The sequence below is a fragment of the Streptomyces flavofungini genome (genome assembly GCF_030388665.1).
Lineage (GTDB): Bacteria > Actinomycetota > Actinomycetes > Streptomycetales > Streptomycetaceae > Streptomyces > Streptomyces flavofungini_A.
On sequence record NZ_CP128846.1, the window covers coordinates 2,520,001 to 2,577,671 of the forward strand.

The window sequence follows — 57,671 nt, forward strand, 5'->3', positions numbered from 1 at the left end:
ATGTTGCGGACCATGGAGCGGCCGACGAAGGCGACCCTGCGGCCGTACTCGTGGGCCGCGTCGAGGATCTGCTGGATGCGGTGCACATGGCTGGCGAAGCTGGCCACGATGATCCGCTTCCGGGCACCCGCGAAGACCTGGCGGAGCACGTTCGAGATGTCGCGCTCCGGCGGGACGAAGCCCGGGACCTCGGCGTTCGTGGAGTCGGAGAGAAGAAGGTCGATGCCCTCCTCGCTCAGACGCGCGAAGGCGTGCAGGTCCGTGAGGCGACGGTCCAGCGGAAGCTGGTCCATCTTGAAGTCGCCGGTGTGCACGACCATGCCCGCGGGGGTGCGGATGGCCACGGCGAGGGCGTCCGGGATGGAGTGGTTGACCGCGACGAACTCGCAGTCGAAGGGGCCGACGCGCTCGCGGTGCCCCTCGGCGACCTCGAGCGTGTAGGGCCGGATGCGGTGCTCCTGGAGCTTGGCCTCGATCAGGGCGAGGGTCAGCTTGGAGCCGATCAGGGGGATGTCCGGCTTCTCGCGCAGGAGATAGGGGACACCGCCGATGTGGTCCTCGTGGCCGTGCGTGAGGACGATGCCCTCGATGTCGTCGAGGCGGTCCCGGATGGACGTGAAGTCCGGCAGGATCAGGTCGATTCCGGGCTGCTCCTCCTCGGGGAAGAGCACTCCGCAGTCGACGATCAGGAGCCGCCCGTCGTACTCGAAGACGGTCATGTTGCGGCCGATCTCACCGAGGCCGCCCAGCGGGGTGACCCGCAGGCCGCCCTTCGGGAGCTTCGGCGGGGCGCCCAGTTCAGGATGCGGATGACTCAAAAGACTCTCCTCACCACACGCGCCACGTACCTCCGGGGCACGTGGCGCGCATGACGTTCGTGCAGTAGCAGTTGTGTGGGTGCAGGCATGTGGCCTGCGGTGTTGCCTATTCAGTTGTGAAGTCTGTGGTTAAAGCTGTACCCCACCGGCGGCAAGATCGATCTTGAGCTGGGCCGTCTCCTCGGGCGAGAGCTCGACCAGCGGCAGTCGCAGCGGCCCGCCGGGGCGGCCCTGCAGGGCGAGCGCCGCCTTGGTGGTGATCACACCCTGCGTACGGAACATGCCCGTGAAGACCGGGAGCAGCTTCTGGTGGATCTCGGTCGCCTTCTGGACGTCGCCGCTGGTGTGTGCGTCGATCATGGCGCGCAGCTCCGGCGTGACGACATGGCTGACGACGGAGACGAAGCCGCAGGCGCCGACCGAGAGCAGCGGGAGGTTGAGCATGTCGTCGCCGGAGTACCAGGCGAGGCCGGAGCGGGCGATGGCCCAGCTGGCGCGGCCGAGGTCACCCTTGGCGTCCTTGTTGGCGACGATACGCGGGTGCTCGGCGAGGCGCACGATCGTTTCGGTGTTGATCGGTACGCCGCTTCGGCCCGGGATGTCGTACAGCATCACCGGCAGCTCGGTGGCGTCGGCGATCGCGGTGAAGTGCCGGAAGAGGCCCTCCTGCGGGGGCTTGTTGTAGTACGGCGTGACGGTGAGCAGGCCGTGTGCGCCGGCGCTCTCGGCGGCGCGGGCGAGCTCGATGCTGTGCCGGGTGTCGTTCGTGCCGACGCCGGCGACGATGTGGGCGCGGTCTCCGACGGCGTCCACCACCGCTCGTACCAGCTCTGCTTTCTCCGCGTCGCTGGTGGTCGGGGACTCGCCCGTGGTGCCGTTGACGATCAGGCCGTCGTTGCCTGCGTCCACCAGGTGGGCGGCGAGCTGGCGCGCGCCGTCGAGGTCGAGTGCGCCGTCCGCCGTGAAGGGCGTGACCATGGCGGTGAGGACCCGCCCGAAGGGGGTCTGCGGAGTGGAGGTCGGAGCCATGGGTAACACGCTACTCGCTGCTCAGCACGGGGTCGCCCCTCGGGTGACGCAGAGGGCCTGACAAGGGAGGAGCCCGGCACTGCCTGCTCGGGGGTTCAAGCAGTGCCGGGTCCGTTTGATCAGGCTAGATGAACTTCTAGAAATGCCGCAATACGGACACTTCGCTCGGGCCATCCGTACATACGTGCCTCAAGACACCAGGCGTCCGCGCCTCGTGACGCCAACCGCTAGCCCTGTGCGCGGTCGCGCGCCCCGGCCGGTTCCGACAAACGGCCGTCGGCCGCCCGTCCCCACAATCTTCGGCGAATTTGCTGAAACAGGGCACCTTTTGGACGTTTCGAGCGTCTGTCTTGTTGACAGAGTTCAGTTCGAGTCCCGTGAGGAGACGCGCGCCCCATGTTCCGTCGGCGAGAGCCCGTACCCTTCGCCTTCATCGCCGAAGCCGACAAGTTCCGCAGCAACGTCACTCCCCCACCCCGTGAGCGCGCCACGGCCGGTCAGATCGTCGGCCGCACGCTCATCGGTCTCACCGTGGTCGCCGGTCTGGTGGGCTCCGTGCTCTTCGGCATGCCCGCAATGTCGGCCGACCAGTCGCCCGCCAAGACCCAGCAGTCCGAGGCCGCGGACGGGCGCTGACCGCACCACGCGCCCCTGACCAGCGGCAGCGGGAGAAATCCCGCACCCCGCCGTCCGAGTGGCGCGGGAGGTACCCCCTTGGCCCCCCAAGGGTGGTCGCAGGGGGCACGGCTCGATAACCTCACCGGGCACAGCCCATGCGTGGATTGAGTGAGGATCAGCCGTGCCCCTGCCTTTCCTGACCGCGGACCGCGCTTTCGACGAGGCCGCGCACGACGCGGCGCTCCCCTTCGACGACCGCGACCGCTGGCGCCGTCCTTACCGCCCGGGCCCCTGGCGCGTGGGCGCCGCGGCCGTGCTGCTGCTGCTCGCCTCGTACGTCCTCGTGGCCGCCGTGATCATCGCCGCCGCCGGTGCCCTTTCGGGCGCCGCGATCTGCGTGGGCCTCGCCGTCCTCATCATCGCCGCCGCCCTGCGGCTCCTGCGCATGGGCACCTGGGTGAGCGCGCAGGGGCTGCGCCGGGTGGGCTTCCTCAGCACCCAGACGGTGCCGTGGGCCCAGGTGGCCTCGGTGCGCACGGCGCAGCAGCCAGTGCGGTGGCTCGGGCTGCCGCGCACGGTGCAGGGGCAGGCCCTCGTCCTCGTACGGCGGGACCGGGCGGCCGGTGAGCTGCGGCTGCTCCTGACCGACCGGAACGCCGACTTCCTGGCCCGGCGCGCGGCCTTCGACCGGGCCGCCGACACGGTCGAGGTGTGGGCCGACGAGTACCGGCGGACCGCCTAGTCCCCGGTCCGGGCCCCCGGCCCCGCCGACCACCCCTAAGCGCTGACCGGCCTGCCCTCGCGCAGGGCGATCGCCCGCTGCATGGCCTTGCGTGCGCGAGGCGTGTCGCGGGCGTCGTGGTAGGCGACGGCGAGGCGGAACCAGCAGCGCCAGTCGTCGGGGGTGTCCTCCGTCTCGGCCTTGCGCCGGGCGAAGACCTCGTCGGCCGAGTCCCGGTCGATGCGGCCGCTCGGCGTCCGCTTCAACTCGTCGACGGGCAGCCCGCCTTCGGCCTCCAGCTCGGCGGCCAGGCGGTTCGCGCGCTGCACGAAGCGCGTGTTCTGCCAGAGGAACCAGACGCCGATGACCGGCAGGATCAGCACCGCGACACCGAAGGTGACGGTGAGGACGGTGCCGTGCTTTATCAGGAGCACGCCGCGGCTGCCGACCAGGACGAAGTAGACGACCAGGACGGCTGCCGTGACGGCGTAAGTGATCTTTGCTCGCATGACGGTCAGTTCAGGTCCAGGAAGTGTTCCAGGCCGAAGGTCAGGCCCGGTGTGGCCACGACCCGGCGGGCGCCGAGCAGGATGCCCGGCATGAAGCTGCTGTGGTGCAGCGAGTCGTGGCGGACCGTCAGGGTCTCCCCCTCGGCGCCGAGCAGCACCTCCTGGTGGGCCAGGAGGCCGCGCAGGCGCACGGCGTGCACGGGCACGCCGTCGACATTCGCGCCCCGGGCCCCGTCGAGCGCCGTCGCCGTCGCGTCCGGCTGCGGGGCGCTGCCCGCCTGCTCGCGGGCGGCGGCGATGAGCTGGGCGGTGCGCGTGGCGGTGCCGCTGGGGGCGTCGACCTTGTTCGGGTGGTGCAGCTCGACGACCTCGACCGACTCGAAGTACGGCGCGGCGATCTGCGCGAACTTCATGGTCAGGACGGCGCCGATGGAGAAGTTCGGGGCGATGAGGACGCCCGTCTCCGGGGACGCGGCCAGGGACGTCCGCAGCTGCGCGAGGCGCTCGTCGGTCCAGCCCGTCGTACCGACGACGGCGTGGATGCCGTGCCGTACGCAGAAGTCGAGGTTGCCCATCACCGAGGCCGGGGTGGTCAGCTCCACCGCGACCTGGGCACCGGTCTCGACCAGGGTGTCCAGGCGGTCACCGCGTCCGAGGGCGGCGACGAGATCCATGTCCTCGGCGGCCTCGACGGCCCGCACGGCCTCGGAGCCGATCCGGCCCTTGGCGCCGATGACCGCCACGCGCAGCTTGCTCATGTCCTTCATTCCTTACGGGAGTGACGAGACGTACGGGACGTACGTGCCGGGGCCACGCGCACCCCGCGCGGCCCCGCACGCACGAACCTACGCGACCGCTTCGTGCAGGCGCTCCGCCTGCTTGCCACGGAGCGGGCCTATCGCCGACAGCGAGGGGCGCCGGCCCAGGACGTCCCTGGCCACCTCGCGCACCTCGTCGGGGGTGACCGCGGTGATCTTCGCGAGCATGTCGTCGACCGACATCTGCTCGCCCCAGCACAGCTCGCTCTTGCCGATACGGTTCATCAGCGCGCCGGTGTCCTCGAGGCCGAGGACGGTGGAGCCCGCGAGCTGGCCGATGGCACGGGCGATCTCGTCGTCCGTGAGACCGTGCTGCGCGACCTGGTCCAGCTCGTCGCGGCAGATCTTCAGGACGTCGTGCACCTGGCTGGGGCGGCAGCCCGCGTACACGCCGAAGAGGCCGGTGTCGGCGAAGCCCGAGGTGTACGAGTACACGCTGTAGGCCAGGCCGCGCTTCTCGCGGACCTCCTGGAACAGGCGCGACGACATGCCGCCGCCGAGCGCCGTGTTCAGGACGCCGAGGGCCCAGCGGCGCTCGTCGGTGCGGGCCAGGCCCGGCATGCCGAGGATGACGTGGGCCTGCTCGGTCTTGCGGTCGATCAGCTCGACGCGCCCTGACGTGGTCAGGCGGCGCGAGCCGTCGCGGGGTGCGAGGGGCGTGGCGTCCGTGCGGTGCAGCGCGCCGGCCTTCTCGAAGGCGGCGCGGACCTGGCGGACGACCTTCTGGTGGTCGACGTTGCCCGCGGCCGCGACGACCAGGTGCGTCGGGTCGTAGTGCTTCTTGTAGAAGCGGCGGATGCGGTCGGCCGTCAGGGCGTTGATCGTGTCGACGGTGCCGAGGACGGGGCGGCCGAGGGGGGTGTCGCCGAGCATGGTGTGCGCGAACAGGTCGTGCACGCAGTCGCCCGGGTCGTCCTCCGTCATCGCGATCTCTTCGAGGATGACGCCGCGCTCGGCGTCGACGTCCTCCTGCTCGATGAGGGAGCCGGTCAGCATGTCGCAGACGACGTCGATGGCCAGCGGCAGGTCGGTGTCGAGCACGCGCGCGTAGTAGCACGTGTACTCCTTGGCCGTGAAGGCGTTCATCTCACCGCCGACCGCGTCGATCGCCGAGGAGATGTCCAGGGCGCTGCGCCTCCTGGTGCCCTTGAAGAGCAGGTGCTCCAGGTAGTGCGTGGCGCCGTTCAGGGACGGCGTCTCGTCCCGTGACCCCACGTGCGCCCAGATGCCGAAGGTGGCCGAGCGGACGGACGGCAGGGTCTCGGTGACGATGCGCAGGCCACCGGGGAGGGTGGTCTTGCGGACCGTGCCGATGCCGTTCTCGCCCTTGATCAAGGTTTGGGTACGGGCGACGGCCCGCACCTCCGAGGAGGTGCGGGCCGTCGTCGTGGTGCTACGCGACGTCACTTGTGGGTGTCGTCCTTACTTGTCGGAGCCGCTGTCGGACTTGGCCTCGTCGCCCTCTTCGCCCTCGATGACGGGGATGAGGGAGAGCTTGCCGCGGGAGTCGATCTCGGCGATCTCGACCTGGACCTTCTGGCCCACGCCGAGGACGTCCTCGACGTTCTCCACGCGCTTGCCACCGGCGAGCTTGCGGATCTGCGAGATGTGCAGCAGACCGTCCTTGCCCGGGAGCAGCGAGACGAACGCGCCGAAGGTGGTCGTCTTGACGACCGTGCCCAGGTAGCGCTCGCCGACCTCCGGCATGGTCGGGTTGGCGATGCCGTTGATCGTGGCGCGGGCGGCCTCGGCGGCCGGGCCGTCGGCGGCACCGATGTAGATCGTGCCGTCGTCCTCGATCGTGATGTCGGCGCCGGTGTCCTCCTGGATCTGGTTGATCATCTTGCCCTTCGGGCCGATGACCTCACCGATCTTGTCCACCGGGATCTTGACGGTGATGATCCGCGGGGCGTTCGGGGACATCTCGTCCGGAACGTCGATCGCTTCCATCATCACGTCGAGGATGTGCAGGCGGGCGTCGCGGGCCTGCTTCAGGGCGGCGGCCAGGACGGAGGCCGGGATGCCGTCCAGCTTGGTGTCGAGCTGGAGGGCGGTCACGAACTCCTTGGTGCCGGCGACCTTGAAGTCCATGTCGCCGAAGGCGTCCTCCGCACCGAGGATGTCGGTGAGGGCGACGTAGTGCGTGTCGCCGTCGATCTCCTGGGAGATCAGGCCCATCGCGATGCCGGCGACGGCGGCCTTCAGCGGCACACCGGCGTTCAGCAGCGACATGGTGGAGGCGCAGACCGAGCCCATGGACGTCGAGCCGTTGGAGCCGAGGGCCTCGGACACCTGGCGGATCGCGTACGGGAACTCCTCGCGCGTCGGCAGCACCGGCACGATGGCGCGCTCGGCGAGCGCGCCGTGGCCGATCTCGCGGCGCTTCGGGGAACCGACGCGGCCGGTCTCACCGACGGAGTAGGGCGGGAAGTTGTAGTTGTGCATGTAGCGCTTGCGGGTCACCGGGGAGAGGGTGTCCAGCTGCTGCTCCATGCGGAGCATGTTGAGGGTGGTGACGCCCAGGATCTGGGTCTCGCCACGCTCGAACAGCGCCGAGCCGTGCACGCGCGGGATGGCCTCGACCTCGGCGGCGAGCGTACGGATGTCCGTGACGCCGCGGCCGTCGATGCGGACCTTGTCCTTGATGATGCGCTCGCGGACCAGCTTCTTGGTCAGCGCGCGGTAGGCACCGGAGATCTCCTTCTCGCGGCCCTCGAACTGCGGGAGCAGCTTCTCGGCGGCGATCTCCTTGACGCGGTCGAGCTCGGCCTCGCGCTCCTGCTTGCCGGCGATGGTGAGCGCCTGGGCGAGCTCGGACGAGACCGCGGCGGTCAGGGCCTCCAGCACGTCGTCCTGGTAGTCCAGGAAGACCGGGAAGTCGCCGGTGGGCTTGGCGGCCTTGGCGGCGAGGTCCGACTGGGCCTTGCAGAGGACCTTGATGAAGGGCTTCGCGGCTTCCAGACCGGCGGCGACGACCTCCTCGGTCGGGGCCTCGGCACCGTCCTTCACGAGCTGGATGGTCTTCTCGGTGGCCTCGGCCTCGACCATCATGATCGCGACGTCGCCGTCCTCGAGGACGCGACCGGCGACGACCATGTCGAAGACGGCGTCCTCGAGCTCGGTGTGCGTCGGGAAGGCGACCCACTGGCCCTTGATGAGGGCCACGCGCGTGCCGCCGATCGGGCCCGAGAAGGGCAGGCCCGCCAGCTGCGTGGAGCAGGAGGCGGCGTTGATCGCGACCACGTCGTACAGGTGGTCGGGGTTGAGCGCCATGACCGTCTCGACGATCTGGATCTCGTTGCGCAGGCCCTTCTTGAAGGAAGGACGCAGCGGGCGGTCGATCAGGCGGCAGGTCAGGACCGCGTCCTCGGAGGGGCGGCCCTCGCGGCGGAAGAAGGAGCCGGGGATCTTGCCGGCGGCGTACTGCCGCTCCTCGACGTCCACCGTGAGGGGGAAGAAGTCGAGCTGGTCCTTGGGCTTCTTGGAAGCGGTGGTGGCCGACAGCACCATGGTGTCGTCGTCCAGGTACGCCACGGCGGAGCCGGCGGCCTGCTTGGCGAGGCGGCCCGTCTCGAAGCGGATGGTGCGGGTGCCGAAGGTGCCGTTGTCGATGACGGCCTCGGCGTAGTGGGTCTCGTTCTCCACTAGCGGTTCTCCTACTTTTCGTCTTCGCTCCCGGGCCCGTGTGGCCGGGGAGTTCCCCCGCCCGTGTGGCCGGGGAGGGTCCACCGCGGGCCCGTGTGGCCGTGCGGTGGGTGGAGGAGCGCGCCGTGGGTGCGGGCCGGTCTTCGATCGAAGCACCCGGGGTTCGTTCTCTTCGTATCCCGGGGGCCACTACCGAGGACCGGCGGCGGCTGGGTGCGCCTCTCCTATGGATTTGTCCTGCCGGACGCTTCCTCCCGGAAGCGTCCTGTCCGGGCCCGAGCCCGGCGTCCGTACTGTGCCGAACGTCACCAGACTACAAACGGGCGGTGACATCGCGCACGTACAGCAAAGGGAGCGGCCCCCTTCGAGTGCTTCGAGTGGGAACCGCTCCCTTCACGGCGTCTTACTTGGCGCCCGCCGCACCGCGACGGATGCCGAGCCGGTCGACCAGGGCACGGAAGCGCTGGATGTCCTTCTTGGCCAGGTACTGCAGCAGACGGCGGCGCTGGCCGACGAGGATCAGCAGACCACGACGGGAGTGGTGGTCGTGCTTGTGCGTCTTGAGGTGCTCGGTCAGGTCCGAGATGCGGCGCGAGAGCAGCGCGACCTGGACCTCGGGGGAGCCGGTGTCGCCCTCCTTGGTGCCGAACTCGGTCATGATCTGCTTCTTCGTAGCGGCGTCGAGCGACACGCGTACTCCTTGTGATGTCTTCGTTTCGCCTTCGAGTGCCCCTGGTCTTCGTCTCAGGGGAGCTTTCGGAACTCTGAAGGCATGGGGTCCGCCTCGGGAGGCGGGATGCCGCGGGGCGCGGTCCCTGGCCGGGGGCCTTGGGGGTGCGCAGACATGCGGGCGTTACACAGAGTACCAGGGTGGAGGGGTGGCCTTTGGCGGCGGGCGTCACGAGGGCCTGGCGGCGGGCGTCCTCTTCCGTGTACTCGACGTCCTGGCGCCCCTGCACCGGTCAGGGGGGCGGGCCGAAGCTCACACTGGTGGTGCCTTCCGGGAGAGGGTGTTGTTGGCGGGCGCGCTTCAGCTCGTGAGGGCCCGTGCGGACGCGTACACGTCGAAGACCGCGAGCGTCAGTGGTACGAGCGTCAGGAGGACGAAGACCTCCGCGATCTCCAGGAAGCGGCCCCAGAAGGGGGTCACGCCGCTGCGGGAGGTGATCAGGCCGATGGTGGTGCACAGGACGGCCGCGGTCGCGATCGCGGCGACGAGCCAGATGGTGCGCAGGTCGAGCGCCGCGGTGTCGCCGTTCAGGGCGTCGCGCATCAGGCTGTCCGAGGGGTTGAGGCACAGGCCGGCGCCGAGCAGGACCAGGCACGCGAGGCCCGCGGCCAGGGTGGCGGCGACCTGCGCCGTGTAGCGGAAGAGCTGGGCGCGCATCAGCATCGCGACGCCGGTGGCGAGGGCGAGGAGCTGCCCCCAGCCGTCGTCCGAGAAGCCGAGGACGGCCGCCGCGCCCACGGAGACCAGGGCGCAGCCGCCGACGAGGCCGATGAGCAGTTCGTGGCCGCGGCGGGCCTGGGCCGCGATGCGGTCGGCGTCGACGGGATCCTGGGGGGCGCGGTCGGCGTCGGGGTCGAGGTCGGCGCCGTAGGTGGGGCGCGCGGCGTGCGGCGACGCGAAGCCGATGGGCAGGCGGGCGAACCGCATGGCGAGGCCGGGCAGGAAGGCGAGGGCCCCCACGGCCAGCGGCGCGCACAGCGCGGCGGTCTCGACCGTCTCCATGCGCCAGACCGTCGCCGCGAACACCGTGAACAAGCCGATCGCGGACGCGCAGACGAACGCCACGAACGGGCCGTCCCCGCGCGGCGACACCAGCGTCAGGACCACCGAGGCGACGAGCACGGCCGCGCACGCAAGCAGGAACTGGAGCCTGCCGATGCCGTCACCGTCGGTGAGCGGCAGCAGCCCGGAGCCCGCCACCGCCAGGTTCGGCAGCGCGCCGAGGCCGAGCGCGACGGCGGCAGGCCGGTCGTCGTACACCCGGGCGCGTACGCAGGCGAAGGTGAGCAGCAGCAGGCCCGCGACGGCGGCGAGGACGCCGGGGAAGCCGTGCATGTCGTGGCGGGGCTGAGCCGTCCAGGTGACGAAGGCCAGCAGGAGCGGCAGGACGGAGCCGCCGATCAGGCCCGCGGCGCGGGTGAGCTCGCCGTTCCACAGGGAGCGGTCGCTCGTCACGGCGGAGGCGACGGCGTCGGACACGTCGTCGTAGACCGCGGGCGGCAGCGAGGCCGAGAAGGGGCGCAGGGTGAGCAGCTCGCCGTCGAGGATGCGCTGGGCGGCGAAGGAGCGGGCGCTGTCGAGGACGGCGCCGTCCCTGCGGACCAGGTGATAGCCCACGGGGGCGCCCTCGGCCGGGCTCTGCCGGGACAGCCGCAGGATCTCCGGGTAGATGTCGGCGACCGGGATGTCGTCGGGCAGCGCCACGTCGATCCGGCTGTCGGGCGCGACGATGGTGACGCGGCAGAAGCCGAGTCCGGCGCCGGTCCCGGTCGTGGCCACGTGGCCGGGCCGGCCTGTGGTGGTGGCCGTCGCGGAGGCCGTGGTGCTCACCTGCTGTTCCCCCTCAGTCTCAGTCAGTCAGTGCTGGTGACCGCGCAGCAGCCGGGTCAGGTGCGGGTGGTTGCTGCTCAGTTTGATGCGGGTGGTTGCTGCTCAGTGCTGGTGTTGGTGGCTGCCGCCCGGTGCTGGTGCGAGTGGCTGCCGCTCAGTGCTGGTGCGAGTGGCTGCCGCTCAGTGCTGGTGCTGCGTGACGTCGTCCTGGTGATCGCTCGGTCTCGACGCTGACGCCGCGTCGACGCCGTTCCCGTCCCGGCCGACCGAGTCCCCCGCCAGGCCCGCCCCGCGCTACCCAGCCGACTGTGCCCCATCGCGCGCGGCGGCACGGCGCAAATCGGCTCGGCTGGCTGGTTCTTGAGCCTGTACGCCTTCCCGGGAGCTCCGTGTGGCATGAAATGACCTGATTCTGCTGGCTGTTGGCCGAACTGCGCTTCGGCTTGAATTCGCGTGTGTTCACACGCACGATCGGCACCCTATCGCCCCTCGCGAAGGCCGATGTCAGTAGGATCGGCCGCTGGTCTCCGTCCGCCCGAAACGGGGGCGGCGGATGGAACACCCAGGCCTGGCAAGGGGATTGGTGCGTAGTGAGCCACATCATCGTGAGGCGCCCGCCTCGGGTTCTTCCGTCCGAGGTGCCCACCGCGGAGATCGTCCTGCAACCTCCGCCGGAGCTGCCGCGCGGCCAGCAGGAGGGCGCGATGATGCAGCTCCTGCCGATGCTCGGCATGGGTGGCTCCGTGGTGTTCTTCTTCATGCCGAATTCGCATCCGTTTATGAAGATCATGGGCATGGTGATGGTCACGGCGACGCTGGCGATGACCATCGCGATGGTGGTCCGGCACCGCCGCGGCACCCAGGGTCAAATGGCGGACATGCGGCGCGACTACCTCCGCTACCTGAAGCAGACCCGCCGCTCCGCCCTGAACACGGCGAAGGCGCAGCGCGACGCCCAGTACTACCTCCACCCCTCTCCCGAGCAGCTGTGGGCCCTGGTCGCCGAGGGCAGCCGGGTGTGGGAGCGGCGCACGGGCGACGCGGACTTCGGGCAGGTGCGCCTCGGCCTCGGCTCGCAGGCCCTCGCCGCTCCGCTCGTCGCCCCCGAGACCGCGCCGGTGGACGAGCTCGAGCCGCTGACGGCGGGCGCGATGCAGCGTTTCCTCGCCACGCACAGCACCGTGGAGTCGCTGCCGATGGCGGTGTCCCTGCGCGCCTTCTACCACGTGACGATGAGCGGCGAACCGGACGCGGTGCGCGCCACCGCCCGCGCGCTCACCGCGTCGCTGGCCTCCCTGCACTCCCCCGACGACGTGCTCATCGCCGTCGCGGCGGGCCGGGACGCGGCACCGCACTGGGAGTGGACCAAGTGGCTCCCGCACTGCCAGGCGCCGGGCGCCGCGGACGGGGCGGGCAGCCGCCGCCTCATCACCGGCGACCCGGTGGAGCTGGAGGCGATGCTGTCCGCCCGGCTCCAGGGCCGCCCCCGCTTCCACCCCGGCGGGACGCCGCTGCCGGAGGAGCCGCACGTCGTCGTCGTGCTCGACGGCCTCTCCCTGGACCCGACGTCCGTCCTGGCATCCGCCGAGGGACTGCAGGGCGTCACCATCGTGGAGATCGTGCCGGGCGAGCTCGGCAGCGGCCGCGGCGGGCTCTCCGTCGTCGTACAGCCGAAGTCGCTGCGCCTGGAGTCGGGGCACGGCCTGGTGTACGAGGGCACGCCCGACCTCCTGTCGTACGAGGCCGCCGAGGCGCTCGCCCGGCAGCTCGCGCCGCTGCGGATGGCGTCGGGCGGCGACGACGGCCAACCGCTGCTCGCCAACCTGGACTTCACGGAGCTGCTCGGGCTCGGCGACGCCGATTCGGTGGACACGAACCGCACCTGGCGCCCGCGCGCGCAGGCGGAGCGGCTGCGCGTCCCGATCGGCGTCGGCGAGGACGGCAGGCCGGTGATGCTGGACCTCAAGGAGGCAGCGCAGGAGGGCATGGGGCCGCACGGCCTGTGCGTGGGAGCCACCGGTTCCGGCAAGTCGGAGCTGCTGCGCACCCTGGTGCTCGGCCTGGCCGTCACCCACTCCTCCGAGAGCCTGAACTTCGTGCTCGCCGACTTCAAGGGCGGCGCGACCTTCGCGGGCATGGCACAGATGCCGCACGTCGCCGCCGTGATCACCAACCTCGCGGACGACCTGACGCTGGTCGACCGCATGGGCGACTCCATCCGCGGCGAGCTCAACCGCCGCCAGGAACTCCTGCGCGACGCGGGCAACTACGCGAACATCCACGACTACGAGAAGGCGCGCGCCGCCGGAGCCGCGCTCCAGCCCATCCCCTCCCTGGTCCTCGTCATCGACGAGTTCAGCGAACTACTCACCGCCAAGCCCGACTTCATCGACATGTTCGTGCAGATCGGCCGCATCGGCCGGTCCCTCGGCGTGCATCTGCTGCTCGCCTCGCAGCGCCTGGAGGAGGGGCGCCTGCGCGGTCTGGAGACCTACCTCTCGTACCGCGTGGGCCTGCGCACGTTCTCCGCCGCCGAGTCCCGGGCGGCGCTCGGCGTGCCCGACGCCTACCAGCTGCCGAACGTGCCCGGCTCGGGCTATCTGAAGTTCGGCACGGACGAGATGGTGCGCTTCAAGGCCGCGTACGTCTCCGGGGTGTACCGCTCGGGTTCGGCGCAGGCCGCGGCCCTCGGCGGGCCCCTGCCGGTGGACCGGCGGCCGGTGCTGTTCACGGCCGCCGAGGTGCCGGTGCGGTACGCGGCGACTCCCCCGCCGGGCCCGCGGCCCGCCCCCGACTCGGACGACGCGCTCGCCGACACCGTCCTCGACGTCATCGTGCGCCGCCTGGAGGCGCAGGGCCCGGCCGCGCATCAGGTGTGGCTGCCGCCGCTGGACAGCCCGCCGTCGCTGGACTCGCTGCTCCCGGGGCTCACCGCGGTGCCGGGGCGCGGTCTCACCCAGCCCGGTTACGAGGGCGCGGGCCGCCTCGTCGTACCGCTGGGCCTGGTCGACAAGCCGTACGAGCAGCGCCGCGACCCGCTCTGGTGCGACTTCTCGGGCGCGGCCGGCCACATGCAGGTCCTGGGCGGGCCGCAGTCGGGCAAGTCGACGCTGCTGCGCTCGCTGATCGCGTCGTTCGCGCTCACCCACACCCCGCGCGAAGTGCAGTTCTACTGCCTCGACTTCGGCGGTGGCGGGCTTTCGGCGGTGGCCGGGCTGCCGCACGTGGGCGGGGTCGCCTCCCGCCTCGACCCGGAGCGGGTGCGGCGCACGCTCGCCGAGGCCTTCTCCGTCATGACCCGCCGCGAGGAGTACTTCAGGACGGCCGGCATCGCCTCCATCGCCGACTTCCGGGCACGCCGGGCCCGCGGCGACATCTCCGTCACCGACCAGCCGTGGGGCGACGTCTTCCTCGTCATCGACGGCTGGGGCAACTTCCGCACGGACTACGAGAACCTGGAGCCCGCCGTCCTCGACATCGCGGCACGCGGCCTCGGCTACGGCATCCACCTGATCCTCACCGCGTCGCGCTCGATGGAGGTCCGGGCGAACCTCAAGGACCACCTGATGAACCGCCTCGAACTGCGCCTCGGCGACACCATGGACTCCGAGTTCGACCGCAAGGTCGCCGCCAACGTCCCGGCCGGTGTGCCAGGGCGTGGCCAGACCCCGCAGAAGCAGCACTTCATGGCGGCCGTGCCGCGCGTCGACGGCCTCTCCTCCGACACCGACCTCGCCGAGGCCACCGGCGCCCTCGCCACCGAGGTCGCCCGGCACTGGACGGAGCCGCCCGCGCCCGCCGTACGGCTGCTGCCGCGCGAACTGCCCGCCACGCAGCTTCCGCCCGGCAACCTCTTCCCGGACCGGGGCGTCTCCTTCGCCCTCGACGAGGACAACCTCGAACCGGTCTTCGTGGACTTCGAGCAGGACCCCTTCTTCCTCGTCCTCGGCGAGAGCGAGTCCGGCAAGTCCAATCTGCTGCGCCTGCTCATCCGGCGCCTCACCGAGCGCTACAGCGGCGACGCCTGCAAGCTCTTCGTCGTCGACAACCGCCGCTCCCTGCTCGACGTCACCCCGGCCTCGCACCTGGCCGAGTACATCCCCATGTCCAACGCCATGGACCACCACGTCAACGCCCTGGTCGACCTCATGCGGCGGCGCGCCCCCGCGGACGACGTCACCGCCCAGCAGCTCCGCGAGCGCAGTTGGTGGCAGGGCCCGACGGTGTACGTCGTCGTCGACGACTACGACCTCGTGTCCACGTCGAGCGGCAACCCCCTCGGCCCCCTCACCGACCTGCTCCCCTTCGCCCGCGACGTGGGCGTCCGCTTCATCCTCGCCCGCTCCACGGCGGGCGCGGGACGCGCCACGTACGAGCCGTTCCTCCAGCGGATGAAGGAACTCGGCGCCCAGGGCATCCTGCTCGCGGGCGACCCGTCCGAGGGCGACCTCCTCGGCGGGGTGCGGCCGCGGCCGATGCCCGCCGGGCGGGGCATCTTCGTCTCACGCAGGCGGGGGAAGCCGTTGGTGCAGACGGGGTTGCTGGAGGGCGAGCACTGAGGTGCCTGGTCCGGCGGGTCGTTGCTTGCTGTGTGCCCCCGGCACACACGCGGTGACAAGTACGCTGAGCGCACAGTTCGTCCGTTCGTCGTTCGTCGTTACGTCGCGAAGTCGCGAAATCGGGAAGGGGTCGCTTCACATGGCCGAGGCACAGGAGCAGGCAGCGGGCCAGGCGCGGGGCAAGGAGACGGAGGAGGAGGTCAAGGCGCGCAAGGAGCGGGAGAAGAACGAGCTCTACGCCCTCGACATCTCCGGCGTCGAATGGCACGGCGCACCGGGCACGGAGACCCACGAGGAGCGCGTCGAGATCGCCCACCTCCCCGACGGCGCCGTGGCCATGCGGTCCTCCCTCGACCCCGACACCGTCCTGCGCTACACGGCGGCGGAGTGGGAGGCGTTCGTCCTGGGGGCGCGGGACGGGGAGTTCGACTTGGAGCCGGCGCCGCACAACGGGGGGATGCCTGCGGCGGAGTAGCGGGGTGCTTCGGGGGGGTGGGGACAGGGAAGGGGTGGGTTGCATGAACGGTGTCGGGAGCGACGCCGACCGAATACGCCGTGGACGGCGCGAGTTCGCCGTCCTCCTCGGTGAATTCCGCCGCACCCCCGTCCTGTTGCCCCTCGGCGAGCACGACGCGTACCCGCTGACCGCGGACTTCAACGGCGTCCGCTGGATCCACGCCTTCTCCGACGAGGCGGCCCTCGCCCGGTTCGCGGTCCTGCGCGGCGAGTCGGACCGCCCGTGGGACTACCGACGCCTCCTTGGCGCCCGCCTCCTGGACGGAATCGTTCCGGCACTCGGCGTGCCGTGCGGGGTGGCGCTGGACGTGGGCAGCGAGGGGCACGAGGCCCTGTTCCCGCCCGTCACGGGGATCGTCCCCGACGCGGTGGCGGTGGACCACGACACGAACGCCGTCGGTACGGGCAGGGGGACACAGGGATGAGCGGCGACGCGAAGGACCTCCGCACCGGCGGCAAGGGACTGCTGCCGTAGCGCAGCAGAACGGGGTGGGCACCTCCCGCGCATGCCCACCCCGTGCTTCACACTCCACACTGCTCAGCGACGGCGACTCACGTAACTGTCACAGCCGCAACCGCAGCCGCAGTCACTGTCACTGGAAGTAGCTGGCCCCCTTCAGGTCGCCACCCCGGTAGTCACCGCCGGCCATCCCGACCTTCTGGCCGATCTGCATGAGGGCCTGGTGGATTGCCTCCGCGTGCTTGTCCCACTCCCGCTGCTTGATGACGTACGCCTCGTGGGCCTCGCCCTCCCATCCCGCGGCAACCTTCGCCACGGCCCGCTTGATGTCGGCGAGGTCGCCTTCCAGACGCGTCGCCTCAGCACCGAGCTGAGTGGTGATGGTGTCGAGGCCGCCATACTTGACTGACATCTCATCGAAGCTCGCACCTGCCATATCTGCCCCATCTCCTAGTGGTTGCGGCCAGACCGTGTCCTGGTCCGGGAACGGGTGAACTCAGTAGCTGCTGATGGCCGAGTGCTTGCCGCCGTAGTCCACGTCGATGCTGTTCATGGTCGAGCGGATGTCGTCCTCGAGCCGGTCCACGTCCGTGCGGTTCTTCGAGATACCGTCCAGGAAGTCCACGAGGATGCGGCCGATCGCCACCATGTGCTGGTTGATCTCGGTCTGCTTCTTGTCGAAGGCATGCGCACCAATACCGCGCCAGTTGCCCTCCATCGAGTCCAGGATCCCTTGCAGTCTCTTGAGCGTTCCCTGGACGGAGTCGTACTTATCGACGATCTCCTTCTCAAGGAGCTTGACTTCGCTGTCATTTAGCTTCCGGCCGTCGGCCATGAACGGGCCCTCCTTGCTTGACTGATTGGCTGATCGTTGAGGTTGAGATCTGCGCCGTTTTCCTGCACTGCTCAGGCGTTACGGCGATTTCGCACCATCGCGAACGCTCCGCCACCGATGATCGCGACGGCTGCGACGGCTCCGGCGACGATCCACAACTGGTTGTCGCCGTCACCGGACTTCGAGCTGGACGCCGCCCCGGCCGGCTGACCGGCAGCGGCGTCGTCCTTCGCCGGTTGCGACGCGGGCGCCGAGGGCTTCGTCGAAGAGTCCTTCGACGGGGCGGTGGGCGACGTTCCCACACCCGGGGTCTTCTTGTTGGTGAGGGGGTCGATGTCCGGCGGGCCCGGGTTTCCCCTGTTCTTCAGCAGGTTCGGGGCGGGACGGACCAGCCCGTAGCCGAGGTAGTCACTGGGCTCGTCCTTCGGCCAGCTGCGGCCCGCGGTGTCGATGAGGACGCGGAGAACCTGGTTCGCCGTCCAGTTGGGGTGCTTGGACCAGATGAGGGCGGCGGAGGCGGAGGCGATGGCGGTGGCTGCGCTGGTGCCGCCTCCGCCGTCGCAGTAAGAGCGGAACGTCGCGTCGCACCAATGGGGGAGGTTCAGGCCGGGTGCTGCCAGATCCACGTATTCGCCGAACTCCGAGTACTTGGCTACCTTTCCGGACTTGTCAGCCGCGGAAACGCCCGTGACGCTGGGGTAGGCAGCCGGATAACCGATGAAGTTCTTCTTCTGCGCATCGTTTCCGACGCCAGCGAACATCAACTTCCCCTTAGATGCGGCATACTTCACCGCCTCTCGCTGAGCCGGATACATGACATTAGACGCGAAAGACATGCTGATGATCCGCGCATCGCTGTCCGCAGCCGCCCGGATCGCTTCGGCACTGTTGCTCTCGTCCTTGCCCTTGGCACCCTTGAGACTCATGCGCACAGAGATGACCTTGGCACCGGGTGCCAGTCCCTTGAGTCCACCTCCTCGCCCGGACCCGGCAATCAATTCCGCCATCGTCGTTCCATGGCTGTCATAGTCGTCCAGAGCCCCGCCCTTCAGACCAGTGACGTCCTTACCGGCGAGCACCTGCCCCTTGAGCGAAGGCGTCACCGTGACGCCACTGTCCACAACAGCGACTTTGATGCCCTCGCCAGTGCTCGCTGCCCACAGGTCCTCGGCCCCCATCGCGTCCAAGTACCACTGCTTCGACTGAACGTCATCGGCGACCGCGCTCGGCGCCAGCCCCACGGACAGCAGAGCGAGCGCGCTGACCGCCGAGCCCGTCGAGACGGTCCAGCGCCTCGCGCGTCCCGCAAACAGCCCGGACCCGCCCTCGTGTCGACCCATTGCTGACACCACGCCCTGCACGCCCTTACTCGTCACTGACCAATGACCGGCGGCACGTGTCGCCGTGCACCGGGCAGATGTGTCTCTTCTTCCTCGACCACGTAATCGGGCCGCTGTGCGGCCTCGTCCTCTCCAGGTTCAGAGCGTCGGCCGCCGCCCGCAGGCCCGCGTACCAAGCCCATGCCGCCCGCGGTGAATCCGTTCCCGCGGCCTCCAGCAGCAGGCGTACGACCCCTAGGTGTACCGACTACACCGTCAGGGTTGCCGACGGCACGACGTGGCATCTGGCCCCTGCCTCCTGAGGCCTGGGGCGCAGCTCCCACAACGCCACGCTGCCCGGCATTGCCGACTCCCGGAGGCGTCCTTGAACCAGCCGGGCCTCCCGCCACTGGTGCGGGAGAAGGTCTACCACCCACGACGCCGTCGGACCGTGGTGTGCCGGTGATGCCCGGAATCGCGGGACGCGGACCTGGCAGGCCACGAGGCTGCGGTGTGCCCCCTGAGATCCCTCGCCCCATCGGCGTGGGCGAAGACGTCGTCGGACCACTCGGGCCCCTGACCGGAGTCACCGGCCCAGTACGCCCTGTCGGGGTGGGACCGGTAGGACCGCGTCCAGGAAGTCCAAGCGGCTCCTTGGGACGTCCTATGCCTGTTCGCCCCTGCTCGGGCAGCGGCAACTTCCCACCGCCGCCGCGACGGGACGCCCGGGGGTCGGGGCCGTCTTGCGGTCGCCTCAGGGGGCCGCCGCCAGGGAGCGGAGGAGGTCCGCCGTCGATGGTCGTGGGGCCAGGTGCGACGGGCGGCGAAGCAGGCGGTGGGCTGACGGCCTTCTGAGGGGGCAGCGTGTCGACGCTGTCGATCTCCGTGCCAACAGCCGCCGATCCGCCAGGCCGGTCTGGGAGCGCGATCGGGCCGCGTACGTCATTACCTGACGGCAAGGTGCCACCCGAACCCGAAGAGTCCGGGGACACAGGACCAGCCGCACCCTGAGGTGTCGACAACGCGGCACCTCCGCCAGCCGCGCCAGGGGGCACCGGCTGCCTCCACTCATCGCCCGGTCCAATTCCATACTCCGGCTTCGGAGGCGGCACCCCCACATCCGGCATAACCGAAAACGTAGGCGGCTCCTGACCAGCCATCTCATGCTGGGACACCCTGTAGAACGACGCCAACCGATTCATCTGGTTGATCGCCTCTTGGCGATCCTTCTCCGACTTCAGGGCCGCCTCATAGGCCGCGTTGCCGTCCACCCGCTTCGGAGAGGGGATGTCCTCCACGGCCTTCGGGTCGGCGCGTGTGTCACGCGGCGGCATGGAGCTGCGTACGGAAGCCAGCCCCGCGCCCGCCGACGAGATCTGCACGCTCGCGGTGTCGGCGAAGTCGGACAGCCGATGCGTCTCCTTGACGAGGTTCTTGCCCCACTTGCGGAAGGCCCGCCCCGCCTCGCCCTCCCAGTCGACCCGGTCGATGTGGTCGCCGAGTTCGCGGGCTGCCACGGCGATCGCGTCGCGTGCTTTCTGGAGGGCTTCGCCAGCGCTCTCCAGGTCGGCCGGATTCGCGTGCTCGACGAGGTCGATCATGTCGTTGAGTTTGTGGTTCTCGAAGCTCACAGCTTCCACCCCGAGTCCGACTTGTCGCTGCCGTGACCGCCTTGCTCGTCGGGCTTGCCGGCCCGCTCGCGCCCGGTCGGCTCCTGCTCACGCTGGACCGACGTCTGGATCGACCAGAAGCGCTGCCGCAGGTCGTCCTCAAGGTTGTCGAAGCCGACGTCCGCGCCATGCACGGCGATCCCCATCGCCTCGATCTGCTGACCGAGCATCTTCGACAGCGAGGTCAGCCGCTCGTGCACGCGGTCGTACTGCGCGTAGAGGCTGTCCGCCTCGGGGAAGGGGGCCGCCTGGCCGCTGAAGGAGGCGCGGGCGACCTTCTGGTGGCCGACCTTGGACGAACCTCCGTCCGACCCTTCGAACTCCGTGAGCAGCGTGTCGATGCGCCGCCGGAACTTCTTCAACGCCTCCAGGCCGCGCTTGATGTCAGCGCCACCCGGTGGCGGTGCCCCCCTGTACCCGTCCTCGAGCACGATTCCCCATCCCCGATCCCCGTTGCCTTCAGCGTGCGGTTGCAGCAGGCCTCGTCGGCCATGCGATTGCAGACCCCACCATCGTCACTCTAGCCACACGGTGAGTGACATCCAACTAAGCTTTGCGTCAAAGCAGTTGCAAACTGGCCATCAGGGGATCCGACCTGACGCTCCGGATCCGCATAGAAGTCGTGTGCTCAGCTCGAACGCCCAGGCCCCGCCTGGCCCGGTGGTGCAGAATCAGCCAACTCCCGGACCTTCAGGGTGAATCACACGCTCGCTGACCTGACTCCGGGGCACCGACACCGATGCCGTCTGGGTCACTCGTCGGTGCGGCGCAATCTGCTGCTGCGGTCGGGGTGGGACCACACGTCAGCACACCAATCAAATGAGTACGCGTACTCAGTTGCTCAGGCGTCAACATCGCTATCCTCAGCCCGGTTCGGATGCTGATCACCTCGCCATGGAGCGCATGACCGACGCAACGTCTCGGCGTCGCACCGCGAGGAAGTCAGGCCCGCACGGCACGGGACCCGAGTGGGGGCAGGCGAAGACCGATGCGGTCGCGCGGCAGTCGGCGCGGATGCAACTCGACGAGGCGCTACCGGAGGCAGAGGATCCGCTCGCAACAGCAGCGATGAGGCCGGTTCTCTCAGACACACACGCAAACCGTGGATGCACGCCGACGACGTGGCCGACGGCTTCAGTCCCGCTCCGAGGACGACCAGACCGACGTGCACGCAGCCCACGAAGGGTCGGGAACGGCGCGGAAGGGCTCGCCCCGGTCAAGTGCCCTTGTACTTCTCTTGGGTACGGCTACTCAGTCGTCGCGCAGTGATGACGTCTACCGTCACACGAATGATCAAGCTCCGTGTTTTCCGAACCCGGGCCTTCGGACGCTCTGTCCTGTGCGGCGTCACAGGAGAGCGCGGCACTGCTCGTCGCGGCCGCGTAGGCAGGAAGCGCCGTCTGGAACGGCACGCCGTATCCTTCGGTCGACCTGACGCAGTCGCGCAACGGCTCAAGTCCCGGTCCGACGAGGTGTACGACGTCTTCGCGCTGCCGCAGAAATACGCGGCGGACTCGGGCAACGTCGATACCGGCGCCTGCTACTACCGCGGGCTGAAGGGCGCCGCCCACATAGACGAGGCACGAAGCGACGTCCGCAGTTTCGGTCTCGATCGGAGCGTGCCCGACGTCTCCGAAGCCACCGCCCGAGACGCGCAGCGGCGCGTGCGTCAGAATTTGGCGCGGAAGGGTTGGAAGCTCACCCGCCAAGGCGACCGTACCAGCCCGAAGTTCCGTGAACTGGGCTTCCGATTCGAGAACCCGGACAGCGGAGATCAAGTCGACGCGCGGTGGAACGATTCGACGACGACTCTGTTCGTCAGCGTCTACGCCCCCTGCGGACAGGTTCCCGGCAAGTTCATGAAGCACGACTGGCCTGAGGCGGACTGGTACCCGAAAGAGCGATCCACTGAGCCGTGAAAGGCGGGCGTCTCAGCTTGACGGCACTGCCAGGATTTTCGTAGCTGCTGATCGTGGTCATCGGCATCGCGGCAGTGCGTCGCCCTGGGTGCAGGAAGATCGCATACATCATCGAACCTGCCTACTGGCAGCACCCAGCGTGGCGACGGTGCGGGCAGAGAGCGTGAAGGTCGGCGAGGGCCCGACGGTCCGCCTCCGCAGCGGACAAGTTCACCCTTACGGGGATCGATATCAGGACAACTACCCCTGTGCGGTGGCGAGTTGACGCGTCGCACCGGAAGGCTGCACTCACACTGAGCCAACATCTGCATGGCGCCAAGCAGCCGTAGGCCGGCAGGGCCCGCACGGGGGAAGGAGCGCACCCATGGCGTGGGAAGAGTGGGAGCAACTCAAAGGGCAGGCTGCGGAGCGCCATGCAGCGCAGATGCAGCTCAACCAGGTCGAGCCCGGTATGGGTGGAGGGCCGGGAGCGGCCCCGGAATCGTATGGGGACTTAAGGGTCAGCGATGCCGATCTGGCCAAGATCGGCGAGCATGCCTTCGGCCTCTTCGACCGGCTGAGCAGCAAGGGGGACGTGGCGGTGCCCAGCAGTCAGCGGGCCGCGGGAGATCTGACGGAGCAGGGATTCGCGCTCGGGAGCGGGCTCCAGCACGTCGCCAAGCGCTGGGAGGAGCAGCTCAACTCACTCCGCGATGCCTGCGCCCATATCTCGAACCACATGCGCGTCACGACGAAGTTGCACCAGGGCGACGAGCACTACATCAGGCGCCAGTTAAGCAGCATCGACCTGCTCGATGCCGGATTCGACGAACAGGCCGGCAATCCCGGCAGGAAGAACCCGGTGTACCTGCCGCCGAAGAAGCAGGGGGACAACTGATGGACCTCGACTCGCTCCGCTTCGCCAGGTTCGCGCTGCTGGATGACGCCGTCGACGACTGGTCGACTTTGGTGAACCGACTGGAGAAGTGGGAGAGGGACGCGAGCAAAGGGCTCCAGGGAGCGGCAAACAGGGCCAATTGGGCCGGTGTCAACGCCACCGTGTCGAAGGAGTTCATCGGCAAGACCGCCGGAGAGTTTCACGACGCGCATGCCCAGGCCAAGTCCATCCACCGGATTCTGCTGGACACACGTGACGAGCTGAAGCGCCATCACCGTCGGCTCAACGACGCCATTGAGCGCGGCATGAAGAAGAATCTGACTGTCACGCCCACCGGCGGCGGGGGCTTCACCGTACGGATGAACGTCCATCCCGATCGGTCCGGGAAAGGCACCGGCGCCGAACTCCCCGACCATGGCGAGAGAGATGTGACGGCCCTCCGTGACGAGGTCCAGCGGATCCTCGACGACGCCACCGAGAGCGACACCTCGGCCAGCAAGGTGCTCAAGGCGATCGCCGATCAGAGTACGTACGGCTTCACGGACGCCAAGTACAAGGATCGGGACAGTGCGGTGGCCGCTGTGAAGACGGCCGACGAGCTGGCGACGCTCGCCAAGAAGGACCCCCGGGACCTCTCCGTCAAGGAGTTCGACAAGTTCAACGCCGGCCTGAAGACGTACGCGAGTGATCCGCTCTTCGCGGAGCGCTTCGCCACGAAGCTCGGCGCCAAGGGAGCGCTGGAATTCTGGGCGGGGATCAATGAACCCGGTGTCAATCCGGACCTGAACGACAGTCGACAGGGCAAGTTCGGCGAGTTCCAGAAGAATTTGAGCCTTACTTTGGCATCGGCCACGCAGAGCGACTCCGCAGGAATGGTGGACTGGACGCGCCAGATGGTGGACCAGGGTGGCCAGCCCGTCCGAACGAACAGCGGCCCCTACGGCTTCCAGGTCATGAGCAATCTGATGCGCTGGGGAAACTACGACGACGCCTTCCTGCACACGTACGGCACTGCGCTCATGGACACCGAGAAGAAGCTCACGGGCAACGGCGCGGGCGAGGCATGGCGGCGTACGCCCAACTCGCCCTATCTCAACCGCACTGGTAGCGATACGGGCTGGGATCCCATGACGGGATTCATGAAGGGTCTGTCGAACAGTCCGGCCGCAGCTACGTCCTTCTTCAATAGCCCGTTCATCGAGAAGGACGACGCCGACAACCCCTTCGAGCGCGCGAACGACAAGGGGGAGCTGGTGAAGCCCACCCTGTCGAACTTCCAGTACCTGTTTGAGGAGCGAGAGTGGCCCCTTGACGAGAATGCGGAGGGACAGCCCAGCAACGTCGGACGCAATAACTTTGCACTGGCGCTCGAAGCAGGCACGACGGGGCATACCGCTGGTGAACTTCCCACAGGCGGCCCCACGCCCCACACCGCGGACCAGGCCAGGCTGATGAGGAGCATCGTCGAATCGGTCTCCCAGGACAACACGCGCCTGACCGAGCATCCATATATGGCGGACAGTTTTGGGCAGATGGGGGCCGAGTATCTGCATGATATTAATCGCGCGATGACCAACGATCAAGACAGGGATACGGATCGCCTCTTTCCTATCGTTGGCGAGCCAGCGAACTTTCAGCATCGGGATGTGACTCGCTTTCTCTTTACGGTGGGCCAGCACCCCGAGGGGTATGCGGCCGTGGAGGTGGGCCAGAAGTCGTACATGGCGAACCTGATGGCCTACCACCTAGACCCCTCACTTCCAGAAGACCTGCGCTACGCCACAAACCCGCAGCTCGTTGTCGAAGGCGTGGCCAACGGATCTGGTGAAGTGGCCGGAACCCTCGCACAGGCACGTGCAGAAGTTGTCGCCGGAGAAGCTGCGGAGAAAGATCAGGCTTACGAGGAGTCCGTCGCCCGATGGAAGGATGGGATCTCGGGCGGAATCGGTACGGGCATCGGCGTGGGAACGTCCTACATCGCCAGCCCTGTGGGGGGAGCTGTGATCGGCGGAGTAGCCGAGACGGTCAGCAACCAGGTACTTGGTGATCTATTTAAGGACGCCGAGGGGAAAGCTAAATCAGCGGCTGGTTACGTCATGGGAGAGCATTGGGAAGCAGGAATGGAAAAGAACAGTCACTACTCGAAGGAGGCGGCAGAAAGTGCGGTCAAGCATCACCATAGGAATGATCTTCCAGATGTTGGGGTGTGGGCACGCACGGCGACAGATCGCGCGTACAGACTATCGGAATCGAGCGTCACCAACATGGCAGCGGACCTCAAGACGGATATCTAGCCTCAAATCCTTGCAATGAATGGATTTCATCCTTGTGGTAACACACTGCAACCCAAACAGCCCTCTCAACGAACCCAAGAGGATCGCCATCATTACTGCGGCGATCATCCTGGGCACCACGCTTACAGGATGCTCGGAAGACAGAGACGAGGACAAGAGAAGCTACTCCGCTCCACACTCTCTGTGCGGCGTGGCCGTGAATTCAAGCCTGCTGACACCCTTCCTCCCGCCGGGTGAACACGTATCCACGCAGCGAACGTTTCCCGTCCAGGGAACAGAGCAATGCGATGTCATCGTGGACAGAAGCAAGCTGACAATCACCGCTAAAAAGAAGTGGTGGCCGGAACGGGAAAGCGTTCTTGACATCGCTCCAGCTTCCGTCCGCAGGAAGCCTTATCGGATAGTGGACGGCAAGAATCTTCTCTATGCAGGCACCGGGGCTGTGGGAAGAACTAAGAACTGTGCGGACCCCAGACACTCTGATCAGCGTCTCTTCACCGTCATCCAGTCCTTCACCCCTGACCGCGATGACGCCGACACCATGAAGAAGCTCATCCGGGCCTACACCAAAGAAGTCGAAGAGTCGAAGGCCTGCCGCCCCAAGCGGCCCGAGCCCTCCGCGTCGTGAGCTGGCCCCGGTCGCCCACGTTCAGCGCCCCGCGCCACCCTCGCCGCCCCGCCTCCTCCGCGCATCCCGCAAAGCCACCCCCGCCCCGCCAAGCCCCGCCACCGCCACGACCGCGCCCACGGCGACGTATGTGGCGAGGCGGGCCGTGCGTTCCTCCTCTGTTTCGCCGAGGTGGAGTTCGGCCGCGCTCGGGGCCTTGCCTCGCTGGACGCCCTCGTGGGCGATGGGGCGTTCGATCGGGTGGTCGTCCTCCGTCAGGGCGCGGACCGGGTCGACGACGCCCCAGCCGACCAGGCGGTCGAAGCCGGACGTGGAGCGTTCGGCTGTTTGTTGGATCTGGGCGGTGATCTGGCGGGGGGTCCAGGCAGGGTGCTTGGACTTGATGAGGGCGGCGACGCCGGCGACGTACGGGGCGGAGAAGCTCGTGCCGTTGTCGGAGCAGTGGCCGCCCAGCGGGACCGTGGAGATCATGTCGACCCCCGGCGCCGCGACGTCCACGAAGTCGCCCGACTGGGAGAAGGGGGCTCGCTCGTTGTTGCGGTCCGATGACGCCACTGCCAGGACGCCCTCGAACGACGCGGGATACGTCTCCTTGACGTTGCCGCCCAAGCCGTCGTTGCCTGCTGAGGCAATGATCAGTCGGTCCGCCGCGATGGCCTTCTTCACCGCTTTCTCGAGCTTCGGTTCCGGCCGCACCGCGTTCGCCGTGTCCTGGGAGATGTTGATGATCTGTGCTCCCGAGGCCACCGCGTAGTCGATGGCGTCGGCGAGAGTGGCCGTCGTGCCGTGGCCCTCCGCGTCGTTCTGCTGGATCGGGATGATCTTCGCGTCGGGGGCGAGTCCGACGAAGCCCGTGCCCTTCGCGGGGCGGGCCGCGATGATCCCGGCCACGCGGGTGCCGTGGCCGACCATGTCCGACGTGCCCTTCTCCGAACCTCGCTTGATCTTGTTGCCGTCGTCGTCCTTGAGGTTCTTGGGGAGGAAGTTTCGGCCCTTGGAGACGTCCACCGCGGGCTTCAGCTGACGGTTCTTGATGTCGACCCCGGTGTCGATCACCGCGACGGTCACCCCCTTGCCCGTCGACTGGCGCCACAGTTCGTCGAGGAGGACCCGCTGGAGGGCCCACGGGCGGCCCGCGTACGGCTTGTTGGGGAACTCGCACCGGTCCGAGGGTGCCGCGGCTGCGGGCGCGGCCGTCGTCGCGGTGACGGCCAGGGCCGCGCCGACGGCCGCCCACGTCCTGCGTGCGTACGTCATCCCGGCGCCTCCCCTAGGAACCCTGCGGCTGGCGTGCCGCGCTCGTGGACAGGCGCGGGCCCGTCGGCAGGAACCGCGACCATTCGGCGGGCACCGGGGACACGTCCGCGTCCCCGTAGCCGAGCCGGGTGCGCGCCTGCTCCGACTCCTGTTGCTGTTCCTTGCGCTGCTTGGCGGTCATGCCGATCCGCGCGTCGTCCGTCGCGCTGTCGCTGTTGGACTGCATCGCGTACCGCAGGCCCGTGTCGGTGACCAGGAAGTCGCCGCCCGTCTTCGTGTCCCTGCCGGTGAACTGCCGGTAGAGCTGGCCCGAGCCGGGCGTGACGTACGCGCTCGACGAACCGGCGGGGAGGGGGGCCGGGAAGTCCGTGCCCGCCCACGTGCTCAGCGTGGTGCGGCCCTTGTCGTCGTCGACGTGGCGCAGGACGTTGCAGACGGTGTTGCGGCTGCCGCGCGCGGAGGTGGCTTCGTTGACGGGGGTCGGCGTGTACCGCGGCCATACGTGCCGCGCGCCGAACTCCTTCTCGACGGGGCTGATCGCTCCGGGGCTGACGTCCCTGGCCGTGCCCCCCTGCCGCAGACCGGCCAGGTCGGGGCTCGCGAGCAGGAGGTGCGCGGTGAAGTCGGAGACCGGAGCGACGCGTCCGCGCAGCACTACGTAGTACTGCTTCTTGTCCCCGTTGGGAGCCCTGAGCACCATGCCCACCTTGTTCGCCCCCGGCTCCTGGAGGTCGGGGACCCCGGCGTCCTCCCCGGGGGTGCCGTCCACCTTCGGGAAGTAGATCAGGTGGCCGCGGTGCAGGGTCTCCAGCCACTGCCGGGACACCCGCTGCGGTTCCCGGTTGGCACTCACCAGGGCACGCAGCAGCATCTCGTTCCTGGAGTTTTCCTTGCCGGTGGGTACGCGGTACGCCATGCCGCGCGCGTCGACCACGTAGCGCACCTTGTCGGGGCCCACGACGTACAACAGCTCGCCGCCGCGCAGCCGTTCGCCGCCCTCGGTCTTGCCCTGGTCGCGCTCCGCGAGGACGAACGCGGCCTTCTGGATGGCGCGTTCACCGTCGGCCGGGCGCTCGCACACGGCCCAGCGCTTGGCGGAACCGGCCTCGGAGGAGGCGGGCAGCCGGTCGGGGGCGTACGGGATGCCGATGGTGGCGCCGCGCGGGATCTTCCCCTTGTCGAGGACGGACTCGGAGACCTTGATGACCTCGCCCTTGTCGGCGTCCAGGAGGAGCTTCGCCGAGGCCATGTTCAGGACGGGGTGCAGCTGCTTCTTGCCGTCGGTCTTCAGGATCACGTACCGGGTCGTGGACTTGCTCGCGATGATCACGTGTTCCTTCGGCGTGTCCCAGCCGGGCTTGGCGGCGGGTTTGAGCATCCCCCACGCGCCGAAGACGGCCAGGACGATCACCCCGACGACGATCCCGGGGACCACGCCGCGCAGCGGTCGCGGGGCGCTCTCCTCCGAGCCGGAGGGTGTGGGCTGGATGAAGGCAGCGAGCGTACGACGCTTCGCAAACGTGTAGGCGTTGAGTTCATCGCGCCGTGATGCCATCTGTGTCCGCGACCCCCTGTGCAGCACCGGGGGCCGTCGCCCCCCTCGCCCGTTGTCAGACCGAGCTCCTACTATGCCTGTTGAGTAATCACGCATGTGGGCCGGGTAAGGTTCTGGAGGCTCAAGAGGCGTGCCGTGCACCGGTTTTCGGGAGATTCGGGGGGTTTGGAATGACGGCTTCCGTTACGCGGTCGCGGCCGCCGGTGACATCCGGCCAGACGCCTGGCCGAGGACCGATGGTGCACCACCTGAAGTTCCCTTCCGGACGCGCCGGTTCATTGCGGCTGCGACAACTGGCCCTGGTGGAGATCGCGGCGGCGCTGCTGCTCGCCGCCTGGGTGATCTCACCGGTGGCTCTCGTTCCCGCGGGCGCGGTCGCGGCGGTGCTCCTCCTGCTCGCGCTGGTACGTCGACGGGGCCGCTCCCTGCCGGAACTGCTCGCGGCCGCCTGGGCCTTGCGCGCCCGCAGGCGCCGCGCCGCCGCCACTCCGGTGCCGCCCGGTACGGAACCGGGGTTCGCGCCGGCCGTGGAGTGCGACCCCTCCCTGCGGACGTACGCCTACAGCCGCGGCACGGACCAGGACCGGCGGCCCATCGGCATGATCGGTGACGGCAGCTTCCTGACCGTCGTCCTGCAGGTGGAGTCGGACGCGACAGCCCTGCGCGCGGAGCGGACCCGGCAGCCGCTGCCCGTCGGCCTGGTGCGCGACACCCTGGAAGTCGACGGCATCCGCCTGGAGTCGGCGCAGATCGTGCTGCACACACAGCCCGCACCCGCGCTGCACCTGCCGCAGCAGTCGGTGGCCGTCAGCAACTACGCGCCCCTGCAAGCCCAGACCGGCGCCCCCGCGGTGCGCATCACGTGGATAGCCCTGAAGCTCGACCCGGAGCGGTGCCCGGAGGCCGTGGCCGTCCGGGGCGGCGGGCTCGTCGGGGCGCAGAAGTGCGCGGTGCGGGCCGCGGACCACCTCGCGAGCCGGCTGACGGGGGCGGGATTCCGGGCGACCCTGCTGACCGAGGACGAGCTGACGGCCGCCGTCGCCACGTCCGCCTGCGCCAACCCGCTGGCGATGGCGCAGGCCGGCGGGGACGCGCCGCCCGCGCGCAGGACCGAGGAGACCCAGCGCGCCTGGCGCTGCGACAACCGACGGCACACGACGTACTGGGTACGGCGCTGGCCGCGGCTGAGCGGCCCGGGCGGCGGCCCTTCCCTGCCGCAGCTGGTGTCCCTGCTCACCGCGGTGCCCACGCTGGCCACCACGTTCAGCCTGACCCTGGCGCCCGACGAGCGCCAGGCGGTGTCGCTGTGCGGCCACATGCGGGTGACGGGCCGGAGCGACGCCGAACTGGTCGCGGCCCGGCGCGCGTTGGAGCACGCGGCCGAGCACTCCGGGACGGGCCTGCTGCGCCTCGACCGGGAGCAACTGCCCGCCATGCTCGCCACATTGCCGCTCGGGGGTACGCGCTGATGAGTTCTCTTACAACTCCCGCAGCACCGGCCCCGGCCCCGACCCCGACCCCGACGCCACCCTCTCCCACTCCTCCGGACGGTCTCCGCGCGGCCCTGCGGACAGGGTTCGGGCTGCTCGGACCCCGGCACCGGCGGCACGCGCTCTCCACCGAGGAAGTGGACCTGCTCGCGCTGCCCATCGGGGACGACGGCGTGGTCATAGGCGCGGACGCGACCCGGCAGCCTGCGGTGCTCGGTCTGAACCGTCCCACTCCGTACGACGTGCTGCTCATCGGCGGCCTCTGGACCGCCCAGGTGATCGCGCTGCGGGCCGCCGCCACAGGTGCGCGGGTCGCCGTCGAGACCGGGCGGGCGCACGCCTGGGCACAGCTGGTGCAGGCCCTCGGGGTCGGGCAGGCCGGGATGTCCGTGCACGACGTGGGGCGGGTGCCGCCGCAGGGGGCGTCGGCCGGGAGCCCGGTGCTCGTGGTGCGGGACTGCGGGATGCGGCCGCCCCGGGGGCGGGTGGTGTCCGGGCCTTGGCAGTCGGTGCTGACGCTGCTGCCCTACCTCAGTCCCGTGGCGCCCCGGTTGATCCGGCAGGCGCGGCTCGTCGGGGTGCAGCGGGTGTCGCCCGACGAGGCCACCCAGATCGGACGCTCACTCGGGCTGCCGCGCGGGGACGTGGACTCGCTCCCGACGCTCGCCGACGGGGTGACGCTGTGGTGCGCCGAGCGGGACCGGCAGTACGTGGTGACTCAGGGCACCGATGCGGAGATCGGGCTGTTGGGGGCGGCTCGGCGGATGGATTGAGGGGATGGGGTCGTGCGGGTGGGCGAGCGGGGGGGATGGAAGGGGATGGAGGGGTTGGGGAGACGGCGGGGCGCAGGGGGATGAATGGAGCCTGCGTGACCGTCGAGGGTCGTGAGGTTTGCGGGGTTCAGGGACTAGTGGGCGTTTTGCCCGTCTGGTTTGGCGGCAGTTGACCGGACTTGAGTGAGGCGTGACGTAACGGTCGCCGGCCGGGGGCCGGACTGGCCTGCCGTGCTGGTGCTTTTGGTGATTAGGCTGGGACAAGGGCGACGCCAGAACCCGTACGCGGGGTGCGCGCGTCCCGCACACGGGGAGAGCCAGGCGGATCGGACGACAGGAACGGTCGCCTCCCACCACGGCACGAACGTGCTCGACCACACCAGGAGGCATTGTGAACAGCGATCGGGACAAGATCCGCGGCGGCTGGGACACACCCGTCGACGATCAGTCCGACGCGGAGTCCGCTGCCGAGACAACGGGCGAGTTCACCATCGACTACGCGCCGCCCGCCTGGTACACGCAGAACGCGTCCGGCAGCGCAGGGGAGACGCCGTCCGCGTCCCCCGCCTCTTCTTCCGCCTCCGCCGTCGGCTCCGCTGCCGCGTCCGCCGACCCCGCTCCGCCGTCGACCGGTTCCGTTCCGGGTGCCGGTGCGGACGCCGCTGGTACTGCCGATTCCGGGGGTGCCGGGGGCGTCGAAGGTGCGGCTGCCTCCTGGGGTACGGGGTCCGGCGGGACCGGTGCGCCTTCCGGTGCTCCTGCCAACGCCGTGCCGAAGCTTCCGGTCGGCGGCGGGTTCCAGCTCGCGCCGCCCACGGGGCAGCCGATCACCCCGCCTGTTCCGCCCGCGCCGCCCACGGCTCCCGCCGTTCCGCCCGCCCCGCCCGTGACTCCTCCGGCGTCCGGGGGCGTGGCGGACTGGGGTGGCGCCGTGGCGGGGGTCGCCTCCTCCGATCCTGTACGTGGGGCGGGCGCTGGGAGCGGAGACGCTACGGGTGCCGAGTCCTCCGGCGAGGACGCGAGCACTCCCGTCGCCGAGAGCCTCGGGGACGACGACCTGGGCGGTGGCGACCTGGAGAGCGGTGCCACCATGCGGTTCTCCCCCGCCGCCCTGCGGCGCGAGATGGCAGAGCTGCATGCTTCGCGTACGTCGCGCGATGCCCAGGGCGAGGAGGGCGAGGGGAGCACTGACGAGGAGAAGCCCCAGGAGAAGCCCGAGGAGAAGCCCGAGGACAAGGTCGAGGAGAAGGCCGCTGACACGGTCGGCGGGGCGGATGACTCGGGTGCGTTCGGCTCCGGCGTCGTGGACTCGGATCCGACCGACTCCGGTGCGGTCGAGGGGAGTTCGGCTGGCGAGGGCTCGGAGGTCGACGCCGCGGGCGCCGGGGGCGAAGAGGACCGTGAGGCTGCGCGCCCGTCCACCGATGCCGTCTCCGACGCCACCGACGACTCCGGCTCCGGCTCCAGCTCCAGCTCCAGCTCCAGCTCCGACGTCGCCTCCAGCGCCGACCCGAGTTCCGACTTCGACTCCCTCGCCGCAGCACTCGTCGCCGGTTCCTTCGGCGCCGGCCCTCGTTCCAGCAGCGACAGCGACCAGGACGCCGAGTCCGAGCCCGAGTCCGAGCCCGAGCCGGAATCCAGCACTCCGGCCGACGCTGACGTCGACACCGGCGCCAAGGCCGACGCGCCCCCGCCCCCGGCCCCCGAGGCCGAGCCGAAGGCCCAGGCCGAGCCCAAGGCCGACCCCGCGCCCGAGCCCCACGCCGACGCCACCCCCAAGGCCCCCGAGCCCTCCGCCGACCCCACCGACGTACAGGACGCCCCCCCGCCCGCCTGGACCCCGCCGCCCGCCCCCGAGGCCGGGCTTCCGCCGCTGCCGCCCGCGTTCCAGCCCGCCGCGCCGACCTCCGCCCCGCAGTGGCCCGCGCCGACCCCGGCCCCCGCTCCGGCCCCCGCCGCCCAGGACCAGCAGCCCGAGCAGCCGCAGCCCCAGGCCCCGCAGGCCTGGCCCGCGCCCACCGCCCCGGCCGTCCCCGCCGCGCAGGCACCCACGCCCGCCCCGGCCGCCGAGTCGCCCACTCCCCCGCCGGGCGGATACGGCTTCCCGGCCCCCACCCAGCCCGCCGAAACCCCCGCACCCCCGCAGAGCGGGTACGGCTTCCCGGCACCGGCCCCGACCCCCGCGCCCGCGCCCGCGCCCGCGCCCGGCGTCAACACCCCCGCACCTCAGGGCAGTTACGGCTTCCCCCAGACACCCCAAGCAGCCCAGACACCCCAGGCCGCCCAGCCCCTGCCCTCGGCCACCCCACCGCAGCCCCAACCGCAGCCGCAGGCCGCGCCCCCGGCCCCCGTACCCCCGCAGCAGACGACACCGCCCCAGGCCGCCCAGCCGTACGCCCAGCCCCCGCAGGACGCGCAGGCCGCCCAAGCCGGGCAGGTGCCGCAGCCGTACCTCCCCGGGCAGCTCCCGGGCGGCCCCTACCAGCCGCCCGCGCAGCCTCACAGCCAGGGCCAACCCCCCTCCCAGCAGGGCCAGTTCCCGCACCCGCTCGGCCAGCAGCCCACGCCTGCCGCACCGGAGCAGCCGCAAGCCGCGCAGCCGCAAGCCCAGCCTCCGCAGGCCGTCCAGCCCCAGGCTCAGCAGCCCCAGCCTCCGCAGGCCCAAGCACCCCAACCACAGGCACAGCCCCACCCGCAGACACAGGCCCACCCGCAGGAGCCCCAGGCGCCGCAGCAGGCCCAGGCACCCCAGGTGCCGCAAGCACCGCAGATGCCCCAGGCCCCCGCCGATCCCCGTGCCGGTGCGGCCTGGCCGCAGCCCGTGCAGCACGATCAGCGGGAGCGGACCAACCCCGGCGCGCCCCTCGGGTACACGGCCGCCGTCGAGCTGTCCTCGGACCGACTGCTCAACAACAAGAAGCAGAAGGCGAAGAGCAGCCGTCCCGCGGGCGGCGGATCGCGGTTCAAGTTCGGCGGGAAGAAGGAGGAGGCCGAGCGCCAGCGCAAGCTGGAGCTGATCCGCACCCCCGTCCTCTCCTGCTACCGCATCGCGGTCATCTCCCTCAAGGGCGGTGTCGGCAAGACGACCACGACGACCGCGCTCGGCTCGACGCTCGCCAGTGAGCGGCAGGACAAGATCCTCGCCATCGACGCCAACCCGGACGCCGGTACGCTCGGGCGGCGCGTGCGGCGCGAGACCGGGGCGACGATCCGCGACCTGGTCCAGGCGATCCCGTACCTCAACTCGTACATGGACATCCGGCGCTTCACCTCGCAGGCGCCGTCCGGCCTGGAGATCATCGCCAACGACGTCGACCCGGCCGTGTCCACGACGTTCAACGACGAGGACTACCGGCGCGCGATCGACGTACTCGGCAAGCAGTACCCGATCATCCTCACGGACTCCGGCACCGGACTGCTCTACAGCGCGATGCGCGGGGTCCTCGATCTCGCCGACCAGCTGATCATCATCTCCACGCCGTCCGTGGACGGGGCGAGCAGCGCGTCCACGACGCTGGACTGGCTGTCCGCGCACGGGTACGCGGATCTCGTCTCACGGTCCATCACCGTCATCTCCGGGGTCCGCGAGACCGGAAAGATGATCAAGGTGGAGGACATCGTGTCCCACTTCGAGACCCGCTGCCGGGGTGTCGTCGTCGTGCCCTTCGACGAGCACCTGGCCGCCGGGGCCGAGGTCAACCTGGACATGATGCGGCCGAAGGTGCGGGAGGCGTACTTCAACCTCTCGGCGATGGTGGCCGAGGACTTCGTACGGGCGCAGCAGGCGCAGGGGCTCTGGACGTCGGACGGCAACCCGCCGCCGCGGGTCGCTCCGCCGCTGCCGGGGCAGGGGTATCCCGGGGGCGGACAGCAGCCGTACGGAGCCGTGCCGCAGGAGGGCGCGCAGCCGCCGCAGGCCGGGGCGGCTCCTCAGCCGTTCCCCCAGCAGCACCAGCACCCCCAGCAGCAGTACGGACAGGAGCACGGTCAGAGCCAGCCCCACGCCCAGCCCCAGCCGCCGCACCTCCAGCAGCCCCAGCCCCCGGCCGCCGGGCCCCAGGGCTGGCAGCCGTCCGGGCCGGGCCAGGCCCACTCCCCCGCCGCCCACCCGGCGGACGGCACGTACCCGGCGGCCCCGGGCCGGCAACCGGCCCAGCCCCACCAGCAGCCGCAGCCCCAGCCGCCGCAGCAGTAGCACTCCGCTCCCGGGCATCCCGGGAACACGCCGGAAGCACACAAGCGCCCCGCCAGCGAAAAGGCGGGGCGCTTTTGCGTGCCACGCTCTGGCCAGCACGGCGTCAGTGGTCTTAACCAATGCGGATGAAATCCCGGTCAACTCGTTATTTCCGCAGGCCACATGGGGTTCACCGGCCGTTGACGCGCGATGACCGGCGCTGATACACACACAACAACCAACCGGACGTTCCTTGATCACGTAGCCGTAACCAGCCATCTCTGCGCAAGCGATGACGCGAGGTCACCGATCCATGGACACAAAAGATCAGCACGGCAGAACACGGTCCTCATCAGCGGCCCGAGCCGCCGCCGCGGCCCCCGCACGCAAGCGCCGGCGTCCCCGCCTGCTCCTCGCCGCCGGCGCGGCCGCGGCCTTCACCCTCACCGCGGGCCTCGCGACCCCGCTCAACCCGGCGCCGCAGCAGGCCGAGGCGAAGGACGACGGCAAGAAGACGCTGACCGTCGCGGTGGCACAGAGCGTCGACTCGCTCAGCCCGTTCATCGCGCAGCGGCTGCTCTCCACGAGCATCCACCGGCTGACGTACGAGTACCTGACGAACTACGACGCCAAGGACAACCACAGCATCCCGGCGTTCGCCACCAAATGGGAGCCGTCCGCGGACAAGCTCACCTGGACGTACACCATTCGGCCGAATTCGAAGTGGTCGGACGGGAAGAAGGCCACGGCCGAGGACGCCGCCTGGACGTTCAACAAGATCATGTCCAAGGAGGGCACGGCGACGCCGAACTCCAACTTCGTCACCAATTTCAAGAAGGTGACGGCCCCGAGCCCGACGAAACTCGTCGTCGAACTCAAGAAGCCGCAGTCGACCATGGCGGCGCTCGACATCCCGATCGTGCCCAAGCACGTCTGGGAGAAGGTCGACGACATCTCCAAGTTCAACAACGACAAGGATTTCCCGGTCGTCGGGAACGGTCCTTTCATCCTCACGGACTTCAAGGTCGACCAGTACGTGAAGCTGAAGGCCAACAAGGACTTCTGGCGCGGCGCGCCCAAGTTCGACGAGCTGGTCTTCAAGACGTACAAGGACCAGGACGCGGCCGTGGCCGCCCTGAAGAAGGGTGAGGTGTCCTTCGTCGCGGGCCAGCCCGCGCTGACGCCCGCTCAGGCCAACGGTCTCAAGGGCGAGCCGGACATCAAGGTGAACGAAGGCCCGGGCCGCCGCTTCTTCGCCCTGGCCACGAACCCCGGCGCGCGCACGCTCGACGGCAAGAAGTTCGGCGACGGCCACCCCGCGCTGCTCGACAAGCGGGTCCGGCAGGCGCTCTTCCTGTCCGTGGACCGCAAGACGATCGTCGACAAGGTGTTCCAGGGCAACGCCGTCGAGGGCGCCGGGTACATCCCGCCGCGCTTCTCCGAGTACGCCTGGAAGCCCTCTCCCGACCAGGAGCTGCGCTACGACCCGAAGCGGGCGGCGGCGCTCCTCGACGAGGCCGGGTACAAGAAGAAGGGCGGCAAGCGCGTCGGCAAGGACGGCAGGCCGCTCGACTTCCGGATCCTGTGCCACGCCACCGACCCGAACGACAAGGCGGTCGGCAAGTACCTCAAGGAGTGGTGGGGCGACCTCGGCATCGGCCTGAAGGTCAACTGTCTCGACGACGTGTCCGTGCCCTGGTACGCGGGTGAGTACGACCTCGCCTTCGACGGCTGGTCGGTGAACCCCGACCCGGACTTCGTCCTCGGCATCCACACCTGCCCCACGCTGCCGGAGAAGGCCAAGGAGAGCGCGGCGACCGACAACTTCATCTGCGACAAGAAGTTCGACCAGCTGTACGACAAGCAGCTCGCCGAGTACGACCCGGACAAGCGGGCCGCGCTCGTCAAGCAGATGCAGTCGTGGCTGTACGACTCGGGCTACATGAACGTCATGGCGTACCCGAACGCCGTGGAGGCCTACCGCACGGACCAGATCAAGTCCATCACCACCATGCCGTCGGCGGCGGGGAACATCTACGGTCAGGACGGCTATTGGAGTTGGTGGTCGGCGGTCCCGGCGAGTGGGAAGAGTTCTTCCGATGGTGGCAGCTCGACCGGTGTCATCATCGGTATCGCCGTCGCCGCGGTGGTGCTCGCGGGCGGCGGAGCCCTGATCGCCCTGCGCCGCCGCTCGACCGCAGAGGACCGCGAGTAACGCATGAGACACCAGCGGATGACAGCCAAGCGGACGTCCCCCCGCAGCACGAGTACGTCCCCGCACACCGCGAGTGACGCATGACCGGGGGCGAACGGAATCCGGCGGCGATCCTCGCCGCCGAGGCCGAGGCCAAGGACGCGGCTTCCGGCGGACCGGCCGATCCGGCCGGCCTCCGGGGCCGCGGCCCCCGGGCGGGCAACACGGCCGCCTATCTCCAGTACGTCGCCGGCAAGCTCGGCGGCGCCCTGATCTCGATGTTCGCCGTCCTCGTCACCAGCTTCTTCCTGTTCCGGCTCATCCCGGGCGACCCGGTGAAGCAGATGACGGGCGGGCGGCGGGTCTCCAGCGAGCAACTGGAAGCCATGCGCGCGGAGTTCGGGCTCGACCAGCCGGTGTGGAAGCAGTTCACGGACTACTGCGGCAACGTCCTCACCGGGGACTTCGGGACGTCGTACCAGTTCCACACGCCCGTGCTGGAGAAGATCACGGACGCGCTCGGCCCGACGCTGTGGCTCACCGGCACGGCGTACGTCCTCTACACGCTCATCGGCATCTGGCTGGGGACGCGCACGGCCTGGCGCCACGGACGCTTCGGCGACCGCTTCCACACCGGGCTCGCGCTGACGCTGTACTCGGTGCCGTCGTTCTGGCTCGGCCTTCTGCTCATCATCACGTTCTCCGTCGGAGTCGGGCCGCTGCCGGGGATGTTCCCGACGGGCGGCATGGAGAGCGGTGACGAGAGCGGGTTCGCGTACGTCGTCGACGTCGCGCACCACATGGTCCTGCCGGTGGTCACGCTGGTCGCCGTCGGGTACGCGCAGACGCTGCTCGTCATGCGCTCGTCGCTGCTCGACGAGATGGGCAGCGACTATCTGACGACGGCGCGGGCCAAGGGGCTGCGGGACGACCTGGTGCGGCGGCGGCACGCCGTGCCGAACGCGCTCCTTCCCACCGTCACGCTGATGTTCGTGAACCTGGGCACGGTGGTCGCGGGCGCGATCCTGGTCGAGACGGTGTTCTCCTGGCCCGGGCTCGGCGGCCTGTTCTACCAGGCCCTCAGCGTGCCGGACCTGCCGCTGGTGCAGGGGCTCTTCTTCGTCTTCGCGACGGCGGTGATCCTGATGAACACGGTGGCCGACGTGATCTATCCGCTGCTCGATCCCAGGGTGGGCCGATGACGACCGAGACCGCCTCCTCCGTCCCCGCGCCGCAGGAGCCCGAGAAGGCGGGCGCCCCGCGGGAGGCCAGGAGCCCGCGCGCCCTCGCCTGGACCCGCAGACGGCACTCCGCGGCCCGCTTCTGGCGGGAGTTCCGCACCCACAGGGCCGGGGTTCTCGGCCTGGTGGCGCTGGTCCTCATCGCCCTGGCCGCGGTGTTCGCGCCGCTGCTCGTCGGCTCCGACGCGCAGAGCGTCACGGAGGCGCCGGGCGAGGCCATGCAGTCACCGAGCGGCGAGTTCCCGCTCGGCACCGACCAGTTCGGCCGCGACCTGCTCGCGCTGCTCGTGTGGGGCGCGCGCATCTCGCTGACGGTCGGGCTGCTCGCGGCGTTCCTCTCGGTGGCGATCGGCACGGTCGTGGGGATCACCGCGGGTCACTTCCGGGGCTGGTACGCGACCGTCATCATGCGGGTCACGGACTGGTTCCTGGTGATGCCGACGCTCGTCCTCGCCATCGCGCTCGCGTCCGTGATGGACCGCTCCGTGTGGACCGTCATCCTCGCCATCGGCGTGACGACGTGGCCGACCACGGCCCGTCTGGTGCGCGCCCAGACCCTCGCCGTGGAGTCCCGGCCCTACATCGAGCGGGCGCAGGCGCTCGGCGGCGGCCACGGCCACATCATGGCCCGGCACGTGCTGCCCAACGTCATGCCGCTGGTCCTCGCCCAGACCACCCTCGTCATCTCCAGCGCGATCCTCACCGAGGCGACGCTCGCGTTCCTCGGCCTCGGCGACCCGACGGTCGTCTCCTGGGGCGGGCTGCTCCAGGACGCGCGCGAGGCGGGCGCGGTCAGCGCGGGCGACTGGTGGTATCTGGCGCCGCCCGGCATCGCGATCGCCGTCGTCGCGCTCGCGTTCACGCTGTGCGGGCGGGCCGTGGAGTCCGTGCTCAACCCCAGGCTGGGAGTGTCCCGTTGACCACCGAGACGACCGAGACCACGACGGCCGCCGAGGACGCCGGGCACCCCCTGCTCGACGTACGGGACCTCACGGTGACGTACGCGTCCGGGGCCGCCGCCGTCCGCGGCGTCGACCTCTCCGTGGCCGCCGGGCAGAAGCTGGGCGTGGCCGGGGAGTCGGGCTGCGGCAAGTCCACGCTGGCGCTCGCGCTGCTTCGGCTGCTGCCCGCGGGCACGAAGGTGACCGGCGAGATCCTGCTCGACGGCGAGGACGTGCTCACCATGAAGTGGGGCCGGGTGCGCGCGGTCCGCTGGGCGGGCGCGTCCGTCGTCTTCCAGGGCGCGATGCACTCCCTGAACGCGGTGCACCGCATCGGCGACCAGATCGCCGAGCCCATCCTGCTGCACAAGAAGGCGACTCCGGCAGGCGCCAAGAAGAAGGCCCGCGAGCTGCTCGAACACGTGGGCCTCCCGGGCGCACGCGCGGACGCCTACCCGCACGAGCTGTCCGGCGGCCAGCGCCAGCGCGTGATGATCGCGATGGCCCTCGCCTGCGATCCGCGCCTGATCATCGCGGACGAGCCGACGACGGCGCTCGACGTGATGATCCAGGCGCAGATCCTGCGCCTGATCGAGCAGCTCGTGGCCGAGCAGGACCTGGGTCTGATCATGATCAGCCATGACCTGGCGGTCCTGTCCGACACCTGCGACCGGCTCGCGGTGATGTACGCGGGGCGGGTGGTGGAGGAGGGCCCGGCGCGGGAGGTGTACGAGCGGGCGCGGCACCCCTACGGCAAGGCCCTGTCGGCGGCGTTCCCGCGCATCGGGGACCTGTCCTCGCGGTTCGCGCCCCGGGGCCTGCCCGGCGACCCGCCGGACCCCTCGGCGCTGCCCTCCGGCTGCACGTTCCATCCGCGCTGCCCGGAGGCGATCGAGTCCTGCTCGACGGACGACCCGGCGCTGCGCGCGGCGGGAGAGGCGCGGCGGGCGGCGTGCGTGCACGTGGGCGCGCCGGGGGCCGACGGTGCGGCGCGCCCTTCGGACCCGGTGGTGGAGGGGGCGCCGTGACGGGGCCGCGTTCCGGGGCGGGCGGGGCAGCGCCGCCTTCCGGGGCGGGCCGGAAAGTGCCGCCCCTCGCGGTGGGCCGGACAGCGCCACCCCGTGCGGCGGGCCGCAGCGTGAAGCGCCGGGAAGCGCGCCCCGCGTACGCCGCCGCGCCACCGCCCCGCGCCGCGCACCACCCGGCGTACGCCATGAACCGCCCACCCGGGCGCCCGGCCCCGAGGAGAAGCGCATGACCACCGAAGCCACCCTCGAACCGACCGAGCCCCCGACCGGTTCGGCGCCGCTCCTGACAGCCTCCGACCTGCGCGTCTCCTTTCCCGGGCGCCGGGGCGCCGACCCGGCGCGCGCGGTGGACGGCGTGGACCTCGACATCCGGCGGGGCGAGATCGTCGCGCTCGTGGGCGAGTCGGGCTGCGGCAAGACGACACTGGCCCGCTCCCTCCTCGGGCTCGTGCCGCCCACATCGGGCCGGGTCACCTTCGACGGCAAGCCGCTCGACTACCGGGGCCGCGCCCTGAAGGCGTACCGCAAGCGCGTCCAGCTCGTGCTCCAGGACCCGAGCGGCTCGCTCAACCCCCGGCACACGGTGTACGAGGCCGTGGCGGAGGGGCTGCGCATCCACGGGTACGGGGGCGACGAGCGGGCCGCCGTCGGCGCGGCCCTGTCCCGGGCGGGGCTGCGGCCGCCGGAGCGGTTCTTCCTGCGCTACCCGCACGAGCTGTCGGGCGGGCAGCGCCAGCGCGTCGTCATCGCGGGCGCCCTGGTCCTGGAGCCGGAGCTGATCGTGGCGGACGAGCCGGTGGCCTCCCTGGACGCGTCCGTGCGCGGCGAGATCCTGGCGCTGCTGCTCCGCTTGCGCGAGGACCTCGGACTCTCCGCCCTCGTCGTGACCCATGACCTGGGTCTGGCCTGGAACATCGCCGATCGGGTCGCCGTCATGTACCTGGGCCGGATCGTGGAGACCGGGGAGGTCGAGCAGGTCCTGACGGCACCTCAGCACCCTTACACCCAGGCCCTGTTGTCCGTCCTACCGGAGGCAGAGGGGGATCCTGTGGTGCTCACCGGCGAGCCGCCGGACCCGTCCCGGGTGCCGGGCGGGTGCCGCTTCCACGCGCGCTGCCAGATCCTCGCGAGCGGGGAGGCGGAGCGGGCCGGGGTCGCGGAGGACTGCCGCACGAAGGACCTGCCGGTGCTTTCCGGGGCCGGGGGGACGCAGGTGGCGTGCCACTGGGCGGCGGTCCGGGGCTGATCCGGCGGTCGGCGCACCGCCGACCGCCCTCCGGGCTCGTCCGCACCCTCCTCCCCCAAGCCCTCAAGGAGCAGGGGGATCCTCACGACGGGCTGAGGATCAGGCGCTCGGGCCCGCGTCAGGCGTCCGCCGCCGCGACCAGGTCCCGGGACTTCTTCACATCGTCCGCCATCGCGACGAGCAGTTCGTCGATCGAGTCGAACTTCGCCATGCCGCGGACGAAGGCCAGGAAGTCGACGGCGACGTGCAGGCCGTACAGGTCGAGGCCGACGCGGTCGATGGCGTAGGCCTCGACGGTGCGCTCGGTGCCGTCGAACGTGGGGTTGGTGCCGACCGAGATGGCCGCGGGCATCGCCTCGCCTTCGGCGTGCAGCCAGCCCGCGTAGACGCCGTCGGCGGGGATCGCGGTGTGCGGCAGGGTCTCGACGTTGGCTGTGGGGAAGCCCAGCTCGCGGCCGCGCTGGGCGCCGCGGACGACGACGCCCTCGACGCGGTGCGGGCGGCCCAGGATCTCGTGGGCGCCCGCGACGTCGCCCTCGGCGATGAGGCGCCGGGTGAGCGTGGACGAGAAGGGCTGGCCGCCGCCCGCGGTGCCGCTGACGTACAGGTCGATGACCTCGACCTCGTAGTCGTACGTCCGGCCGAGGTCGGCGAGGACCTCGACGTTGCCCGCGGCGCGGTGGCCGAAGCGGAAGTTGGGGCCCTCGACGACGGCCTTGGCGTGCAGCTTGTCGACGAGGACCTTCGCCACGAACTCGGCGGGCGACAGCTTCGAGAACTCGGTGGTGAAGGGGAGGATGAGGACGGCGTCCACACCGAGGTCGGCCATCAGCTCGGCGCGCCGGTGGTGCGGGGCGAGCAGCGGCGGGTGGCTGCCGGGGCGCACGACCTCGCTGGGGTGCGGGTCGAAGGTGACGACCACGGCGGGCACGCCCAGTTCACGGGCGCGGGCGACCGCCCGGCCGATGATCAGCTGGTGACCGCGGTGCACGCCGTCGTAGGAACCAATGGTGACGACGCTGCGCCCCCAGTCCTGGGGGATGTCCTCCAAGCCACGCCAGCGCTGCACTGTCTTCGCTCCTCGCCGAACCCGTGTATGTATCCGTACGCCCGTACGTCTGTACGTTCCCTTGTCGATCGCGCAGGTCTAAGACTGCCATGCCGACAGTTTGTCGCCCGCATCGGCCGGGGTGGCGGAGCTCACGCCGACACGGGCACCTCGCCGGTCAGGTGCTCGATGGTGCGCCGGGCGCTCGGCCCGACCAGCGCGGCCCAGTCCTGCGGGGCGTCCGCGAGCCAGCCCATCAGGCGCATGGCGAAGCCGGGGACGCGCCGGGCCACGTCGACCAGGGCGCGGTCGAAGGCGGTGGCGCCCTCCGGGGTGCGGACCGCGAGGAGGGCGGTGCGGCGGACGAGGTCGCGGTCGCGTTCGGCGCCGCCGCCCCGGCCGCCGACGGCGCGCAGCACGGCGTCGAAGACGGCGGGCTCGCGCTCGGCGGCGAGCAACAGGTCGAGCAGTTCGGTGCGCAGGGGCCGTGAGACGGGGGTGCCGGGGGCGGCCAGGACGGGGGCGAGGGCGACGCGCACGTCCGCGCCGCGGCCCTTCAGCAGAGCGACGACCAGCGGGAACAGCTCGGCTCGCACCTCCGGTCCGTGTTCCAGGCGCAGGTCCACATGGGCCGCCGCGTCCCCGGCGGCGCGCGGGCACTGTTCCACGCGCTCGCGGACGAGGTCCGCCACGCGCCGGGCCAGGGCCGGCGAGGGCACGTCCCGGAGGCCGCGCAGGACCTCGGCGGTGCCGGTGTCGCGGGCGCGCAGCCGGTCGCGGAAGGCGGCGAGGACCGGCTCGGGGTGGGTGGTGAGGGCCGTGGCGAGGGCGCTCGCGGGCAGGCCGGGGTCGCCGGTGGCGAAGAGGCGCAGGGCGTGCGGGAGGTGGCGGGCGCGGCTGTGCGGGTCGCGGACGAGGAGGGCGAGGGCGGCGCCGTGCAGGGCCTCGTCGCCGGGGCGCTCGAGGAGCGTCTGGGCCGCGTACCGCAGGAGGCGGCGGTCGGCCTCGCCGGTGGTGTGCCGGGCGGCGCGGGGGGCGTGGGTGGCGGCGGCGACGCGGCGGGCGGGGCGGGCGTCGTGGGCCCAGCGGTCGACCGCGCGGCACAGGGCGGACGGCTCGTCCTCGGCGAGGGCGCCCAGGAGTTCGTCGGCGCGCGGGTGCGTGCAGTCCACCAGGGCCTCGGTGAGGTCGTCGACCGCGCGGTGTCGGTGCGTGTGCAGGAGCGCCTGGGCGGCGGACGCGACGGTCGCCTCGGGGGCGGCGCGCAGCGGCCTCTCGTCGGCGAACCAGCGGGTCAGGTGATGCTGTACGGCGGCGGGGTCGGCGGCGAGGCGCTCCGCGACGGCGTCCAGGCAGCGGCGGCCGGTGCCGGGCGGGCCGTCGTGCACCACGACGGCCCGCAGCAGCTCGAACCTGGCCGCTTCCGAGAGGGGCAGCGCCAGCCAGAAGTCGGGGCCGAACTGGCGTTGGGCAGCGAGGCGTTGGAGCACGGCGCGGTACGGAGTCGCGTCGGCGACGCGGAGCAGTGTCTCCCGCACGAGGTGCCGCGCCCACCAGCGCGCGCTCCCCACGTCGGCCGTCACCTCCGGCCCGACGCCGCCGCCCGCCTCGGCCCCGGATCGCCCCTGCGCGGGGTGCGCGCTGTCCGGCGCCCCGGGGGCGGCCCCCTCCGCACCCACCGCGCCCCCCGCCGCTCCGGCACCGGCCCCACCACCCCGGGCCGCCGCTCCCCGGCGCCCGCCCCACCCACCCACCCGTGGCTGAGGGACACCAGCGCAATCGGGACCGACCCGCTCACCGCACACCGCCACGTCCCCACGGCCCCCGAGCACCCCAGCACCCCTCTGCGCACCCGCCTCCTCCACGAGCACTCCAGCACCTCCGGCCGCACCCGCCTCCTCCACGAGCACCCCAGCACCCCCCACCACACCCGACGGCACTCCGACCACCCCGTCGGCCCCTGCCTCCCCCATTCCTCCGAACACCTCAAGCGCCCCCACCAACTCCCCCAGCCTCACGGCGAGCTCCTCGGTGCCCCGTTGGCGTTCCAGGCCCAGCAAGGCCTGGAGGACCGGGCCGGCGCGGTGGCGGGGTACCGGGAGGGAACGGGGTGGGGCGTGGGGGTGGGCGTGGCGCAGGATCAGGGAGGTGAGGGCTGCGTCGACGTCGAGGTGGAGGCCCTGGAGCCAGTCGCCGACTTCCTCGTGGGCGAAGCGGTAGCCGGAGCCCGCGGGGACGAGGATCCCTTCGGTGAGGACGGCCGAGGCCCAGCCCGTGCAGGTGGGGGCGCCCTTGCCGGGCAACGCCCCCCAGGGGAAGACCGTCTCGAAGGCGCGGCGGTCGAGCTGCCCCTGGCCGGGGCCGAGGCAGCGCCGGGCGGCCTCGTGGACCTGCCCGGACACCTTCGCCGCGAGGCGCCGTACGGCCGTGCCGCGCAGCCCGCTGTCGGCGGCGAGCCGCACGGCGACGCGCAGGCAGAGGAGGTCGAGGTGGGCGGCGAACACCTCCTCGCGGCAGGGCCGTCCGGCGGGGGCGGCGTCCGGGAGCGCCGCCGTGACCTCGGACAGGAGCCGCAGCGTCAGGGGGTGGCCCGCCTCGGCGTCGGCGAGCGCGCCGTCCGCGACGCCGTACCGCTCCCGGGCCCGGCGTGCCTGCGGCTCGGGCAGCTCGCCGATGCGTACGCAGCCGGGCAGCGGAGCCCGGGAGCGGTCGGCCGTCGCGGCGCCCTCCGGGACGTGCAGCAGCTCGGGCGGGAAGTGCGCCCCGGCCTGCTCCCAGTACTCCGCGCGGCAGGCCACGACGAGGCGCGCCCCGGTGTCCCGCAGCCATCCCGCGGTCCCTGTGCTCCACCCGGCGAGGCGGTGGGCGAGCACGGGCGGCATCTCCTCGGGTCCGTCGAGCAGGAGCAGCAGGGGGCGGCCCGCCTCCCGGACGAGCCGGGCGACGCGGCCCGCGGAGATGTCCCCGAGCCCGTCGTCGCCGCCCGCCGCGGCGTCCGACGCGGCGAGGATGCGTCCGGCCCGCTCCAGGGCGCGGCCCACCGCGTCGGCCACGGAGGTGTCCGCGTCCCGCAGGTCGGCGCCGCGCAGCCACAGGGTGGGGGCCGGTTCGGCGCCCCGGGCGCGGCGGCGGGCGAGGGCGGCGAGTTCCGTGGTACGGCCGGTGCCGGGGTCGCCGACGAGGCCGAGGACGCGCGCGGGCCCGGCGGCGAAGCGGGTGAACTCTCGGCAGGTTTCGGGGCGTTCGACCGGCGCGGGGTCGAGGGCGCGCGGCCCGTCGGAGCCGAGCGAGGTGGCCGTGAGGTGCAGCGCGCCCGCGAGGTTCAGGTCGGGGCCGAAGCCGGGCACGGTCGCGGCGTTGCGCGCGAGCAGGGCGGCGAGCGGCCCGTCGGGGTCGGCGGCGGCCGCGGCCCGCAGCGGCACGGCGAACCCGGCGGCGCGGTGCGGGGCCTGCAGCGCGGTGGCGAGGACGGCGAGCACGGCGCCGGACGCGGCGTCCACGACGGGCCCGCCCGCGGCGCCGCCGCCGAGCCGCAGCGCGTCCGCCCCGTCGGTGCCGATGGCCAGCTCCATCGCGGCGTCGATGAGGTGGAAGCGGTCCGTTGCGGTGTAGGTGACGGCGGCCGAGTCCAGGACCCTGGCCTGGCGCCAGCCGCCCGTGGCGATGCGGACGTACGAGCCGACGTCCACGCTGTCGCGCGCGGTGACGGGCAGCGGGCGCAGGTCGAGGCCGTGGGTGCGGACGAGGGCGAGGTCGCTCTCCGGGAGCGCGGTGACGGCGTCGGCGGCCACGACGCAGGTGCGCTCACCGGGCGCGTGCAGCACTATCCGAGCGAGGCCGTCGACCGCCTCGTGGCTGGTGACGACGGTGCCGTGGTCGTCGGCGGCGAAGCCGTGGCCGCGCGGCCGTCCGGCGAGGTCGCAGATCCGCACCAGGGACCGCTCGGGCTCGCGCCAGGCGTCGCGGCCCACCGTCCACTCACTCCGGTCACTCCGGTCACGCTGGTCATGCCCGTCAATCCAGTCGCTCCGGCCCCGGTCCCGCTCCGCGCCGCCCCGGGCTCGCGGGCCCCGTCCCGCCATGCTCGAACCTCCCAGCCGCACCCCGTACCTTCGACCGTAGGTCGGTGATGATCAGCCGGACAGAACGCGAGCCGAACGCGCCCCCTTCCGCTCCCTCGCTTCACTCCGAGCGCCTGCCCGTAGGGGTGAATCGGGGAGTGGGGGTGGATACACCTCCTGAAGGGGGGACTGTGGAGCGGCGGACCACCGTCCGCCGCTCCACAACAAGTCCCGCACCGCACAGGCGATCTGCGTGCGGGTCAGGAGAAGACGGCGAGGCTCTTCGCCTTGCCCTTCGACTCCTGCGCGAGGACCAGGAAGCGCCCCTCGGGCCCGAAGACGGCGACAGGTCCGGCGCCCGCGTACTCGTCCGGCATGTCGATCCGCACGCCGTTGGCGAGCAGCCGCGCCCGCTTCTCGTCGACGTCCCAGCGGGGGAACGCCGCGGTGGCCGCGTCGGCGACCGGCATCACCGTCAGCTCCTCCTGGAGCTGGTCGAGGGTCTTCGCCGAGTCCAGCTTGTAGGGCCCGACGCGGGTGCGGCGCAGCGCCGTCAGGTGACCGCCGACGCCCACGTCGGCGCCGAGGTCACGGGCGAGGGCGCGGATGTACGTACCGGAGGAGCAGACGACGGACACGACCAGGTCCAGGACGGGGGTGCCGTCCTCGGCGACCGCGTCCCGGATGTCGTACACCTGGAAGGAGGAGACCGTGACCGGGCGGGCCGGGATCTCGAAGTCCTCGCCCTGGCGGGCGCGCGCGTACGACCGCTTGCCGTCGATCTTGATGGCGCTGACCTTCGACGGGACCTGCATGATGTCGCCGGACAGCTTGGCGATGCCCGCATCGACGGCGTCGCGCTTGACGCCGGAGGCGTCCGCGGACGAGGTGATCTCGCCCTCCGCGTCGTCCGTGACCGTGGACTGGCCGAGGCGGATCGTGCCGAGATACTCCTTCTCGGTGAGCGCCAGGTGGCCGAGCAGCTTCGTGGCCCGCTCGACGCCGAGCACGAGGACGCCCGTCGCCATCGGGTCGAGGGTGCCCGCGTGCCCGACGCGGCGGGTCTTCGCGATGCCCCGCATCTTGGCGACCACGTCGTGCGAAGTGAAGCCGGACGGCTTGTCGACGATGACAAGTCCCTCCCGTCTCCCACCGCCGCCCTTGCCCGAGAGCGCTGCGCGCTCGCCCCCGTCTTCTTGCGTGGTGCTGCGCTTGGTCATTACGAGGCGTCGCCGTCCTTGTCGGCGCTGCCGTCCGCGGCGTCCTCGGTGTCGTCCTCCGGCTTGCGGTACGGGTCGGCGCCGCCCGCGAACTCGGCGCCCGCGGAGGCCTCGCGGACCTTCGCGTCCGAGGCGCGTGCCCGGTCGAGGAGGTCCTCGATGGCCCGGGCGTTGTCCGGGAGGGCGTCGGCCACGAAGGTCAGCGTCGGCGTGAACTTCACGCCCGCCGCCCGGCCGACCTCGGAGCGGAGCACGCCCTTGGCGCTCTCCAGGCCCGCGGCGGCGGCCGCGCGCTCCTCGTCGTCCCCGTAGACCGTGTAGAAGACGGTCGCCTCCCGCAGGTCACCCGTGACCCGGGTGTCCGTGATGGTGACATGCGAGCCGAGCCGCGGGTCCTTGATCCCGCGCTGCAGCTTCTGGGCCACCACCTCTCGGATGAGGTCCGCCAGCCTCTTCGCCCGCGCGTTGTCGGCCACTGCTCCGTCTCCTTCTGTGCTGTGCTCGTCGCTGGTCGTTCAGGTCGTTCAAGCGTCGTCGTCACCGTGGAAGCGCCGCCGTACGGACAGCAGCTCCACTTCGGGCCGGGCGGCGACGAGCCGCTCGCACCGGTCCAGTACGTCCGTGATGTGCCCCGCGTCCCCGGAGACCAGCGCCAGGCCGATCTCGCTCCTGCGGTGCAGTTCCTGGTGGCCGACCTCCGCCACGCTCACCGCGTACTTCCGCTGGAGCTCCGCCACGATCGGGCGGACGAGGGAGCGCTTCTCCTTCAGCGAATGTACGTCGCCGAGGAGCAGGTCGAAGGACAGAGTCCCCACATACATATGTGTCCCGGATAACCCGCCGGTGCGGGATCGCGCCCTGCGCACGGTTGGCAGGGTCACCAGAACCGTACAACGCGGGCCGGGGCTAGCTCGACGGAGTTTCGCCCCCGCCGCCCCTACCCGTCCCGTACCTGGGGCTCCGCCCCAGACCCCTCAAACGCCGGAGGGGCTATAAATCTCGCCGGTGCGGCAAGGTTTCAGCCCGTCCGGCGTTTGAGGACGAGGCGCGGAGCGCCGAAAGCGGGGGAAAGGGGGCGCAGCCCCCATGAGAAGCGGGGGCTGCCCAGGGGAACACCCCGGGCAGCCCCCGTCCGCAAACGCTAGGCCCGCGGCTTCTCGCGCATCTCGTACGTCGCGATGACGTCGTCCACCTTGATGTCGTTGAAGTTGCCGAGGTTGATACCGCCCTCGAACCCTTCGCGGATCTCGGTGACGTCGTCCTTGAAGCGACGCAGGCCCTCGATGTTGAGGTTCTCCGCGATGACCTTGCCGTCGCGGAGCAGTCGGGCCTTGGTGTTGCGCTTGACCTCGCCGGAGCGGATGAGCACACCCGCGATGTTGCCCAGCTTGGACGAGCGGAAGACCTCGCGGATCTCCGCCGTGCCGAGCTCGACCTCTTCGTACTCCGGCTTGAGCATGCCCTTGAGGGCCGCCTCGATCTCCTCGATGGCCTGGTAGATCACCGAGTAGTAGCGGACGTCGACGCCCTCGCGCTCCGCCATCTGCGCGGCACGTCCTGCCGCGCGGACGTTGAAGCCGATGACGATGGCGTCGGAGCCCATGGCCAGGTCGATGTCCGACTCGGTGACCGCACCCACGCCGCGGTGCAGCACGCGGATGTCGACCTCCTCGCCGACGTCCAGCTGGAGCAGGGAGGACTCCAGGGCCTCGACGGAACCAGAAGCGTCACCCTTGATGATGAGGTTGAGCTGCTGGATCTCGCCGGCCTTGAGCACCTTGTCCAGGTCCTCGAGCGAGACACGGCGGACGCGCTTGGCGAACGCGGCGTTGCGCTCGCGGGCGGCGCGCTTCTCGGCGATCTGACGGGCCGTACGGTCCTCGTCGACGACCAGGAAGTTGTCGCCCGCGCCCGGGACGTTGGTGAGACCCAGGACGAGGACCGGGGTCGAGGGACCCGCCTCTTCCACGGTCTCGCCCTTGTCGTCGAGCATCGCGCGGACTCGGCCGTACGCGTCGCCGGCGACCATCGTGTCACCGACGCGCAGCGTGCCGCGCTGGACCAGGACGGTCGCGACGGCGCCGCGGCCCTTGTCCAGGTGCGCCTCGATCGCGATGCCCTGCGCGTCCTGCTCCGGGTTGGCCCGCAGGTCGAGCGAGGCGTCGGCGGTGAGGACGACGGCCTCCAGCAGGGAGTCGATGTTGAGACCCTGCTTGGCGGAGATGTCGACGAACATCGTGTCGCCGCCGTACTCCTCGGCCACCAGACCGAACTCGGTCAGCTGACCGCGCACCTTGGTCGGGTCCGCGCCCTCGACGTCGATCTTGTTGACCGCGACCACGATCGGCACGTCGGCCGCCTTGGCGTGATTCAGCGCCTCGATCGTCTGGGGCATCACACCGTCGTTGGCCGCGACCACGAGGATCGCGATGTCGGTGGACTTGGCACCACGGGCACGCATGGCGGTGAACGCCTCGTGACCCGGGGTGTCGATGAAGGTGATCGCGCGGTCTTCGCCGTTGACCTCGGTGGCGACCTGGTACGCACCGATGTGCTGCGTGATGCCGCCCGCCTCGCCCGCGATGACGTTCGTCTTGCGGATGGCGTCGAGCAGTCGGGTCTTGCCGTGGTCGACGTGGCCCATGACGGTCACGACCGGCGGGCGGGACATGAGCGCCTCTTCGCCGCCCTCGTCCTCGCCGAACTCGATGGAGAACGACTCGAGCAGCTCGCGGTCCTCCTCCTCGGGGCTGACGATCTGAACGGTGTAGTTCATCTCGTCGCCGAGGAGCTGCAGCGTCTCGTCGGAGACGGACTGCGTGGCCGTGACCATCTCGCCGAGGTTCATCATCACCGCGACGAGCGACGCCGGGTTGGCGTTGATCTTCTCGGCGAAGTCGGTGAGGGAGGCACCACGCGACAGGCGAACGGTCTCGCCGTTGCCGCGCGGCAGCATCACGCCGCCGACCGACGGGGCCTGCATGGCCTCGTACTCCTGGCGCCTCTGCCGCTTCGACTTGCGACCGCGCCGCGCCGGACCGCCGGGACGGCCGAAGGCGCCCTGCGTGCCACCGCGGCCACCCGGACCACCGGGACGGCCACCGAAGCCGGGACGACCGCCGAAGCCGCCGCCACCACCGGGACGACCGGCACCGCCGCCACCGGGACCACCCGGACGACCGGCGAAGCCACCGCCGCCACCGCCCGGACCACCGGGACGACCGGCGAAGCCGGGACGGCCGCCGCCGCCACCGGGACGACCGCCGCCACCGGGGCCACGGCCACCGCCGGGGCCACCACCGGGACGCGGGCCCGCGGCGGGACGCTGCGGCATCATGCCCGGGTTGGGACGGTTGCCGCCGGGGCCGCCGCCCGGACGCGGCGCCTGCGGGCGCGGCATTCCGGCCGGGGACGGACGAGCGCCGCCCTGACCCTGCGGACGGGGACCACCCTGGCCGCCGCCCTGGCCCTGGCCCTGCGGGCGCGGGCCGCCGGGGGCACCCTGGCCACCGGGGCGCGGGGCGCCGCCCGGACGGGGCGCCTGCGGGCGCGCCATGCCGGTGGAGCCACCAGAGGTGAAGGGGTTGTTGCCCGGGCGCGGACCGGCCGGACGGCCGCCCGGACGCGGGGCGCCACCCTGGCCGCCGGGGCGCGGGGCGCCCTGACGGTCACCGCGGTCGCCGCCGCGCTGACCCTGACCCTGGCCCTGCCCCTGGCCGGGCGCCGGACGGGCGCCGGGCTTCGGGGCGCCGGGGCGGGCGCCGGGACGCGGGCCCGCCGGGGCCGAGGTGCCGGAGGCACCCGAGGACGCCGCGGGGGCGGCCGGGGGTGCGGTGAACTCGGGCGCGGCCGGAGCCGGAGCCGCCGGGGCGGGCTTCGGCGTCGCGGGCTTGGGCGCGACCGGACCCGGGCGGGGGCCCGGAGCGGGCGCCGCGGCGGGCTTGTCGGCAGCGGCCGGCTTGGGCGCCGGCGGCTTGGGCGCGGCCGGCTTGGCGGCCTGCGCGGGAGAGGGTGCCGACGGGCTCGCCGGCTTGGGGGCGGCCGCCTTGCGGGGCGCCCCGGGCTTGGCAGCGGGCTTGCCGTTGCCGCCCTGCTGCAATGCGTCAGTCAGTTTGCGTACTACGGGCGCCTCGATCGTCGAGGACGCCGAACGTACGAATTCACCGAGTTCTTGGAGCTTGGCCATGACGACCTTGCTCTCCACGCCGAACTCCTTGGCGAGTTCGTATACCCGGACCTTAGCCACTTCGCTCCTTTTAGGTCCGGGTTACGCCGGACCGTCGCTACTTCATGGGCGTACTCATCGCGTACTCATCGAGTGCTCATCGCAATCTCGACCTACTTCCAACTCGCGAGGTACCAGGGCCGCACGGGGATCCGCGCGGCACGTCTTACGGTGTTGCCTCCTGGGCAACGGTCTCGGCTGCCTCGACATTCCGGCGCAGTTCCGCGGTGTCGAGCGGTCCCTGGACCCGGAAGGCCCGCGGGAACGCCCGGCGGCGGAGCGCCAGCTCGAAACAGACCAGGGCGGGGTGTACGTACGCACCCCGGCCGGGCAGCGTACCGCTTGGATCGGGGACGCAAGAGCCCTCGATCGCCACGATGCGCAGCAGCTCATTCTTGGCCGCTCGCTCCCGGCACCCCACACAGGTGCGCTCAGGGCATGCTCGGGCATGCGTCCGGCCAGACACGCTTAAGTCTACCTCCCCGCACCGACCTCACCCCTATGGGGCAAGAATCGAACGGATGTTGTCTTGATCAGTTCGGGAAACCGGGGAGCCCGAGGTGATCAGCCCTCGGAGTCCCGCGCCCCGTGCTCGGGCTCGGTGTCCGGCCGGATGTCGATGCGCCAGCCGGTGAGGCGGGCGGCGAGGCGGGCGTTCTGGCCCTCCTTGCCGATCGCCAGCGAGAGCTGGTAGTCCGGCACGGTCACCCGGGCGGAGCGGGCGGCGAGATCGACGATCTCGACCTTGCTGACGCGGGCCGGGGACAGCGCGTGGGCCACCATCTCGCCCGGGTCGTCCGACCAGTCCACGATGTCGATCTTCTCGCCGTTGAGCTCGCCCATGACGTTGCGCACCCGGCTGCCCATCGGGCCGATGCAGGCGCCCTTGGCGTTCAGGCCCGAGCGGGTCGAGCGGACCGCGATCTTGGTGCGGTGGCCGGCCTCGCGCGCGATCGCGGCGATCTCCACGGACCCGTCGGCGATCTCCGGGACCTCGAGCGCGAACAGCTTCTTGACCAGGTTCGGATGGGTGCGCGAGAGCGTCACGGACGGGCCGCGCACGCCCTTGGCGACCCGCACCACATAGCTGCGCAGCCGCATGCCGTGCGGGTACTCCTCGCCCGGCACCTGCTCCTGCACGGGCAGGATGGCCTCCAGCTTGCCGATGTCGACAAGGACGTTCTTCGGGTCGCGGCCCTGCTGGACGACACCGGTGACGATGTCGCCCTCGCGGCCCGCGTACTCGCCGAGGGTCGCGTCGTCCTCCGCGTCGCGCAGCCGCTGCAGGATGACCTGCTTGGCGGTGGTGGCGGCGATGCGGCCGAAATCGGACGGGGTGTCGTCGAACTCGCGGGGCTCCTGGCCCTCGTCGAGATCTTCGGGGTCCTCCTTCGCCCAGACCGTCACGTGCCCGCTGTCGCGGTCGAGCTTCACGCGCGCGTGGCGGCGGCTTCCCTCGGTGCGGTGGTAGGCGATGAGGAGGGCCGACTCGATCGCCTCGACCAGCAGGTCGAAGGAGATCTCCTTCTCCCGCACCAGACCTCGCAGGGCACTCATGTCGATGTCCACGGCTACGCCTCCTCCTCTTCCTTCACGTTCTTCTCGTCGTCGTTGTCGGTGCCGCCGCCGGCGGCGCCGTCTGCGGACTTGCGGTTGAACTCCACCTCGACGCGCGCCTTGGCGATCTCCGCGAAGGCGAGCCTGCGGGCGGTGGGCTTGCGGCCCTTGACTCCGGGCACTTCGAGGTCCACGCCCTCGTCGTCGACCTTCAGGATCCGCGCGGTCAGCTCGCCGCCCTCGGTGAGCTGGAACTTCGCGAGGCGTCCGACGGCGCGTACGTAGTGGCGCTGTTCCTTCAGGGGGCGCTCGGCGCCCGGGGAGCCGACCTCCAGCGTGTACTCGCCGTCGCCCATCGCGTCCGACTCGTCGAGCTTCGCGGAGAATTCGCGGCTGAGCTCGGCGATGCGGTCCAGATCCACGCCGTCGTCGGAGTCGACGACGACTCGCAGCACCCGCTTGCGTCCGACCGAGGCCACTTCGATCTCTTCGAGATCCAGTTCCTTCGAGCTGACGAGCGGTTCCAGCAGTTCTCGCAGCCTCTCGCTCTGGGTGGTGCTCATCCGGGTGACTCCTCGGCCGCGTGTGCTGTTGTGGGATCGTCGCGTGTCAGGTCAAAGGGTATCCGGTCGCGGAGGGTGTTGCCGTCCACCGCCGGGGCCGCGCCCGCCCCGGTACGAGCCGATCGCGCGTACGAGGACAGGGCGCAGGTACGGTGATCACCGGGCCCACGCCCGCGTCCCGCCGTCCCCCGAGGGCTCCGCCCTCCCCGCACCCCGCACTCCCGCACGCACTCCCGCGCTCCTGTCCGCACCACTTCACCCCCGCCCTCCCTGCCCTAGCGGCCAACCTTTCCGAGGATGTCTGCCGTGCCGTCGTATCTCACCCCTTCGTGGACCCGCCCCGGCCCGCGCCGGAGGAGCCTGCTGACCGGGGCCGCCGCCGCGGCGGGCACCACGCTGCTCGCCGGGTGCTCCGGTTCCGGCGACTCCTCCGGCGACGGACGCCCGTCCGCCGACGACCGGCTGCGTGCCCGTGCCGCGCGGGACAGCGCCGGACTGCTGCGGCAGTACGACGCCGTGCTCGCCGCGCACGCTCCGCTGGCGGGGCGGCTGCGGCCGCTGCGGGCGGAGGTGGCGCGGCACGAGCAGGCGTTCGCCGCGGACCGTGCCGCCGAGCCCGCGAGGACCCCCGGATCCGCCGAGTCCCCCAAGGCCTCGAAGTCCGCGGCGCCCGCCCCGGTGGCCGTCCCGGACGGTGAGCGGGACGCCCTGCGGTTCCTGGCCACGGCGGAGCGGGAACTGTCCCGGCGGCGCGGCGAGCAGCTCCTGGACGCGCCCGACGAACTGGCCCGGCTGCTCGCGTCCGTCGCGGCGGCGGGCGCCGCGCACGCGTACCTGCTGACGGAGGACGACAAGTGAGCCGAGAGAGCCGCGCGGACGCGGTCAGAAGAGACACGGTCACAAGAGCGGACGCAAGAGCGGACGGAAGTGCAGGCGGGAACCCGGACGGGAATCCGGACGGAAAGGCGAAGGGGAAGCCGGAGCTGAAGGCCCTGCAGGCGGCGCTGCGGGCCGAGCACGCGGCCGTCTACGGCTACGGCGTCGTCGGCGGCCGCATCGGCGACGAGCGGCGGGCCGAGGCGCGCACGGCGTACGACGCGCATCGTGCCCGCCGGGACGAGCTCCGGCGCGCGGTACGTGGCCTGGGCGACGAGCCCGAGCCTTCCGCGGCGGCGTACGCCCTGCCGTTCCCGGTGCCCGACTCGGCGGCGGCCGCACGCCTCGCGGCCGAGCTCGAGGAGCGGGTCGCCGCCGTCTACTCCGATCTGGTCCGGGCCGCCGAGGGCGCCCGCCGCGGCACCGCGGCCGAGTCCCTGCGGGAGGCGGCGGTGCGGGCGGCGCGCTGGCGGGGCGGGAGCGTAGCCTTCCCTGGGCTCGCGGAGCGGTCCCGGGCGTCGGGAGACGGTGCGGGGTCCGCGTCACCGGGAGCGTGAGGCCGCTGGGCCGGGGGCGAGTGCGCTGTCGGGGTGAACGGGGGTCGGGCGTGCGGGCGCTGTGGGCGTGAGCGGGCCTTGGGCCTGGGCTCGGCTCGCGCTCCGCCGTCGGCGTCGGCCCGGCCGGGGCTCGCACTCGTCACCACGTACGTATGTCCGTCCTCCGGCTGTCCTCCGGCAGTCGGAACACGAACGCCTTCGGGCGACCGGGAAGGGAACACCTCGCGCATGGCTTTCGAACCGCCGCCGCGCCTCGTCCGTGCGCTCGGCGAGGCGACGCGCGACGCCGCCACCGACGACTGGCTGCACCGGCTGCCCGAACTCGCCGAGGAGGCCGTCGCGCGGCACGGGCTGACCGTGGAGCGGGTGCAGGTGCCCGGTGGCCGCAGCAGCCTCGTCGTCCTCGTCCGGACCCGTGAGGGCACGCCCGCCGTGCTCAAGCTGGTGCCGCCCCGGTCGCGGCCCGACAGCGAGCGGGCGGCGCTCGCGCACTGGGGCGGGACGGGGGCCGCGCGGCTCCTGGACGCCGCCGACGGGGCGCTGCTCGTCGAGCGGTTGCAGCGGGACGTGTCCGTGCGGTCGCTGCCCGAGGCCAAGTCCATGCTGGAGGCGGCCGGGACGTTGCGGCGGCTGTGGGTGGCGCCGCCCGGCGGGCACCGGTTCGAGACCGTCGCCGAGCGGACGGGGCGGCAGGCCGAGGCGATGGCCGCGTGCCCCGATCCGGACGTCCGGGTGCTCGTGGGCGCCGCTCTCGCCGCGCGCGAGGAACTGCTCGGCTCCGTGCCCTCGGAAGGGGGCGAGTTGCTGCTGCACGGGACCTTCCGGCAGAGCAAGGTGCTCGCGGCCGAGCGGGTGCCGTGGCTGGCCGTGGGGCCCGATCCGGTCGTCGGCGAGGCCGCGTTCGACCTGGCCCGGCTGGTGCGGGACCGGGTGGAGGACCTGATCGCCTCGCCGTCGGGGGCGGCGGTGACGCGGCGGCGCGTGAAGCGGTTGGCCGAGTCGCTGGACGTGGATCCCGAGCGGCTGCGGGGGTGGACGCTGTTCCGGGCCGTCGAGTCCGGGGTCCGGGCCCTGCGCGTGGGGCGGGAGCAGGACGCGGAGCTGCTGCTGGAGTTCGCGGGCTGGGTGTAGCCCTGCGAGGTTTTCCCCGACCCCGCCCCTTCCCTAAACCGGGGCTCCGCCCCGGACCCCGCTCCTCAATCGCCGGAGGGGCTGGAAAATCCAGCCCCTCCGGCGATTGAGGACGAGGCGCGAAGCGCCGATACGGGGTCTGCGTCGGAGAGCCCCAGGAGGGGCGGGCGGGGAAATGCCCGCCCGGCGTCCGAGGACGAGCGCGCAGCGCGATCGGCGGCGGACCGGCCTGCCCGGGTGGGGCGTGGGGAGCCCCCGGGCAGGGGGCTCCCGTCTCCGTTACGCCGTGAGGCGAGCGATCGCGTCGGCGACCGACAGCTCCTCCCGCTCCCCGGTCCGGCGGTCCTTGAGCTCCACCACGCCGTCGGCGGACCTGCGCCCCGCGACCAGGATCGTGGGGACGCCGATGAGCTCGGCGTCGGTGAACTTGACGCCGGGCGAGACGCCGGCGCGGTCGTCGACGAGGACACGCACGCCCGCGGCGTTCAGCTGCTCGGCGACGTCGAGGGCCAGCTCGGTCTGGACGGCCTTGCCGGCGGCGACGATGTGGACGTCGGCCGGGGCGATCTCCTTGGACCAGCACAGGCCCTGCTCGTCGGCGGTCTGCTCGACGAGGGCCGCGACGGCGCGGGAGACGCCGATGCCGTAGGAGCCCATGGTGACGCGGACGGGCTTGCCGTTCTGGCCGAGGACGTCGAGCTGGAAGGCGTCGGCGTACTTGCGGCCGAGCTGGAAGATG

General features: G+C 71.2%; 45 protein-coding genes (2 of these 45 only partly in view). 21 read left to right on the forward strand and 24 right to left on the reverse strand.

The window, feature by feature from the left end; genetic code table 11:
* On the reverse strand, positions 1-818 hold the start of the coding sequence (locus QUY26_RS09785; protein WP_030363224.1) for a ribonuclease J. 868 nt of this gene lie to the left of the window's left edge; the window shows 818 of its 1,686 coding nt (coding positions 1-818); it begins with the start codon at positions 816-818; the stop codon falls past the left edge of the window.
* Between the two features lie 129 nt (positions 819-947).
* Positions 948-1,847, reverse strand: coding sequence for a 4-hydroxy-tetrahydrodipicolinate synthase (gene dapA, locus QUY26_RS09790; RefSeq protein ID WP_289945083.1), 900 nt, complete (start codon positions 1,845-1,847; stop codon positions 948-950).
* A 396-nt stretch (positions 1,848-2,243) separates the two neighbouring features.
* Between dapA and QUY26_RS09795 the strand changes: the two genes are divergently transcribed.
* Positions 2,244-2,483 (forward strand): hypothetical protein, encoded by a 240-nt coding sequence (locus QUY26_RS09795; RefSeq protein ID WP_289945084.1) that lies wholly within the window; start codon positions 2,244-2,246, stop codon positions 2,481-2,483.
* 163 nt (positions 2,484-2,646) lie between these two features.
* Positions 2,647-3,207 carry a PH domain-containing protein gene (locus tag QUY26_RS09800; protein ID WP_289945086.1) on the forward strand — a complete coding sequence of 187 codons (561 nt, stop codon included), beginning with the start codon at positions 2,647-2,649 and terminating at the stop codon, positions 3,205-3,207.
* 35 nt (positions 3,208-3,242) lie between these two features.
* Here QUY26_RS09800 and QUY26_RS09805 read toward each other — a convergent pair whose 3' ends face one another.
* The 6 genes from QUY26_RS09805 to eccD form a co-directional block, all read right to left on the reverse strand.
* Positions 3,243-3,695, reverse strand: a complete 453-nt coding sequence (locus QUY26_RS09805; RefSeq protein WP_289945088.1) for a tetratricopeptide repeat protein — start codon at positions 3,693-3,695, stop codon at positions 3,243-3,245.
* Between the two features lie 5 nt (positions 3,696-3,700).
* Entirely contained in the window at positions 3,701-4,453 is a 753-nt protein-coding gene (dapB, locus tag QUY26_RS09810; protein WP_289945090.1) for a 4-hydroxy-tetrahydrodipicolinate reductase, read from the reverse strand.
* A gap of 87 nt (positions 4,454-4,540) precedes the next feature.
* A complete protein-coding gene (locus tag QUY26_RS09815; RefSeq protein ID WP_289945092.1) occupies positions 4,541-5,920 on the reverse strand; it encodes a M16 family metallopeptidase in 1,380 nt (459 codons plus the stop codon).
* A 15-nt stretch (positions 5,921-5,935) separates the two neighbouring features.
* Positions 5,936-8,158: a polyribonucleotide nucleotidyltransferase gene (locus QUY26_RS09820; protein WP_289945093.1), complete on the reverse strand. Its 2,223-nt coding sequence runs from the start codon at positions 8,156-8,158 to the stop codon at positions 5,936-5,938.
* A 403-nt stretch (positions 8,159-8,561) separates the two neighbouring features.
* The gene (rpsO, locus tag QUY26_RS09825) at positions 8,562-8,849 is read right to left on the reverse strand and encodes a 30S ribosomal protein S15 (protein WP_030753863.1); all 288 of its coding nucleotides are present in this window, start codon (positions 8,847-8,849) and stop codon (positions 8,562-8,564) included.
* A 339-nt stretch (positions 8,850-9,188) separates the two neighbouring features.
* Positions 9,189-10,718 carry a type VII secretion integral membrane protein EccD gene (gene eccD / locus QUY26_RS09830; RefSeq protein WP_289945094.1) on the reverse strand — a complete coding sequence of 510 codons (1,530 nt, stop codon included), beginning with the start codon at positions 10,716-10,718 and terminating at the stop codon, positions 9,189-9,191.
* A gap of 590 nt (positions 10,719-11,308) precedes the next feature.
* On the opposite strand from eccD, the gene eccCa reads away from it, so the two are divergent.
* The 3 genes from eccCa (at position 11,309) to QUY26_RS09845 (ending at position 16,218) form a co-directional block, all read left to right on the forward strand.
* Positions 11,309-15,277, forward strand: a complete 3,969-nt coding sequence (gene eccCa / locus QUY26_RS09835) for a type VII secretion protein EccCa (RefSeq protein ID WP_289945096.1) — start codon at positions 11,309-11,311, stop codon at positions 15,275-15,277.
* A 139-nt stretch (positions 15,278-15,416) separates the two neighbouring features.
* Positions 15,417-15,752, forward strand: coding sequence for a DUF397 domain-containing protein (locus QUY26_RS09840; RefSeq protein WP_289945098.1), 336 nt, complete (start codon positions 15,417-15,419; stop codon positions 15,750-15,752).
* Between the two features lie 43 nt (positions 15,753-15,795).
* Positions 15,796-16,218, forward strand: coding sequence for a hypothetical protein (locus QUY26_RS09845; RefSeq protein WP_289945100.1), 423 nt, complete (start codon positions 15,796-15,798; stop codon positions 16,216-16,218).
* Between the two features lie 168 nt (positions 16,219-16,386).
* Here the strand turns inward: QUY26_RS09845 and QUY26_RS09850 are convergent, their stop codons facing one another.
* The 3 genes from QUY26_RS09850 to QUY26_RS09860 all read right to left on the reverse strand — a co-directional run bounded on the left by QUY26_RS09850 (position 16,387) and on the right by QUY26_RS09860 (position 18,428).
* Positions 16,387-16,689, reverse strand: a complete 303-nt coding sequence (locus QUY26_RS09850; RefSeq protein ID WP_289945101.1) for a WXG100 family type VII secretion target — start codon at positions 16,687-16,689, stop codon at positions 16,387-16,389.
* A 60-nt stretch (positions 16,690-16,749) separates the two neighbouring features.
* On the reverse strand, positions 16,750-17,088 hold the full coding sequence (locus tag QUY26_RS09855) for a WXG100 family type VII secretion target (protein WP_289945104.1): 339 nt from the start codon (positions 17,086-17,088) through the stop codon (positions 16,750-16,752).
* Positions 17,089-17,159: 71 nt separating this feature from the next.
* Positions 17,160-18,428: a S8 family serine peptidase gene (locus QUY26_RS09860; RefSeq protein ID WP_289945106.1), complete on the reverse strand. Its 1,269-nt coding sequence runs from the start codon at positions 18,426-18,428 to the stop codon at positions 17,160-17,162.
* Positions 18,429-19,819: 1,391 nt separating this feature from the next.
* On the opposite strand from QUY26_RS09860, the gene QUY26_RS09865 reads away from it, so the two are divergent.
* Complete coding sequence (locus tag QUY26_RS09865) at positions 19,820-20,074, forward strand: hypothetical protein (RefSeq protein WP_289945108.1); 255 nt, start codon at positions 19,820-19,822, stop codon at positions 20,072-20,074.
* Here the strand turns inward: QUY26_RS09865 and QUY26_RS09870 are convergent.
* The gene (locus tag QUY26_RS09870; RefSeq protein ID WP_289945110.1) at positions 20,035-20,508 is read right to left on the reverse strand and encodes a hypothetical protein; all 474 of its coding nucleotides are present in this window, start codon (positions 20,506-20,508) and stop codon (positions 20,035-20,037) included. The genes QUY26_RS09865 and QUY26_RS09870 overlap by 40 nt on opposite strands.
* 858 nt (positions 20,509-21,366) lie before the next feature.
* Between QUY26_RS09870 and QUY26_RS09875 the strand changes: the two genes are divergently transcribed.
* From QUY26_RS09875 to QUY26_RS09890, 4 genes are all read left to right on the forward strand, one after another.
* Positions 21,367-21,996 (forward strand): hypothetical protein, encoded by a 630-nt coding sequence (locus tag QUY26_RS09875; protein WP_289945112.1) that lies wholly within the window; start codon positions 21,367-21,369, stop codon positions 21,994-21,996.
* Positions 21,997-22,360: 364 nt separating this feature from the next.
* Complete coding sequence (locus QUY26_RS09880) at positions 22,361-22,873, forward strand: hypothetical protein (protein WP_289945113.1); 513 nt, start codon at positions 22,361-22,363, stop codon at positions 22,871-22,873.
* On the forward strand, positions 22,873-25,167 hold the full coding sequence (locus tag QUY26_RS09885; RefSeq protein WP_289945114.1) for a hypothetical protein: 2,295 nt from the start codon (positions 22,873-22,875) through the stop codon (positions 25,165-25,167). The genes QUY26_RS09880 and QUY26_RS09885 overlap by 1 nt, the downstream gene beginning before the upstream one ends.
* 19 nt (positions 25,168-25,186) lie before the next feature.
* The gene (locus QUY26_RS09890) at positions 25,187-25,795 is read left to right on the forward strand and encodes a hypothetical protein (RefSeq protein WP_289945115.1); all 609 of its coding nucleotides are present in this window, start codon (positions 25,187-25,189) and stop codon (positions 25,793-25,795) included.
* 21 nt (positions 25,796-25,816) lie between these two features.
* On the opposite strand, the gene mycP is transcribed toward QUY26_RS09890, so the two are convergent.
* Entirely contained in the window at positions 25,817-27,052 is a 1,236-nt protein-coding gene (gene mycP, locus QUY26_RS09895) for a type VII secretion-associated serine protease mycosin (RefSeq protein WP_289945119.1), read from the reverse strand.
* Positions 27,053-27,065: 13 nt separating this feature from the next.
* On the reverse strand, positions 27,066-28,607 hold the full coding sequence (gene eccB, locus QUY26_RS09900; protein ID WP_289945121.1) for a type VII secretion protein EccB: 1,542 nt from the start codon (positions 28,605-28,607) through the stop codon (positions 27,066-27,068).
* Between the two features lie 236 nt (positions 28,608-28,843).
* On the opposite strand from eccB, the gene eccE reads away from it, so the two are divergent.
* The 8 genes from eccE to QUY26_RS09940 all read left to right on the forward strand — a co-directional run bounded on the left by eccE (position 28,844) and on the right by QUY26_RS09940 (position 41,694).
* The gene (eccE, locus tag QUY26_RS09905) at positions 28,844-30,076 is read left to right on the forward strand and encodes a type VII secretion protein EccE (RefSeq protein WP_289945123.1); all 1,233 of its coding nucleotides are present in this window, start codon (positions 28,844-28,846) and stop codon (positions 30,074-30,076) included.
* Positions 30,076-30,870 (forward strand): hypothetical protein, encoded by a 795-nt coding sequence (locus QUY26_RS09910; RefSeq protein WP_289945126.1) that lies wholly within the window; start codon positions 30,076-30,078, stop codon positions 30,868-30,870. The genes eccE and QUY26_RS09910 overlap by 1 nt, the downstream gene beginning before the upstream one ends.
* A gap of 391 nt (positions 30,871-31,261) precedes the next feature.
* Positions 31,262-35,065, forward strand: a complete 3,804-nt coding sequence (locus QUY26_RS09915) for an SCO5717 family growth-regulating ATPase (protein WP_289945128.1) — start codon at positions 31,262-31,264, stop codon at positions 35,063-35,065.
* Positions 35,066-35,357: 292 nt separating this feature from the next.
* On the forward strand, positions 35,358-37,259 hold the full coding sequence (locus tag QUY26_RS09920; protein WP_289945129.1) for an ABC transporter substrate-binding protein: 1,902 nt from the start codon (positions 35,358-35,360) through the stop codon (positions 37,257-37,259).
* Positions 37,260-37,339: 80 nt separating this feature from the next.
* Positions 37,340-38,440 carry an ABC transporter permease gene (locus QUY26_RS09925; RefSeq protein ID WP_289945131.1) on the forward strand — a complete coding sequence of 367 codons (1,101 nt, stop codon included), beginning with the start codon at positions 37,340-37,342 and terminating at the stop codon, positions 38,438-38,440.
* On the forward strand, positions 38,437-39,399 hold the full coding sequence (locus tag QUY26_RS09930; protein WP_289945133.1) for an ABC transporter permease: 963 nt from the start codon (positions 38,437-38,439) through the stop codon (positions 39,397-39,399). Before QUY26_RS09925 ends, QUY26_RS09930 begins: the two co-directional genes overlap by 4 nt.
* The gene (locus tag QUY26_RS09935; RefSeq protein ID WP_289945135.1) at positions 39,396-40,448 is read left to right on the forward strand and encodes an ABC transporter ATP-binding protein; all 1,053 of its coding nucleotides are present in this window, start codon (positions 39,396-39,398) and stop codon (positions 40,446-40,448) included. The genes QUY26_RS09930 and QUY26_RS09935 overlap by 4 nt, the downstream gene beginning before the upstream one ends.
* A gap of 226 nt (positions 40,449-40,674) precedes the next feature.
* Positions 40,675-41,694: an ABC transporter ATP-binding protein gene (locus QUY26_RS09940; RefSeq protein ID WP_289945137.1), complete on the forward strand. Its 1,020-nt coding sequence runs from the start codon at positions 40,675-40,677 to the stop codon at positions 41,692-41,694.
* Positions 41,695-41,812: 118 nt separating this feature from the next.
* Here the strand turns inward: QUY26_RS09940 and QUY26_RS09945 are convergent, their stop codons facing one another.
* From QUY26_RS09945 to rimP, 9 genes are all read right to left on the reverse strand, one after another.
* Positions 41,813-42,763, reverse strand: a complete 951-nt coding sequence (locus tag QUY26_RS09945) for a bifunctional riboflavin kinase/FAD synthetase (RefSeq protein WP_289945140.1) — start codon at positions 42,761-42,763, stop codon at positions 41,813-41,815.
* Between the two features lie 131 nt (positions 42,764-42,894).
* Positions 42,895-46,824, reverse strand: coding sequence for a serine protease (locus QUY26_RS09950; protein ID WP_436840297.1), 3,930 nt, complete (start codon positions 46,822-46,824; stop codon positions 42,895-42,897).
* A gap of 239 nt (positions 46,825-47,063) precedes the next feature.
* The gene (gene truB / locus QUY26_RS09955) at positions 47,064-48,023 is read right to left on the reverse strand and encodes a tRNA pseudouridine(55) synthase TruB (RefSeq protein ID WP_289945143.1); all 960 of its coding nucleotides are present in this window, start codon (positions 48,021-48,023) and stop codon (positions 47,064-47,066) included.
* Positions 48,023-48,499 carry a 30S ribosome-binding factor RbfA gene (gene rbfA, locus QUY26_RS09960; RefSeq protein ID WP_289945146.1) on the reverse strand — a complete coding sequence of 159 codons (477 nt, stop codon included), beginning with the start codon at positions 48,497-48,499 and terminating at the stop codon, positions 48,023-48,025. The genes truB and rbfA overlap by 1 nt, the downstream gene beginning before the upstream one ends.
* A gap of 48 nt (positions 48,500-48,547) precedes the next feature.
* Positions 48,548-48,844, reverse strand: a complete 297-nt coding sequence (locus QUY26_RS09965; protein ID WP_289945147.1) for a DUF503 domain-containing protein — start codon at positions 48,842-48,844, stop codon at positions 48,548-48,550.
* Positions 48,845-49,164: 320 nt separating this feature from the next.
* Positions 49,165-52,269: a translation initiation factor IF-2 gene (gene infB, locus QUY26_RS09970; protein WP_289945149.1), complete on the reverse strand. Its 3,105-nt coding sequence runs from the start codon at positions 52,267-52,269 to the stop codon at positions 49,165-49,167.
* A gap of 145 nt (positions 52,270-52,414) precedes the next feature.
* A complete protein-coding gene (locus QUY26_RS09975) occupies positions 52,415-52,714 on the reverse strand; it encodes a YlxR family protein (RefSeq protein WP_289945151.1) in 300 nt (99 codons plus the stop codon).
* Between the two features lie 98 nt (positions 52,715-52,812).
* Positions 52,813-53,817: a transcription termination factor NusA gene (gene nusA, locus QUY26_RS09980; RefSeq protein ID WP_289945154.1), complete on the reverse strand. Its 1,005-nt coding sequence runs from the start codon at positions 53,815-53,817 to the stop codon at positions 52,813-52,815.
* A gap of 2 nt (positions 53,818-53,819) precedes the next feature.
* On the reverse strand, positions 53,820-54,368 hold the full coding sequence (gene rimP, locus QUY26_RS09985) for a ribosome maturation factor RimP (protein ID WP_289945156.1): 549 nt from the start codon (positions 54,366-54,368) through the stop codon (positions 53,820-53,822).
* Between the two features lie 297 nt (positions 54,369-54,665).
* On the opposite strand from rimP, the gene QUY26_RS09990 reads away from it, so the two are divergent.
* The 3 genes from QUY26_RS09990 (at position 54,666) to QUY26_RS10000 (ending at position 56,932) form a co-directional block, all read left to right on the forward strand.
* Entirely contained in the window at positions 54,666-55,226 is a 561-nt protein-coding gene (locus tag QUY26_RS09990; RefSeq protein ID WP_289945158.1) for a hypothetical protein, read from the forward strand.
* A gap of 125 nt (positions 55,227-55,351) precedes the next feature.
* Positions 55,352-55,801 carry a ferritin-like domain-containing protein gene (locus QUY26_RS09995; RefSeq protein ID WP_289955631.1) on the forward strand — a complete coding sequence of 150 codons (450 nt, stop codon included), beginning with the start codon at positions 55,352-55,354 and terminating at the stop codon, positions 55,799-55,801.
* Positions 55,802-56,029: 228 nt separating this feature from the next.
* Positions 56,030-56,932, forward strand: a complete 903-nt coding sequence (locus QUY26_RS10000; protein WP_289945161.1) for an aminoglycoside phosphotransferase family protein — start codon at positions 56,030-56,032, stop codon at positions 56,930-56,932.
* A 279-nt stretch (positions 56,933-57,211) separates the two neighbouring features.
* Here QUY26_RS10000 and QUY26_RS10005 read toward each other — a convergent pair whose 3' ends face one another.
* A protein-coding gene (locus QUY26_RS10005; protein WP_289945162.1) for a proline--tRNA ligase crosses the window boundary here: on the reverse strand, positions 57,212-57,671 show its 3' end. Its footprint extends 1,235 nt past the window's final position; only the last 460 of its 1,695 coding nucleotides appear in the window; the start codon falls outside the window, past its right edge; the stop codon is at positions 57,212-57,214.

What these genes read in the sequence shown, in the direction of transcription:
- dapA (WP_289945083.1), bottom strand. Translation starts at nt 1,847, where the DNA reads ATGGCTCCGACCTCCACTCCGCAGACCCCCTTCGGGCGGGTCCTCACC.
- QUY26_RS09795 (WP_289945084.1), top strand. Translation starts at nt 2,244, where the DNA reads ATGTTCCGTCGGCGAGAGCCCGTACCCTTCGCCTTCATCGCCGAAGCC.
- QUY26_RS09805 (WP_289945088.1), bottom strand. Translation starts at nt 3,695, where the DNA reads ATGCGAGCAAAGATCACTTACGCCGTCACGGCAGCCGTCCTGGTCGTC.
- dapB (WP_289945090.1), bottom strand. Translation starts at nt 4,453, where the DNA reads ATGAGCAAGCTGCGCGTGGCGGTCATCGGCGCCAAGGGCCGGATCGGC.
- QUY26_RS09840 (WP_289945098.1), top strand. Translation starts at nt 15,417, where the DNA reads ATGGCCGAGGCACAGGAGCAGGCAGCGGGCCAGGCGCGGGGCAAGGAG.
- QUY26_RS09845 (WP_289945100.1), top strand. Translation starts at nt 15,796, where the DNA reads ATGAACGGTGTCGGGAGCGACGCCGACCGAATACGCCGTGGACGGCGC.
- QUY26_RS09850 (WP_289945101.1), bottom strand. Translation starts at nt 16,689, where the DNA reads ATGGCAGGTGCGAGCTTCGATGAGATGTCAGTCAAGTATGGCGGCCTC.
- QUY26_RS09855 (WP_289945104.1), bottom strand. Translation starts at nt 17,088, where the DNA reads ATGGCCGACGGCCGGAAGCTAAATGACAGCGAAGTCAAGCTCCTTGAG.
- QUY26_RS09860 (WP_289945106.1), bottom strand. Translation starts at nt 18,428, where the DNA reads ATGGGTCGACACGAGGGCGGGTCCGGGCTGTTTGCGGGACGCGCGAGG.
- QUY26_RS09865 (WP_289945108.1), top strand. Translation starts at nt 19,820, where the DNA reads ATGCGTCTCCTTGACGAGGTTCTTGCCCCACTTGCGGAAGGCCCGCCC.
- QUY26_RS09875 (WP_289945112.1), top strand. Translation starts at nt 21,367, where the DNA reads ATGATCAAGCTCCGTGTTTTCCGAACCCGGGCCTTCGGACGCTCTGTC.
- QUY26_RS09880 (WP_289945113.1), top strand. Translation starts at nt 22,361, where the DNA reads ATGGCGTGGGAAGAGTGGGAGCAACTCAAAGGGCAGGCTGCGGAGCGC.
- QUY26_RS09885 (WP_289945114.1), top strand. Translation starts at nt 22,873, where the DNA reads ATGGACCTCGACTCGCTCCGCTTCGCCAGGTTCGCGCTGCTGGATGAC.
- QUY26_RS09890 (WP_289945115.1), top strand. Translation starts at nt 25,187, where the DNA reads ATGGATTTCATCCTTGTGGTAACACACTGCAACCCAAACAGCCCTCTC.
- mycP (WP_289945119.1), bottom strand. Translation starts at nt 27,052, where the DNA reads ATGACGTACGCACGCAGGACGTGGGCGGCCGTCGGCGCGGCCCTGGCC.
- eccB (WP_289945121.1), bottom strand. Translation starts at nt 28,607, where the DNA reads ATGGCATCACGGCGCGATGAACTCAACGCCTACACGTTTGCGAAGCGT.
- eccE (WP_289945123.1), top strand. Translation starts at nt 28,844, where the DNA reads ATGGTGCACCACCTGAAGTTCCCTTCCGGACGCGCCGGTTCATTGCGG.
- QUY26_RS09910 (WP_289945126.1), top strand. Translation starts at nt 30,076, where the DNA reads ATGAGTTCTCTTACAACTCCCGCAGCACCGGCCCCGGCCCCGACCCCG.
- QUY26_RS09920 (WP_289945129.1), top strand. Translation starts at nt 35,358, where the DNA reads ATGGACACAAAAGATCAGCACGGCAGAACACGGTCCTCATCAGCGGCC.
- QUY26_RS09925 (WP_289945131.1), top strand. Translation starts at nt 37,340, where the DNA reads ATGACCGGGGGCGAACGGAATCCGGCGGCGATCCTCGCCGCCGAGGCC.
- QUY26_RS09930 (WP_289945133.1), top strand. Translation starts at nt 38,437, where the DNA reads ATGACGACCGAGACCGCCTCCTCCGTCCCCGCGCCGCAGGAGCCCGAG.
- QUY26_RS09940 (WP_289945137.1), top strand. Translation starts at nt 40,675, where the DNA reads ATGACCACCGAAGCCACCCTCGAACCGACCGAGCCCCCGACCGGTTCG.
- QUY26_RS09950 (WP_436840297.1), bottom strand. Translation starts at nt 46,824, where the DNA reads ATGGCGGGACGGGGCCCGCGAGCCCGGGGCGGCGCGGAGCGGGACCGG.
- truB (WP_289945143.1), bottom strand. Translation starts at nt 48,023, where the DNA reads ATGACCAAGCGCAGCACCACGCAAGAAGACGGGGGCGAGCGCGCAGCG.
- QUY26_RS09965 (WP_289945147.1), bottom strand. Translation starts at nt 48,844, where the DNA reads ATGTATGTGGGGACTCTGTCCTTCGACCTGCTCCTCGGCGACGTACAT.
- rimP (WP_289945156.1), bottom strand. Translation starts at nt 54,368, where the DNA reads ATGAGCACCACCCAGAGCGAGAGGCTGCGAGAACTGCTGGAACCGCTC.
- QUY26_RS09990 (WP_289945158.1), top strand. Translation starts at nt 54,666, where the DNA reads ATGTCTGCCGTGCCGTCGTATCTCACCCCTTCGTGGACCCGCCCCGGC.
- QUY26_RS10000 (WP_289945161.1), top strand. Translation starts at nt 56,030, where the DNA reads ATGGCTTTCGAACCGCCGCCGCGCCTCGTCCGTGCGCTCGGCGAGGCG.